At 63.4% G+C, this 57,671-nt stretch carries 47 protein-coding genes (2 of these 47 cut by a window edge); 17 read left to right on the top strand and 30 right to left on the bottom strand.

Annotated features, from left to right (window positions below):
* Positions 1–172: the 3' portion of a hypothetical protein gene (locus tag BAY15_RS19170; RefSeq protein ID WP_157771722.1), read on the top strand. 185 nt of this gene lie to the left of the window's left edge; 172 of the gene's 357 nt are visible here — the last part of the coding sequence; the start codon falls outside the window, past its left edge; it ends in the stop codon at positions 170–172.
* Positions 173–279: 107 nt separating this feature from the next.
* On the opposite strand, the gene BAY15_RS10145 is transcribed toward BAY15_RS19170, so the two are convergent.
* Positions 280–921: a 3'-5' exoribonuclease gene (locus tag BAY15_RS10145; RefSeq protein WP_237334241.1), complete on the bottom strand. Its 642-nt coding sequence runs from the start codon at positions 919–921 to the stop codon at positions 280–282.
* 412 nt (positions 922–1,333) lie between these two features.
* Entirely contained in the window at positions 1,334–1,909 is a 576-nt protein-coding gene (locus BAY15_RS10135) for a response regulator (protein WP_083214133.1), read from the bottom strand.
* A 664-nt stretch (positions 1,910–2,573) separates the two neighbouring features.
* Here BAY15_RS10135 and BAY15_RS10130 point away from each other — a divergent pair.
* Positions 2,574–6,704: an autotransporter outer membrane beta-barrel domain-containing protein gene (locus tag BAY15_RS10130; RefSeq protein WP_157771721.1), complete on the top strand. Its 4,131-nt coding sequence runs from the start codon at positions 2,574–2,576 to the stop codon at positions 6,702–6,704.
* Between the two features lie 147 nt (positions 6,705–6,851).
* Here BAY15_RS10130 and BAY15_RS10125 read toward each other — a convergent pair whose 3' ends face one another.
* A complete protein-coding gene (locus BAY15_RS10125) occupies positions 6,852–7,271 on the bottom strand; it encodes a zinc-binding dehydrogenase (protein WP_083214131.1) in 420 nt (139 codons plus the stop codon).
* Between the two features lie 59 nt (positions 7,272–7,330).
* On the bottom strand, positions 7,331–8,314 hold the full coding sequence (ftrA, locus tag BAY15_RS10120; protein ID WP_068851992.1) for a transcriptional regulator FtrA: 984 nt from the start codon (positions 8,312–8,314) through the stop codon (positions 7,331–7,333).
* Positions 8,315–8,537: 223 nt separating this feature from the next.
* Between ftrA and BAY15_RS10115 the strand changes: the two genes are divergently transcribed.
* Together BAY15_RS10115 and BAY15_RS18875 are read left to right on the top strand one after the other, a co-directional pair.
* Positions 8,538–8,990, top strand: a complete 453-nt coding sequence (locus tag BAY15_RS10115; protein ID WP_068851990.1) for a rhodanese-like domain-containing protein — start codon at positions 8,538–8,540, stop codon at positions 8,988–8,990.
* A gap of 123 nt (positions 8,991–9,113) precedes the next feature.
* The gene (locus BAY15_RS18875; protein WP_083214130.1) at positions 9,114–9,473 is read left to right on the top strand and encodes a cupin domain-containing protein; all 360 of its coding nucleotides are present in this window, start codon (positions 9,114–9,116) and stop codon (positions 9,471–9,473) included.
* Positions 9,474–9,641: 168 nt separating this feature from the next.
* Here BAY15_RS18875 and BAY15_RS10110 read toward each other — a convergent pair whose 3' ends face one another.
* The gene (locus tag BAY15_RS10110; protein ID WP_068851987.1) at positions 9,642–10,244 is read right to left on the bottom strand and encodes a tyrosine-type recombinase/integrase; all 603 of its coding nucleotides are present in this window, start codon (positions 10,242–10,244) and stop codon (positions 9,642–9,644) included.
* A 505-nt stretch (positions 10,245–10,749) separates the two neighbouring features.
* On the opposite strand from BAY15_RS10110, the gene BAY15_RS10105 reads away from it, so the two are divergent.
* Positions 10,750–15,465, top strand: a complete 4,716-nt coding sequence (locus BAY15_RS10105) for an autotransporter outer membrane beta-barrel domain-containing protein (RefSeq protein ID WP_157771720.1) — start codon at positions 10,750–10,752, stop codon at positions 15,463–15,465.
* Positions 15,466–16,301: 836 nt separating this feature from the next.
* Here BAY15_RS10105 and BAY15_RS10095 read toward each other — a convergent pair.
* Positions 16,302–17,183, bottom strand: a complete 882-nt coding sequence (locus BAY15_RS10095; protein WP_068851978.1) for a LysR family transcriptional regulator — start codon at positions 17,181–17,183, stop codon at positions 16,302–16,304.
* Positions 17,184–17,302: 119 nt separating this feature from the next.
* Here BAY15_RS10095 and BAY15_RS10090 point away from each other — a divergent pair, with 119 nt between their 5' ends.
* From BAY15_RS10090 to BAY15_RS10070, 5 genes are all read left to right on the top strand, one after another.
* The gene (locus tag BAY15_RS10090; protein ID WP_068854657.1) at positions 17,303–18,049 is read left to right on the top strand and encodes an SDR family oxidoreductase; all 747 of its coding nucleotides are present in this window, start codon (positions 17,303–17,305) and stop codon (positions 18,047–18,049) included.
* 36 nt (positions 18,050–18,085) lie between these two features.
* Positions 18,086–19,534 (top strand): MFS transporter, encoded by a 1,449-nt coding sequence (locus tag BAY15_RS10085; RefSeq protein WP_068851975.1) that lies wholly within the window; start codon positions 18,086–18,088, stop codon positions 19,532–19,534.
* A gap of 76 nt (positions 19,535–19,610) precedes the next feature.
* Positions 19,611–20,105, top strand: a complete 495-nt coding sequence (locus BAY15_RS18870) for a hypothetical protein (RefSeq protein WP_083214128.1) — start codon at positions 19,611–19,613, stop codon at positions 20,103–20,105.
* A 1,060-nt stretch (positions 20,106–21,165) separates the two neighbouring features.
* Positions 21,166–21,600, top strand: a complete 435-nt coding sequence (locus BAY15_RS19165) for a hypothetical protein (protein WP_157771719.1) — start codon at positions 21,166–21,168, stop codon at positions 21,598–21,600.
* A gap of 470 nt (positions 21,601–22,070) precedes the next feature.
* Positions 22,071–25,853, top strand: a complete 3,783-nt coding sequence (locus BAY15_RS10070; RefSeq protein ID WP_083214127.1) for a CHAT domain-containing protein — start codon at positions 22,071–22,073, stop codon at positions 25,851–25,853.
* A 54-nt stretch (positions 25,854–25,907) separates the two neighbouring features.
* Here BAY15_RS10070 and BAY15_RS10065 read toward each other — a convergent pair whose 3' ends face one another.
* Positions 25,908–26,558, bottom strand: coding sequence for a hypothetical protein (locus BAY15_RS10065; RefSeq protein ID WP_068851964.1), 651 nt, complete (start codon positions 26,556–26,558; stop codon positions 25,908–25,910).
* A gap of 4 nt (positions 26,559–26,562) precedes the next feature.
* Complete coding sequence (locus tag BAY15_RS10060) at positions 26,563–27,462, bottom strand: helix-turn-helix transcriptional regulator (protein ID WP_068851961.1); 900 nt, start codon at positions 27,460–27,462, stop codon at positions 26,563–26,565.
* A 119-nt stretch (positions 27,463–27,581) separates the two neighbouring features.
* On the opposite strand from BAY15_RS10060, the gene BAY15_RS10055 reads away from it, so the two are divergent.
* Both BAY15_RS10055 and BAY15_RS18865 read left to right on the top strand, forming a co-directional pair.
* Positions 27,582–28,760: a metallohydrolase gene (locus tag BAY15_RS10055; protein WP_068851958.1), complete on the top strand. Its 1,179-nt coding sequence runs from the start codon at positions 27,582–27,584 to the stop codon at positions 28,758–28,760.
* Positions 28,760–31,018, top strand: a complete 2,259-nt coding sequence (locus BAY15_RS18865; protein ID WP_083214126.1) for a Mov34/MPN/PAD-1 family protein — start codon at positions 28,760–28,762, stop codon at positions 31,016–31,018. The genes BAY15_RS10055 and BAY15_RS18865 overlap by 1 nt, the downstream gene beginning before the upstream one ends.
* A 110-nt stretch (positions 31,019–31,128) precedes the next feature.
* On the opposite strand, the gene BAY15_RS10045 is transcribed toward BAY15_RS18865, so the two are convergent.
* Positions 31,129–32,217, bottom strand: coding sequence for a site-specific integrase (locus BAY15_RS10045; protein ID WP_068851952.1), 1,089 nt, complete (start codon positions 32,215–32,217; stop codon positions 31,129–31,131).
* A 104-nt stretch (positions 32,218–32,321) separates the two neighbouring features.
* On the opposite strand from BAY15_RS10045, the gene BAY15_RS10040 reads away from it, so the two are divergent.
* Complete coding sequence (locus BAY15_RS10040) at positions 32,322–33,257, top strand: DNA-binding protein (protein ID WP_068851949.1); 936 nt, start codon at positions 32,322–32,324, stop codon at positions 33,255–33,257.
* Between the two features lie 94 nt (positions 33,258–33,351).
* Here the strand turns inward: BAY15_RS10040 and BAY15_RS19160 are convergent, their stop codons facing one another.
* Entirely contained in the window at positions 33,352–33,846 is a 495-nt protein-coding gene (locus BAY15_RS19160; RefSeq protein ID WP_157771718.1) for a hypothetical protein, read from the bottom strand.
* Positions 33,847–34,430: 584 nt separating this feature from the next.
* Here BAY15_RS19160 and BAY15_RS18860 point away from each other — a divergent pair.
* The gene (locus BAY15_RS18860; protein ID WP_083214125.1) at positions 34,431–34,811 is read left to right on the top strand and encodes a DUF3653 domain-containing protein; all 381 of its coding nucleotides are present in this window, start codon (positions 34,431–34,433) and stop codon (positions 34,809–34,811) included.
* 426 nt (positions 34,812–35,237) lie between these two features.
* On the opposite strand, the gene BAY15_RS10030 is transcribed toward BAY15_RS18860, so the two are convergent.
* The 9 genes from BAY15_RS10030 to BAY15_RS19150 form a co-directional block, all read right to left on the bottom strand.
* Positions 35,238–35,861, bottom strand: coding sequence for a TraX family protein (locus BAY15_RS10030; protein WP_068851943.1), 624 nt, complete (start codon positions 35,859–35,861; stop codon positions 35,238–35,240).
* On the bottom strand, positions 35,861–37,069 hold the full coding sequence (locus tag BAY15_RS10025) for a zonular occludens toxin domain-containing protein (RefSeq protein WP_068851941.1): 1,209 nt from the start codon (positions 37,067–37,069) through the stop codon (positions 35,861–35,863). Before BAY15_RS10025 ends, BAY15_RS10030 begins: the two co-directional genes overlap by 1 nt.
* A 1-nt stretch (position 37,070) precedes the next feature.
* Entirely contained in the window at positions 37,071–37,382 is a 312-nt protein-coding gene (locus BAY15_RS10020; protein ID WP_068851938.1) for a DUF2523 family protein, read from the bottom strand.
* Positions 37,382–38,848, bottom strand: coding sequence for a hypothetical protein (locus BAY15_RS19155; protein WP_068851935.1), 1,467 nt, complete (start codon positions 38,846–38,848; stop codon positions 37,382–37,384). Before BAY15_RS19155 ends, BAY15_RS10020 begins: the two co-directional genes overlap by 1 nt.
* Positions 38,849–38,989: 141 nt before the next feature.
* Positions 38,990–39,220 carry a major capsid protein gene (locus BAY15_RS10010; protein WP_068851932.1) on the bottom strand — a complete coding sequence of 77 codons (231 nt, stop codon included), beginning with the start codon at positions 39,218–39,220 and terminating at the stop codon, positions 38,990–38,992.
* Between the two features lie 12 nt (positions 39,221–39,232).
* Positions 39,233–39,436 (bottom strand): hypothetical protein, encoded by a 204-nt coding sequence (locus BAY15_RS10005; protein ID WP_068851929.1) that lies wholly within the window; start codon positions 39,434–39,436, stop codon positions 39,233–39,235.
* A 4-nt stretch (positions 39,437–39,440) separates the two neighbouring features.
* Positions 39,441–39,719: a single-stranded DNA-binding protein gene (locus tag BAY15_RS10000; protein ID WP_068851926.1), complete on the bottom strand. Its 279-nt coding sequence runs from the start codon at positions 39,717–39,719 to the stop codon at positions 39,441–39,443.
* Positions 39,716–40,648 carry a rolling circle replication-associated protein gene (locus BAY15_RS09995; protein WP_208856140.1) on the bottom strand — a complete coding sequence of 311 codons (933 nt, stop codon included), beginning with the start codon at positions 40,646–40,648 and terminating at the stop codon, positions 39,716–39,718. The genes BAY15_RS10000 and BAY15_RS09995 overlap by 4 nt, the downstream gene beginning before the upstream one ends.
* A gap of 100 nt (positions 40,649–40,748) precedes the next feature.
* On the bottom strand, positions 40,749–40,904 hold the full coding sequence (locus BAY15_RS19150; protein WP_157771717.1) for a hypothetical protein: 156 nt from the start codon (positions 40,902–40,904) through the stop codon (positions 40,749–40,751).
* A gap of 148 nt (positions 40,905–41,052) precedes the next feature.
* Here BAY15_RS19150 and BAY15_RS09990 point away from each other — a divergent pair, with 148 nt between their 5' ends.
* Positions 41,053–41,457: a DUF3693 domain-containing protein gene (locus BAY15_RS09990; RefSeq protein WP_068851920.1), complete on the top strand. Its 405-nt coding sequence runs from the start codon at positions 41,053–41,055 to the stop codon at positions 41,455–41,457.
* Positions 41,458–41,515: 58 nt separating this feature from the next.
* Here the strand turns inward: BAY15_RS09990 and BAY15_RS09985 are convergent, their stop codons facing one another.
* The 7 genes from BAY15_RS09985 to BAY15_RS09955 form a co-directional block, all read right to left on the bottom strand.
* Positions 41,516–41,902: a DUF1622 domain-containing protein gene (locus BAY15_RS09985; protein ID WP_068854656.1), complete on the bottom strand. Its 387-nt coding sequence runs from the start codon at positions 41,900–41,902 to the stop codon at positions 41,516–41,518.
* Between the two features lie 192 nt (positions 41,903–42,094).
* A complete protein-coding gene (locus tag BAY15_RS09980; RefSeq protein WP_068851918.1) occupies positions 42,095–44,434 on the bottom strand; it encodes a winged helix-turn-helix domain-containing protein in 2,340 nt (779 codons plus the stop codon).
* 64 nt (positions 44,435–44,498) lie between these two features.
* The gene (locus BAY15_RS09975; protein ID WP_157771716.1) at positions 44,499–44,897 is read right to left on the bottom strand and encodes a protease inhibitor I42 family protein; all 399 of its coding nucleotides are present in this window, start codon (positions 44,895–44,897) and stop codon (positions 44,499–44,501) included.
* Entirely contained in the window at positions 44,898–46,670 is a 1,773-nt protein-coding gene (locus BAY15_RS09970; protein ID WP_068851911.1) for a S8 family peptidase, read from the bottom strand.
* Between the two features lie 37 nt (positions 46,671–46,707).
* On the bottom strand, positions 46,708–49,818 hold the full coding sequence (locus BAY15_RS09965) for a YadA-like family protein (protein ID WP_068851907.1): 3,111 nt from the start codon (positions 49,816–49,818) through the stop codon (positions 46,708–46,710).
* Positions 49,819–50,006: 188 nt separating this feature from the next.
* Positions 50,007–50,795 carry a CHAD domain-containing protein gene (locus BAY15_RS09960; RefSeq protein WP_068851904.1) on the bottom strand — a complete coding sequence of 263 codons (789 nt, stop codon included), beginning with the start codon at positions 50,793–50,795 and terminating at the stop codon, positions 50,007–50,009.
* A gap of 45 nt (positions 50,796–50,840) precedes the next feature.
* Positions 50,841–51,305: a hypothetical protein gene (locus BAY15_RS09955; protein ID WP_157771715.1), complete on the bottom strand. Its 465-nt coding sequence runs from the start codon at positions 51,303–51,305 to the stop codon at positions 50,841–50,843.
* Between the two features lie 238 nt (positions 51,306–51,543).
* On the opposite strand from BAY15_RS09955, the gene BAY15_RS09950 reads away from it, so the two are divergent.
* Entirely contained in the window at positions 51,544–51,918 is a 375-nt protein-coding gene (locus tag BAY15_RS09950; protein WP_068851898.1) for a hypothetical protein, read from the top strand.
* A 5-nt stretch (positions 51,919–51,923) separates the two neighbouring features.
* Here the strand turns inward: BAY15_RS09950 and BAY15_RS09945 are convergent, their stop codons facing one another.
* Positions 51,924–53,315, bottom strand: coding sequence for a metal-dependent hydrolase family protein (locus BAY15_RS09945; protein WP_083214122.1), 1,392 nt, complete (start codon positions 53,313–53,315; stop codon positions 51,924–51,926).
* 146 nt (positions 53,316–53,461) lie between these two features.
* On the opposite strand from BAY15_RS09945, the gene BAY15_RS09940 reads away from it, so the two are divergent.
* Positions 53,462–54,058: a DUF308 domain-containing protein gene (locus BAY15_RS09940; protein WP_068851895.1), complete on the top strand. Its 597-nt coding sequence runs from the start codon at positions 53,462–53,464 to the stop codon at positions 54,056–54,058.
* Here the strand turns inward: BAY15_RS09940 and BAY15_RS09935 are convergent.
* The 3 genes in view from BAY15_RS09935 to BAY15_RS09925 are tightly spaced (at most 40 nt apart) and all read right to left on the bottom strand, a layout consistent with a single transcriptional unit that may run on beyond the window.
* Positions 54,055–55,437 carry a MipA/OmpV family protein gene (locus tag BAY15_RS09935; RefSeq protein WP_068851892.1) on the bottom strand — a complete coding sequence of 461 codons (1,383 nt, stop codon included), beginning with the start codon at positions 55,435–55,437 and terminating at the stop codon, positions 54,055–54,057. The two genes, BAY15_RS09940 and BAY15_RS09935, sit on opposite strands and share 4 nt — an antisense overlap.
* 8 nt (positions 55,438–55,445) lie before the next feature.
* Positions 55,446–56,912, bottom strand: coding sequence for a DcaP family trimeric outer membrane transporter (locus BAY15_RS09930; protein WP_068851889.1), 1,467 nt, complete (start codon positions 56,910–56,912; stop codon positions 55,446–55,448).
* A 40-nt stretch (positions 56,913–56,952) separates the two neighbouring features.
* Positions 56,953–57,671, bottom strand: partial view of an efflux transporter outer membrane subunit gene (locus tag BAY15_RS09925; protein ID WP_068851886.1) — the 3' portion only. It continues 700 nt past the right edge of the window; the window shows 719 of its 1,419 coding nt (coding positions 701–1,419); the start codon falls outside the window, past its right edge — the gene reads right to left on this strand; its stop codon occupies positions 56,953–56,955.

The raw sequence follows: 57,671 nt of genomic DNA, 5'->3' as shown, positions 1-57,671 counted from the left end.
TGAGCCAAGGCTACTGGTCACCGCAACGGTGAAAAACCTCCTGACGGAACTGACATCGCGTGGCGTTCTCACCTGGGTGCCGCTCCCACACCCGTCCTCGCTTGAGGCGCGTATTAGTCAGTTTGCGACTTTCGAACCTGCCAGCTGCGCACCTACGAATAGCCTTCCGTAGTCACGGAGTGATGTCCGCTTTTGGCCGGAAGCAGACTCCAATGGCCAGATGGCGGCTGGGCCGCAACCAGCCGGCGACTGTACCCGTACGCACCTGGCACGTAGTCCTTATGATTTATTGAGTCGATGATAGGACTCCGCCCACAACGGAGCCGGTAGGCGACCAGTGCTCACCAGCCACGCCATCCGAAGCGCTTGGGCATCGACTAAGGCGTGGTGGCGTTTCGCGCTTAGCTCTGGATGCGCCACGAACCAGTCTTCCACCAACCTCCCGGCAAGTCCCTCTTTCCACATGCGTGTTTGGATGAGGTTAGGCTTTGGGCCGCAATATGCAGCCTGGGCGGTCGGCAGTCCACAGCCGTCCAGAGCCCATTGCAGCAGTTGCAGATCGGTGGGGTAATCGGCCATTACCGCCGGGTTGGCGCTGGCTCGAAGGAACGCTCGCAACGCCGTGGTAAAGGCCGCGTCGGATAGGGAAAGAGCTCCTCGATCGAGCAGCGGGTAGACGCAGCGACGTACGAATTCGGTGGGGTTAGGCGACAACTGGGCGCGCTCGGCATAGAAGCGACGCTCACCACTCTCATCAATCAGTGCCAAGCTAACCAAGTCGCGACCATCGGCATCGGACCACTCGGTATCCAGGAAGTAGTAGGTTGGAGCCATGGAGTCGTCCCTTGAGCTGAAGGCGGTCACCTTGTTTTTATCATTGAAGTCCGGCGGAATCGAGGACAGCGACAGGCCATACGACACTCTGCCGTCACGGACTACACGCGATTGAGAAAGACCTAATGGAGCTTCTACTAACTGTCGAGGACCGCTTCATGCTCACGTCCGAGGTTTGGTTCTGGCGCCCGATTTGCCGCTCCCGCATGGCAAGCACAACTCAGCTTGTGCTGTCATCGTCGAGCGTCCGGGCGGCACTAGATTGCCCGCAGAGGCAGTACTTCGTTTCGACCACTTTCGACCTGGCGGCTACAAACTGATCTTCCATCTCCCTGGACTGGATAAGGCTGACGTACCCGTTGGCAGCAAAGTCTGGAAGGTGTAAGTCGAAACTCCGCTTTAGTCCGAGAGCAGACATCTCTACAGAACCATCGGCCGTAACCCGGGACTCGTCTGCTTCGGGCCAAGAATTACTCATGCACGGCCGCGCGGAGGGCGCCTACAACAGTTTTTCTTCTCGGGCCTTGATAAGGAGGGCCATCGTGCCACTCACCCCGAACTCCTGCATCATGGCGTACTTATGTGACTCAATCGTTCGTATGGACACTCCAAGTTCAATAGCAATCTGTGCCGGGCGCAAGCCCAGGTCAATGTATTGTAGGATTCGCTGCTGTTTCGGCGTCAGAGCGTACTCCGTCGGTTTGGGGTAAAGCGCCAGCTGAGCGACCATCGATTGGCTGATGTAAGACCGGCCGGTCGCGATAGTCCGAATTGCGGAGAGGAGCTCATCTCCCGCGGCATTTTTTACGACATATCCTGCTGCGCCATGTCGCAGCGCACACAGTGCCATTGCCGGCTCATCGTGCATCGTTAAAAAGATAAACGGAACGGAGCAACCCTGGGTATGGGCAGTCTTTATTGCGTCGATGCCACTGACCCCAGGCATGCTTATATCTGCAACGACTAGATCCGGGGTCTGCTTATGTAGTGATTGCAGCAATTCCTCGCCATTCGCTACGATCTCGGAAGAGTCACAGTGGTCTTCCAAGATCTTCGCGATGCCTTCCGCGACCATCGTGTGGTCCTCAGCAATGACTATTCGCCTGAATAGCGGGTAGGTAGTATTGGAATGTTGAAGCCCCACGTTTTACCCCAGTCCTTGAAGAGCCGTCGCGGTACCGGCGCATACGTGCGCCTCCAACAACAGTGCATCCGAAGCCGTGATGTTGTCATGATGGATTTTCCCAAGACTACCTGTGAATAACGCGCCCCTGTTTAGTGCATTTGGTAACAGTCTGGCTCTGCTGCCAAGCTGGCATAGCCGGAGGCATAGATATGACCTTCATTAAAGCTTGGGCTCGTTAACGGAGCCTGGGCAAACCAGTGAATAGTCCAGCCTGTGTAGACGGTCGGAAGTTTACATCAGACCAGCGGTACTGGCCGCTAGCGGACCTGAGACCCTCGCCTCTGCTGCCAGGGCTGAGTTTGGGCAACCATTAGTCTCCTCGAAGTGAATGGAACGGGACTTAGTTGGTCAGCCCTAGGGAACTGGCTCAATTTGCTGCGCGAGTGCGGTCAATTTGTGTCACTGAATTCACAAATCGCGAGAGCGACGTGACGCCATCGTACCCCGCGATCATGCTGTGGGGGTTGGCAAGCTGGCTTCAATCGTCCGTAATTTTACGGTTGTGGCCGCTCAGATGGCGTTGTCCACTATATTCGGACCTCGGGAGCTGGATATGGACCTCAGTGGATTCAACAGTCGTCAGCCTCGATGCCGTCTCCTTTCGACCTGCGTACTTTTGGCACTGGTCGGGCAGGCTCAAGGTCAGAACTGCCCCACGCCGATTGTCGTGAGTGACGGCCAATGCAATGTGCAACCGGGCACCACTGTGACTGTAGCCGCCAACGCGGTGGGCGTGTCGGCGTCGTCGCGCGCGATCATTCATGCCAACGGCATAACCGAGAACCTTGCCGGCGCCAATGCCACCGGTTTGCTTGCGCAAGGTGAGTCCATCATCAACTTCAACGGCAGTGCCCTGCGCACGACCTCGACCGCCGGCAATGCCAGCGGGCAGATCGGGCTGCGATCTGTTGGTGTCGGCAGCCAGATCGCGGCGGTCGGATCGAGCATCCAGCTCTCACCCGGGGGAACCAGCTCGCCGGCGAACCTGCGGGGTGTCAGTGCCGAAGGCGGCGCGCTCATCACATTGGATACGACAGATGTGCAGGTCCGTGGCGGGTCCAACGCTCTCAACAACTACGGTGTGCAGGCGCTGGGCGCTGGCAGCGAGGTTCGCGTCAGCGGCGGGAGCATCGATACGTTGTCGCGCGGTGCGTTCGGCGTGCTGTCCCAGGATGGTGGCCTGGCGACGCTGACGGGCACCCGGATCACTACCGGCGGGGCGCAGAATGCCACCACAAATGATGGCAGCCATGCCATCGTCGCGCGTGGCGCAGGAAGCCGGATCAATGGGCAGAACGTCGTGGCCAACACGTCCGGCACGCTGGCCAACGTGGTGCGCGCCGACAGCGGGGCTGCGGTTGCTCTCAGTGGCAGCCAGCTCAGTCACACCGGCAATGGCAATATCACCTTTCCCGCCGCTGCAATCCGTGTAGCTGGTGGCGGTCAGTTCACCCTCAGTGGCACCAGCACAATTTCAACTACCGGCGCGCTCTATTCCCCTGGTCTGCTCGTGGAGGGTACCGGTTCGACAGCAACCATCACCGACTCGCGCATCGACGTGGGCGGTGCACGCTCGTTCGGCGTGTCTGTGAAAGATGGCGCCGCGGCGTCGCTCGTTCGCAGCACCGTTGCAATGGCGCCCATCGCGGCAACTGGACCGTTTTCGCCTGCGATCCAGGCGGAAGGGGCGGGCACCCGAATAGGCCTGCAAGGCGGAGCGGTCACCACCGAGAGCGCCACCGCATACGGTGTGCGTGCATTGAGCGGTTCGGCCATCACGCTGGACGGCACGTCGATCACCACGGCCGGGGTGGATGCTGCGGCTATCAGCGCGGGCAGCGCTGCGGTGGAGGCGCGCAACGTCACGATCGTCACCCGGGGCAATGACAACGCGATGGGCGCGTTGGCTGATCTGGGCGGGACCGTGAGCTTGACCGGCGGGTCCATCACCACCTATGGCAGCCAGGTTCGCGCGGCCGCCTTCGCGCACGCACTGGGCGCACGCAACCCCGGCGGGGTCCTTGAGGCGCAGGGCATCACAGCGCGCACCTTCGGCACCTATGCAATGGGGGTCTGGGCTGATGACGGCGGTGTAGCCACGGTCAACGACGTCACGGTAAACACGGAAGGCTCCCATGCGATCGGCGTGCTGGCGATCGTCGAGCAACGGGGTGCGCAGTTCCCGGCAACTGTGGTCTTCAATCTCGGCAGCGTGGAAACCCGCGGCGATTTTGCGCACGGTGCGTCGGCACAGGCGCGCAACGACCTGGCCGGCGACCTGGCCAGCATCACCCTGGCCCGGACGCCAATCACCACCTACGGCGAAGCTGCGGTGGGCCTGCGCGCCAGCCTTGCCGACTACGGCAGCACGCCCGCGGGGCGTGGGTCGGCGCAGGTGGTCGCCAGCGATCTGGCGGTCATCACCTCCGGAGCGGGCGCACACGGTGCACTGTCGCGCGACAACCCCACGTCGGTACGAATGAGCCAGGTCCAATTGCGGCCCGGCGGCGCTGGCGCCCATGGCGCGGTGGCGCTGATCGGAGGGCAGCTTATCGGCGATGCGACGGCCGTAGCGCCTGTCGGCAGTGGTGCCATGGCCCTGTTTGTGGTCGGCGTGCCCGACGCGGTTTCCCAGGCCGACTTCAGCGGGAGCACATTGACCAACACCAGCGGTCCGACGGTGGGCGTAGCGGGAAACGGGCGGATTGGGCTCACCAGCACCACGATCACGGCGCCCACTCAGTGGCTGCGTGTGGGTAGTTTGAGCGATTTCCCGCTACTGGACACCAGCGCGCCGACGATTCAGGGCCCAGGCGACTTTCCAGACGATGACGGCAATCTGCCCACGGCGCCGGCCCCTTTGCCACCGGGTGCGCCCATCCCGAACCTACCTGGCCTGGCCGACGTCGTGGCCACGCGGAGCACGTTGACCGGTTCGGCCTCTACGGCGGCAGGCAGCGTCTCTCATCTGACTCTGATCGATTCGCTGTGGACGATGACGGGCAGCTCCAACCTGACCACGCTGGTGAATGATCCCAGCCGGATCGTGTTTTCCCCTCCCACGGGCGACCCGGCGCTGCCGTCCAGTTACAAGACCCTGACGGTCTCCAACTACGCGGGCGACGGCACCTTGGCCATGAACACGTGGCTTGACACGGATGGATCGCCTTCTGATCAGCTGGTTGTGGTCGGCGGCAGCAGCAGCGGCCCCGGCTTGCTGGAGATAATCAACAGCGGTGGCAGCGGCGCGGTGACCGCCGCCGACGGCATCCGCGTCGTGCAGGCGCTGGGCGCCACCAGCACGGTGGACAACTTCGCGCTCTCCCAGCCGGTCCTTGCTGGTCCCTACGAATACTTCCTCTATCGCGGCGGTGCATCCAGCGTGGCCGATGCCGACACGGAAAACAGCTGGTACCTGCGTTCGGTGATCGACTGCGCAGCGCCTGGTGCGCCCGTTCCGCCCTGTCCCGCACCACCCGCGCCGCCTCCCACTCCACCACCGTCCCCTCCGCCTCCTCCGCCACCACCAGAACCACCAGAACCACCAGAACCACCAGAACCCCCGGTGCCACCGCCGGTGCCGCCAGTACCGCCGACGCCCCCGACGCCGCCGGTGCCGCCCGCACCTCCGGCACCTCCGGCACCTGCCTATCGGCAGGAGGTCTCGCTCATCGCGGCGGCCCCAGCTATGGCTAGTGTCTACGGGCGCACGATCATCGATACCCTGCACGAGCGCGTGGGCGAAGAGGAACTCCTGCGTCAGCGGGGCGACTTGAACCCCGACCGCAACGGGGTCAACGGCGCGTGGATCCGCTACATGATCCACGACGGCGAACATGACGGCGGCCGCGAGGGCATCTATGGCCAACGCGGACCAGACTTCGACTACCAATTCGAGGCGTTGCAGGTTGGTCTCGACCTGTACCGACGCATCGATGAGGAGGATGAAAGTCGCGAGCATGCCGGCTTCTATCTCGCTTATGGGCGCGGCAAAGGCGAGGTGAAACACAACCTGCTCGAGTACCGCTTCCACGCCGGTACCGATCGTTTCGTTGCCCGCACCGCGGGCGGTTACTGGACCGGCTTCAACGAAAAAGGTGCCTATCTGGACGCGGTGGCTCAGTACACTGCATATGACCTGCGCATGCAGTCGCTGCGATTGCCCGACAGCTTCACAGACGCACATGGAATCGCGTTGTCACTGGAGGGCGGGCGGCCCTTTGTCCTCAACGATGGAGATGGACAGTCCGCGGAGGACGGGCGTTGGCGTCTGGAGCCGCAGGCGCAGATGATCTGGCAGCGGGTGAGGGTGGACGACTTGGACGACGGCATCGCGAAGGTGCGCTTCAGCAGCGGCGACTCGCTGGTGGGGCGCCTCGGCGCGCGCCTGCACCGCAACAACCAGCAAGACAACCGTAACGGCGAGCTGCGCAGCGGCAACGCGTGGCTGCGTGCCAATCTATGGCATGAGTTCCGGGGCCAACCGCGCGCCGAATTCGCCACCGGCAGCGGCTACGTACCATTCGATGTCGATCTTAGCGGAAGTTGGGCAGAGGTGGGTATCGGTGGCGCCTGGCAGATTTCTCAGACCGGCTACTTGTTTGCAGATGTCGACTACAGCTGGAGCTTTGACGGTGATGAGACGGCCTGGAACGGAAAAGTTGGTGCTCGATGGAACTGGTAGGCGGCGCACCGTGGAGGCCCCAGCTTTGTGCCGCTGAAGGGCGTCTTGCAGGGGGCACCTCTGTATCTGGGCGTGCCCGCTTCTTGCCGGTGGCGAACATGAGGGGGGGGGCGAATCCAGTAACGCCCCCTCGGCCCGTGTGCCTAATCAGGAGACCTTGACCACCAGCTTGCCGAGAGCGCCCCGCGAGAGGTGCTCGAACGCCTCACGTGGTTGCTCAAAGGGATACGCACGTTCGATTACCGGACGGATCTTGTGATCGTTGAGGAACAAATTCATCCGATCAAACGACGAGCGGAGTGCGACGGCGACGCCGCGGATGGTGGTTTGACGGAAGATGACTGGCATCAGACTCAGCGCGCTCTTCTGGCCAGCAAGCAAACCAATTTGGGCGATCCTGTCCCCAGCCTTCGTGGCAGGCACGGACTGATTGATGCCGTCACCGCCGGCAACGTCCAGCGTGATGTCGACACCTTGACCTTGGGTCAGCTTGAGGACTTCCTCTTCCCAGTTGGGATGGGCACCACGCCGTAGGTCCAGGCGTTCTCTGAGTGGCTGCAAGAGCATTTCATGGCCATTGAGCCGGCATGGTTGGAGTAACGAGACGCGAGTCCAAACCGCGCCGCTCAGCTTCCGAACTGTTCCCGATAGCGAGAGGGTGGCACGCCTACCACCTTGCGAAATGCGACCCGGAAGGTTTCCAGCGATGAGAAGCCAGATGAACGAGATATTCGTTCCAGTGGCCAGCCCGGCTGCGCTTCCAAAAATTCGCGTGCTAGAGACACCCGCTCATTCAAGAGCCACTGGCTTGGACTGGTACCGGTCGCCTCCTTGAAACGCCTGAAGAAATTCCGCTCACTCATAGCGGCGGCACGTGCGAGATCCACTGCCCCAATTGGCTGGGTTAGCCGTTGGCGGGCCCAATCGAAGACACCCTCAAAGCGGCCTCCCTCGCGCTCGGGCACGGGGCTGGGGATGAACTGTCGCTGCCCTCCGCCGCGCTGTGGGGGCACGACCAAGCGCTGCGCCACACGGTTGGCGATCTTGGCGCCAAAGTCCTCCCGGATGAGATGCATGCATGCGTCGATTCCTGCCGCGCTCCCGGCCGAGGTGATGACATTGCCGTCCTGGACAAAGAGAACATCCGGAATCAGCTCCACCTGTGGGAAACGCGCGGCAAAGGCGTCGGCATAGCGCCAATGTGTAGTCGCCCGTCGTTGTTCAAGCAGGCCGCAGTGCGCCAGCAGAAAGGCGCCCGAGCAGATGGTGACAAAGCGAGCGCCGCGTGCATGTGCCTTTATCAACGCTTGCCTCAGTCGAGTAGAGGGGGCGGCGTCTGCGCCCTTCCATCCCGGAATGACGATGGTTCGCGCCGACTCCAGTGCCTCCAACGACCGCGCCGCCTGCAGTACCAATCCGCCCACCGCGCTGCGGACCGTCCTGTCTGCGGAGACCACCGCGAACGAATACCACGGCACGCCGAGCTCAGAGCGAGGCAATCCGAACAACTCCGCTGCGATTCCGAACTCAAACAGGCACAGACCGTCGTACACCAGGACAGCGACGAGCCCGGGCTCCGGGCTGGCGGGATTCAACCGGACATCGTTCATGCCGCCATTATCTGCTCATATTGGGCGCCGTCAATCGCGCTGCGGCTGTCGCATGGTCCGGCTTTTCCCGGCCAGTCGCTCTGTTCAAGGGAATCCGCACGGGGCATGGGACAATTCGTTCATCGAGGATTTGGCGTGAATCTACCAGTGCATGGCTAACCCGCCACTTCCCGGAGCGAAGTAGTGGGAGCACAGTGGCCATACCCAGTTGAGAGAACCTCCGATGAAGAATGCCGTCAATCTGGTCCCTGCCGCGCCGTCTTTGGAGGCGTTGTTGCATTTTGATCGAAAGTTGCGTTTTGAAACGGATTGCTGGGACGTGCACGATGCCATTTGCATTGCCGCGCCGGGATTCGTGCTGATCGATGCCCGTTCTCATGACCTGTACGACCGCGGCCATCTGCCTACGGCGATCAGCATGCCCCATCGCAAGATCACCGAAACGGCTCTTCGGCCTTATCCGCCGCACACCCTGTTCGTCACGTACTGCGCGGGCCCGCACTGCAACGGCGCGGACAAGGCGGCCCGTCGCCTAGCCGAGCTGGCGCGCCCCGTAAAGCTCATGATCGGCGGCGTGACGGGGTGGCTGGACGAGGGATTCGACCTCATCACCGAGCTCGATCCAGGAAGGTTTGGACAATCAGATGTCTCGCCAATGGAGGGCTGTCGAAGATGATGCTGCTGACTTTGGCATTCCAAGGCAGGACAGCCGGCGTCGACGCGCCTGACCCTGGTCATGCCGCCGCGATGACCAGTGTATTCTCCGTTTCCGTACATCAGTCAATAGGCCATACACGCGATGATTTCCCAAGTTACTGATACTTCCACCGCAGAACACTACACCTGGGGTGGAGTGTGCGACGGCTGGCATCTACTAAAGGACCCCTCTCTCAGCGTCATTCAGGAACGAGTGCCGCCGAATGCGGGCGAGGTTCCTCATTTCCATGTAAAGGCCCGACAGTACTTCTACGTGATTTCCGGCGCCGCCACGCTGGAGTTTGAGAACACGAAAGTATCGTTTGGCCCCAATCAGGGGCTTCATGTTCCACCCAACGTTTCTCATCGTTTCGTCAATGATTCTGATGCCGATGTCGTATTTCTGGTAATTTCGTCTCCCACTACTGCAGGGGATCGCGTCAATCTGGAGTGGTCTGCCTGAGGGCGACGTGAGTTTGCCGAGAGTTTAGATCTGCTTCTACGGGTCAGTGCAGATACATCCCATGGTTCGCGACAGAGGCATCGCTCGGTGCGCCTGGGTCCGCTTCTGGCCGAAAGCGGCCTCCAGATGTGCCTTGTGGAGGCCGCGGGTCCTTTAAGCTTCTCCCTCTCAGGCCTCGGTCTGCTCCGCCATCTCTAAAGCGTCCTCCACCTCGATGCCCAAGTACCTCACCGTGCTCTCAAGTTTGGTGTGGCCAAGCAGGATCTGAACTGCGCGCAGGTTCTTGGTCCGGCGGTATATCAGTGATGCCTTGGTCCGACGCATGCTGTGAGTCCCGTAGCTGTGACGGTCGAGTCCAACGGCTGTGACCCATGACGCGACGATGCGAGCATACTGGCGGGTGGAAAGGTGGCCATCACCCTGTCCAAAGAACAAGTAGGATGCTGGTCGTAGCTGAGCTTGACGGGACCATTCGGCGAGTGCGGACCTTGTCAACTCCGTCAGCTCAAACTGAACTGGCCTACCTGTCTTGCGCTGCAGTACGGTAGCCCTCCTGGCAATGGCTGAGCCATGAGATACGTCTCGCAGTCGTAGGCTGACCAGATCGCACCCTCTTAGCTTTGAGTCGATCGCTAGGTTGAATAGCGCCAGGTCACGAGCACGCCCGGCAAGCTGTAGGCGCACCCTAATCGACCATATGTCGCTGAGTCTGAGCGGTGTCTTTTGACCGACCAACTTTCCCTTGTTCCACGGTGCGAATTGAGATGGCATAGGATTCTCCAAGTTGGGAGCGTCAACCGTGCCTGCGTAAAATGATCTGCGCTTCCGTCGATCCTTCGCCGGAAACGAATATCGGAAATCGAGTGGACAGGGAAGTGAATTGGAAAATCTCTTCGGGGTTGGGGAGCAATCCTTCCGACCACGGCGCGCCTCGGGACGCTCGCTGGCGAGATTAGCGACGGTTCACGAACCTATCTGTGCCCGGCAATTCCTTGTCTTGGTGGCCGGGACTCATCGCGCATCAGCTGCATTGAGTGTGAGTGTGAAGTGAACGATAGCAGAGCCCTGATGCCAAGCCAGATTCACCCTGATGCCACCGTAGTTTTACTGGAAAAACCTGCGTAGAACCGCAGAGGCGCTGATCGGGCGAATCACGCAGACTCCGTCCGTCGACCTGCCGCAATCACGTGCAACACCCCCTTCGGGGTCCCCGGTATTCACGAACCGGACGCGTTCATTGCGGATCAGGCCATCGAGAGGCTCAAGGATGCAGTCGATGGAATATCGCCGTGGCGGTGCGGTCCACAGCGCGCCTGTGCTCCGAATGGTGGGCGGTTGCCCACGCGCCGTGCTCATTCCCTGCGTGCTGTTGCTTGGCGTGGTCGCGATGGCGCCCACGACCGTGCTGGCGCAGGATGTCAACGCCGCCACCTGCAGCACCGTATCCGGCACGGTTCCTGCCGGACAGGTGCGTGCCAATGGCACCACCGTCGCGGTGCCCAGTGGCACCTATGCCCCCACGACAGCCGGTGCGCCGGCCTTCTTCGCCGTCAACAGCGGTGTGATCAACGCCACCGGCGCGGTCGCCCTAATCACCAGTATTGCCAATACAGCGACGGCCTGCGCCAGCAGCGGCGGCGCAATCAACTTCCTTGCCACTGGCGCCACCGTCAGCCGGCTGGGCGCGGGTGGCCCGGCCGCCCGCGCCGAAGCCGGTAGCGTGCTCACGTCCACTGGAACGCGCTTCTACACATCCCAGGCCAACAGCGAAGGCGTGCAGGTCGTCGGCGGCAGCTTCACCGGCCGCGACGATCTGATCGCAACGGGCATCGTGCTCGGCACCCAGGCCGGCAATCCGGCCACCTATGGTTTGCCGGTCGATGCCAGTGGCAACCTCGTGACCAGTCCGGACGCCTATGTGGCCAAAGCGGCTACCGCCGCACACGGAATCAGCGCCTCCGGTGGGACGGTCCAGTTGAACGACGCCGCCATTTACGTGATGGGGACCGGGGCAGGGACCAGCAACGGCAGCCACGGTCTCAACGCATCAGGCGGTGCCCGGTTCGACATCAACAACGTCAACATTGTCAGCCGTGGCAACAACAACGTCGGCGCCCGCTTCGCATCGGGCGCGTTCCTGCAGGCGTCGCAACTGTCCATCGATTCCACCGGAACCGGCGCGTGGGGCCTGGGCTTCATCGACGCGAACGGGGTCCTGGACGACGTCAACGTCACTACCTCCGGAATCACCGCACACGGTCTTTCGGCCAGCGGAACCGCCCAGGTCCAGGTACAGAACGCGGACATCCGCGTGGCCGGCCAGAACGCGTATGCGGTGTTCGCCAGTGGCGGGGGTGACATCACCCTCAGTGGCACCGGCGGCGACATCGTGATCGCAGGCGGGCAATCCGGCAACGGCCTGCGTGCCGATGGCGCCGGCAGCAGCGTGGTGGCGGACGGCCTGCGCATCTCCACCCTGCAGCGCAACGCGCCCATTGGCGCCTATGCCCTGGCGGGCGGCAGCGTCACGCTTTCCAGCAGTACCGTCTATACGTCCGGCATCAGTGGCGGCAATGCCGCCGTGGGGTTGCAGGTCGCCACCGGCGGCACCCTGCTCAGCCAGGGCAACCGCATCGTGACCGGCGTGGTGCTCGGCAGCGACCCTGCCAGTGCCGACTACGGATTGCCGCTGGATGCCGGCGGCAACCCGACCACGGACCCGGCCGCCTACGTGGCGGTGGGTACCACCGGCGCCAACGGCGCGCAGGTCTCGGCCACCGGTGGCAGCCTGCAGGTGGATGTCGCCGCCGACGGCACGCCACTTGGCACCACCACGTGGATCGACACGTTCGGCAACAACAGTTCCGGCATTGTCGTGGCGCAGTCGGCGACGGCCACGTCGCGCCTGCAGGCGGCCAACGCGGTCATCACCACCCGTGGATTCAGTTCGAACGGGGTGCTGGTGCAGGGCACGACCGGCAGCCCCGGCCCGCAGGCCACGCTGTCCCGGCTGACCGTGCGCACGCTGGACATCAATTCCAATGCGATCTATGCGCAGGCTGGCGCGCAGGTGTCGGTGGAAGATTCCACACTGCTTACCGCAGGAAGCGGCGGCGGGATCCGTTCCGACGGCGCGGCCACGCGGGTGACCGCGCGCGATCTGTACATCGGCGCCGGCGGTCCCGGCAGCAGCGGCCTCAATGCGACCGGCGGCACCATCGACAGCGCGGGCGTCACCATCATCAATTCCGGCCGCCCCGGCATGACCCTCAACGCGGGCGGCGGTACACCCGGCACGCTGATCTCCGGCGGCGACACGATTTACACCGGCGTGCTGCTCGGCACCGATCCCGCCCTGGCCACCTTCGGCCGGCCGGTGGATGCGGCCGGCAACCCGGTCACTGACCCGGCCAGCTTCGTCGCTTCGGGGATCAGCGGCCACGGCGTTTACGCGGGCGCTGCCGGGGGGCGGGTCTGGATGAATGTCGATCCGCTCAGCGGCGCGCCCACCGGCGCCCGCAACACGATCACCACGCTGGGCAACTTCAGCGAGGGCTTCAACATCCAGGGCGTGGACGGGCGCGCCACGATCGCCAACGTCACGGTCTCCACGCGCGGCACCGATTCGATCGGCGCACGCGCGGCCGGGGCAGGGCGCATCGACGCGACGGGCGTCACCATCAACACCAGCGGATGGCATGGATACGGCCTGGCCGCGTATGCCGACAGCCTGCTCAACGCCACCGCAAGCACGGTCGGTACCACCGGCATCCAGGCCCACGGGCTGATCTCGTGGGCGGGCAACAGCCGGTTGACCCTCGCCGGCGGCAGCCGCGTGGATACCACCGGTGAGCTCGCACACGGGGCCATTGCCTGGAATGGCGGGCGGGTGGAGGTCGATGGCTCGACCATCGCCACCCACGGTCCGGGTGCCGCCGCGCTGTTCGTGCGCGGCGATCCGGCCGCGGCGTCGGCGGCAGTGACCGGCACCGGGCTGAGCAGTGACGCAGGGCCGGCCGTGGCGGCCATTGGCGCGGCCGACATCGCGCTGGATACGGTCACGGCCACCGGCACCGGGCTGTGGCTGCATGTGGGCAATATCGAAAACTTCGAGCTGCTCGACGCCGTGGTGCCCGACCTGCCACCGGACCTGCCGCCGGATGATCCGTCCACGCCGCTGCCGACGGCCACGGCCTCGGCCGTGTTCGCGCTGCCGGCCGCGCAGACGCCGACCGTTGCCGACATCACGGCCACCCGGAGCACGCTCAATGGCGCGGCGCTGACCGATCCGGGCGCCGCGGCCAATCTCCTCCTGCAGGACTCGCTGTGGAACATGAGCGGCAGCTCCAACCTCACCACGCTGCAGAACACGCGCAGCCGGATCCTGTTCGCGCCGCCGGCGGGTGATCCGAGCGTGGCCGCCGGTTACAGAACGCTCACCGTGTCCGGGTATGGCGGCGATGGGACGCTGGTGCTCAACACCTGGCTGGCTGCCGACGATTCGCCTTCCGATCAGTTGGTGGTGTCCGGCGGCGCCAGCAGTGGGCCGGGGCAGCTGGAGATACACGCCAGCGGTGGCCTGGGCGATCTGACCCGGGCGGACGGCATCCGCGTGGTGCAGGCGCTTGCTGCGACAAGCACGCCGGACAATTTCCGCCTGGCAGCGCCGGTGGTTGCCGGACCCTACGAATACTTCCTGTACCGCGGTGGCGCTGCGGCCGACGGCGGCGCGGACGTGGAGAACAGCTGGTTCCTGCGCACGGTCATCGACTGCGCCGCACCGGGCGCGCCCATCCCGCCATGCCCCCCCAATCTGCCGCCCGAGCCGCCGGCGCCGCCTACGCCACCGGTGCCACCCGTGCCTCCCGTGCCGCCGCCACCGGATCCGCCGACACCGCCAGCACCGCCGCCGCCCACACCGCCCGCGCCGGACCCGGATCCGCGGCTGCCTCCCGCCTACCGGCAGGAAGTGTCCCTGATCGCCGCTGCGCCGGCCATGGCGCAGGTGTATGGGCGCACGCTGATCGATACCCTGCACGAGCGGGTCGGCGACGAGCAGCTGCTGCGCCAGCGCGACGATCTGGATACCCAACGCAGGGGATTCAACGGCGCCTGGCTGCGGTACGTTGGCCACGATGGTGAGCACGACGGTGGCCGGCGCGGCATCTACGGCGACCGCGGCCCGGATTTCGACTACCGCTTCGACGCCCTGCAGATCGGTACCGACCTCTACCGCCACATCGATGCCGGCGACCTCAGCCGCCGCCATGCGGGGTTCTATCTGGCGTACGGGAAAGGCGAGGGCAACGTCCGCCACAACTACCTGGACTACCGCATCCACGCCGGCAATGACCGGTTCAAGGCGGGCTCGGTCGGGTTGTACTGGACCGCGTTCAGTGCCGAAGGCGCGTACCTGGATGCCGTGGGCCAGTACACCTGGTACGACATGCGGCTGCAGTCGCCGCGCAGCACCGAGAGCTTCCTGGACGCGACCGGCATGGCGCTGTCGCTCGAGGGCGGCTGGCCCTTCGTGCTCAATGACGGCGACGGCCTGACCATTGAAGACGGGCGCTGGCGGCTGGAGCCACAGGCCCAGGTGATCTGGCAGCAGATCGACGTCGACGACCTGCGCGAGGACACCCTGCAGGTGAGCTTCGAGGACGGCGATTCACTGGTAGGCCGGTTCGGCGCGCGCTTGAACCGCAATGGCCAACGCGAGAACCGCGCCGGCATGGTGCGCACCAGCAACGCCTGGCTGCGCGCGAACCTCTGGCACGAATTCCGCGGCGAACCCAGCGCCCGCTTCGCCACCAACAGCGGTTACGTGCCGTTCGCGGTGGATCTGGGGGGCAGCTGGGGCGAGGTTGGCCTGGGCGGCACATGGCAGGTCAGCGACACGGGCTATCTGTACGCCGACATCGACTACAACTGGAGCCTGGACGGTGACGAGACGGCGTGGAACGGAAAGCTCGGGATGCGCTGGAACTGGTAGGGCTTTATATATATCACCACGCGTAAGTCATATGCCGCTCATGCCCTTTTTTCCATCAATTCCCCGCGCGTAAATTCTCCTGACGATCCGTCACGGAGTGGTCCACGCAGACCGGCACGCTCCGCCGCACTGGAGTGCACGGCTTGAGGTCCACCTTGTAGCACGGCAAAGCCGCGCGAGGCTCGTCGAATCAGGGCTCATGCCCGTAGCCGACGATCTGATGGCGGACGTCTTTCACTCAGACCTAGTTGGTGAGATTCGTTCATTCGAGCCGGCACGTCTGGATCTCATCAACCCGACGTCGGAACCGGCATAGTGCAAGTCTTGGAAGCGTCCGCTACTGGCCGATAGCTGACATGAGGACCCCCTGAGAAACTCGACCAGTGCTATCGACCCAGAGGATGCCGAGTATTCATGGGATAATCTGTCCCGCGCGTTCAAATATTGAGTGGCTAGATGCCAATGTCCGTCTTCGAGTTCAGGGCAAGGTGGAAGGAAGAATTGGTCTGCACGGGGCCGGGCGGCACGTTCGTGCTTGAGTTGCCAATGGGAATTCTTACTGCCTACCTCCCAACTGAAGATGCGTTCAAGAGAGCGGCGCCCTCATGGGCCGAGCACCTTTGGCCGGAGCTTAGAAGTGAGCTTGCACAGTGGTGCGTAACCAACAAGGCGCAACTGATCATAGACCCGACAGCAGGAGTCTACTAATTGATCGCAGCAGTCAAAACAAAGGTGGTTGTTGATAGTCGGACGACGTCTTGGATGTCTGCTTCTGGCCGATACCGGACATCGCTTTGACTGCGTGAAGCCATCGCCTTGGTATCTTCCGGGGTGCGCTAGATCCTCTGAACATTGGGAGGACTTGCGGGATTCGGCAACATTCGTTCGGTGATCTCCAGTAGTGCACGTAGCCTGTCCATGTGGCGAAGGTCCTGGTGATAACCCACCCAAACGTCCCTGCCAGGAGGTTGCCCGAGTAGATCGATGCGGTGAAGCCCGCCCATCCCTTCTGCCAGCGCTCTAGGGAGTACCGCAACGCCGTGACCCCTAAGGCAAATCTGAGCTTGAACGCTACGGCTGGTACTGGTTAGCGCGCGCTTGGAATGGGGGAATCGGTCCAGAAGCCAAGTGACATCAGGAAAATGGGACTGGGCCGAATTCATCAAAATCAAGCGCACCGATTGCGGGTCATCGCTCACCATCTGCACCGTTGCTGCCGATCCATAAAGGCCGTACGGCATCGTCATCAGTCGGCGTTGGACAATGTCCGGCTCACTGAACGGCACGATGCGGAAGGCAACGTCCGCCTCGCGGCGGGAGAGATCAAGGAGGCGGTAGCTAGCGATAACCTCGGGCACTACGGCAGGATGAAGGCGCCCCAACTCGGTCAATATGGGCGCCAGGACGTAGGCGGCGAACCAGTCCGCCGAGGCTATCCGCAGGATGCCTTCGAGGCGCTCATGGTTGCCGGCCAAGCGCCGTTCCATCGAGAGAGCCGAGTCCTCCATGGCTTGTGCCAGTGAAAGCACGGCGTCTCCCGCATCGGTAAGCACAAGACCGTCTCGCGTTCTACGGAAGAGGGGCTGCTCGGCCTCGTCCTCGAGCGCCTTTATCCGACGGCCGACTGTCGGATGGCTCACGCCAAGGCTGCGAGCCGCCTCGCCCAGCGATCTCCCGCGGACGACCGCAAGAAATATGCGGATATCACTCCAGTCCACGCCAAAGCTGCCCGTTCAAGAATGTACGCCGAATATGCAGGAATGGCAGTCCACAAACAACCCTGTTAGGGAGAGCATGCTGCCCTGCAGTGACGTTGCTGCCGTTGGAGTTAGACAACATGAGTAAGCTGAACGGGAAGGTTGCGCTGGTAACAGGCGCATCGAAAGGAATTGGCGCAGGCATAGCCCGCCGCTTGGCGAGCGAAGGCGCCAAAGTGGTTGTGAACTTTGCGTCCAGCGAGAGCGAGGCAAATGAGGTAGTCGCCAAAATTGAAGGGGACGGTGGACGCGCAATTGCGGTGCGGGCAGACATCCGCAATAAGTCGGCGGTAGATGTGCTCGTCCAGTCAACCATCGACCATTTCGGTCGGCTGGACATCGTGGTCAACAATGCGGGCATCTACCAGTTCGCAAAGATAGAGGCCACTACCGAGGCACTGTATCGCCTGCAGTTCGACCTGAACGTGCTTGGCCCGCTCCTGGTCACTGGGGCCGCCGCGCCATTTCTCGCGGAAGGCAGCAGCGTCATCAACATCAGTTCCTTCGTGACACGGATACTGCCGGCCGAGAGCGCGATCTACAGCGGAACCAAGGGAGCCATTGATGCCATCACAGGCGTGCTTTCTCGCGAGCTCGGGCCACGGGGAATCCGCGTCAACTCTGTAAATCCAGGGCTGATCGAGACGGACGGTACGCACGCCAACGGTGTGATGGGCTCTGAATTCCAGGCATGGAATGAGCAGCAGACACCCCTCGGTCGGATTGGCCAGGTAACAGACATCGCCTCGATCGTCTCGTTCCTCGCCTCTGGTGATGCTGGCTGGGTGACTGGCGAACGCATCGTTGGCTCGGGCGGCATGCGCTGACCCTAAGGCCGAACGCGACTTATCAGGATCAGCTCCATGCAGACTGAACTCAATCCGGGTGCGAAGGACGCGCGCCGCTGGCCTGCCTTGGCCGTGCTGCTGGGCGGCACGCTACTGCCGCCATTGGACTTTTTCATTGTCAACGTAACACTTCCCTCGATCAGGACTGATCTTCATGCGTCAGCGGATGTCGCTCAGCTTGTGGTCTCTGTGTACGCGATGGCCTACGCCGTTACCCTTATCCTAGGCGGCCGCCTAGGTGACATATATGGGCGCCGGCGCTCATTTGTTGCGGGTATGCTCGGATTTGGTCTGGCATCGACAATCTGTGGGCTCGCTGGCTCGGCAGGTGTGTTGGTCTTCGGGAGGCTGCTGCAAGGCATCGCGGCGGCTGTGATGGCACCGCAGGCGCTGTCGTCCATCCATGCGATGTTTCCAGCGAGCGAGAAGACTCGTGCGCTCAGTCTATACGGTGCGACATTCGGTGCCGCGGCCGTCGGCGGCCAGCTTCTTGGAGGCGTGCTGGTTTCGGCGAATCTCTGGGATATGGGGTGGCGCAGCGTCTTCATCATCAACATTCCGGTCATCGCTCTTGCCGTGCCTGCCGCCTTCGTATTCGTGCGCGAGACTAAGGAAGAGCATGGAGACAGAATGGATTTTCCTGGGGCTGCGTTGCTCGCGCTTGGCGTTCTCGCGGTCGTGTTCCCACTCATTGAAGGACGCGAGCGAGGGTGGCCCTGGTGGAGCTTGGGATTGCTGGGGCTGAGTCCATTACTTCTCTTGATCTTCTGGCGCTACGAGAAGCATCGGGAACGCGCAGGTCGGATGCCCTTGATTCCGCCCTCGGTCATATCCGCAGCCCCTGGACTGCGTCCAGGCCTGCTGGCGGCGGTCCTCTTCTATGCGCTGGCGGCATTCTTCCTGACGTTCGCGGTATACCAGCAAGCGGGTCTACATCGCGATGCACTGGCTGCAGGGCTCGCGATCCTTCCGCTGGGGGTGGGGCAGCTGCTGGGGCCGAGGCTGGGCTTGCAGCTCTCGCGTTGGTTGGGTTCGAACGCAGCTACGTTTGGCATGGGCCTGGAGGTCACGGGGCTGGTACTGACGGCTGGCGCTGCCGTGATGGGCAAGCCGTCGCTGATTCATCTGCCTTTGCTGCTAATCGGAATTGGACAGGGGATAGCCGTGCCAGCGCTGGTGCGGTTGAACATCGACCTGGTGGATCCCCGCTGGGCGGGCTTGGCCGCCGGTATGGTGAGCGCGGCAATGCAACTTGGCGCCGCACTGTCAGTCGCGTTGGTCGGCGGGGCCTTCTTCTCACTCGTGCCAGATGGAGCAGCTCCGGATCAAGTGGAATCCGGCTTTGCCTTCGGATGCTTCCTGATCAGCATCGCCATGACGGCGGCGGCGATTCTCAGCAGGAGACTGGCTGTTTGCAAGCCAGATCGGAAGCACACCGACGCCAGCGAGAAGGCGGCTACCTAACCTGTCCCGCCAACACCTCCCTCGCCGTACCTCTCCGTCACCAGTCAGACAACCCCTATTCGAAATGGAATGATTTATGAGCATCTCTCCAATCGGTTGGCTCCATACGCTCGGAAGCCTCCCCGCGATCCCGCTTGCGACCTACATGCTGGTCAGGCATGGTCGAATCGTCCCTGAGACCACACCCGGGCGTGCATATTTCTGGTTCATGCTTCTCGGTGTGCTTACGGTCTATCCAATCGCGCGCCAGCCGGTCAGCTCAATCATCGCCAGTGTTACGCTTTTTTTTCTAGTGGTCGGATACGGGGTCGCGCTGTGGCGACGTGCAAAGCAAGCTTGGACATACGTACAGTGCGTCGCGCTCAGCATCACTGTGTTTTTGCTGATGGTGCCAACAGTAAGCGAGACGCTGCGCAGGCTTCCTGTAGATGATCCGCTGGCTACTGGCTTGAATGATCCATTTCTACTAGCCATCCAAGGCGCGCTCCTCCTGGCGCTGATCGTCGGCATTCCGTTCCAGCTACGATCCCTGTATAGGCATCCGGTCCATCGTGAAGGCCATGCACGTTGATGTCGCCTGGAGAAATTAGGCTCCGCTACCTGTAGAGGCCTTAGGAATACATCGGTGGACAGACCAAGGGTTGACCTCGCGCTGGGCGACCGGGTTCGGCTGTGTCGACGCGGCAGATTTGGTGGAGTACTGACTGTTCAGCATGGACAGTCACGTTCCGTGACCTATAGCATCAAGCGCTCTTCAGAAAATGGACTCCGTCCGCTTCTGGCCGGAAGCGGACACCCCGCAGGAAAGGAGCCGTTGGGTCCGTGCCAAATTCGGCTTTCGATCCAGAGCAGACATCTGCACTTCTACTGGAGCGAACTTGCGGTGGTCACTGAGCCCACCTGGGCCCGGTTATACGCTCGCTTGATAGCTGGACTCAGCAATCCTAAGATCGAGCTGAATCAGGGGGGCCGTCATACGGCGCATTGTGGCTAGGTCGTATGACTGGACGCACGGGTCCGTCTATCAGGTAATTGGGCGCACATGACACATCTCTACGCTCGGAGAACATACGAAGAGGCCATGGAGCTGGCACGATTGCCTTTCCGTACGTCGGCCGCCGATCACCTGACCCCTGCCGAACTCGATGAGCTTGTGGCACATGGACTGCTTACTGGAGGCACCCCCGGCCCGGGCTGGGAAAGGCTCATCGGCGTCGTCCCGACAGAGCGCCATTTTTATGAGCTGCAGATCTACAAGCCGTCGGATAACAAGCCGCACATTGAGAGTTCCTACGTTCGCATACTCGTCCCTCGGGACAGATCAATTGAGGCCATACAATTTATGTGGCGCCCTCCCATTGAGCGCGTTTAGCACTTCATCCAAACCGAAACCTCTGCGCGCGTCGGCTTGATTCCGTAGTTCCGAGTGATGACGCACAGGTGTTGCGCCACCCGGTATGGGAGGTTCCGGAGACCTTGGCCGCTCAATCCAGGTGGAACTCCATTGGTGCTGTACTAGCGGCAGTGCCAATCCTTGGCAAAAGCTGTGGCCGAAGCGATTGCTCACTCCTAACACCTCAACCAAGATGAACTGGCTTCGCCAATGCTCCTATCTCGGACACTAGGCCCGGATGAGACTAATCTACTCACTTCAAGAAGAGCTGAATGCAGATCCGCAGCAGGTGGCTGATACGCAGGTGCTCACTTTGGACAAGCGCCGTCCATTTGGCCTCAAAGGCACCTACGGACTCTTTGGCTCACCGGAGTGGTGGGCCAACATTGAGCGAGGAGTCTCGCCGGTTCAAACCCTCGCGGGGAGAATTACTCGAATCTGTCGCGAGGGGATGCACAATGACGGTCAGGGTTTTGAGATGACCGTTGATGACGGAACCCTCTACAAGTACAGCTGCGTAGCAAATCGGAGAAAGGACCTCTCTGCGCATCAAATTGGGAAGCGCATCGAGTTCGCAATGATGTTCGATCCCCTCAAAAATCCCACGCCAGGTGCAACCGGCGAGCCTGACACGCACTCTAGGGTTGTGCTCAAGGTTCTGGTGTCATATTAGGTAGGCCTCCAGCGTGGGCCTAGCACTTAATTCAAGCCGATGCCGCCTAGCGGCGCGGCTTAACTAAGGCGTTACCCAAGGTCTGCTTTTGGCCGGGAGCGGACCTTGGCCTAACGAATAGGGGAGGGGAGCCGCCATCCGATTTTAGGATTAGGGAGATTTATCGGGGGTAGGAAACGCCCGGTGGTGTGAGTTGTTGGCCCTTTACCAAGGTGGACGTGTTTCGCCTAGGATTCCGGATAAGCATGTCGGGTGAAATTCCGCGCCTATCCTTCGCCAGGTAAGGGAGGTGGAGAATACGGTGGCATGCCGCGCGCCTTCTTCCGTCGGGCGGCAATACCCTTGCGATCTCCAATCGCCCAGCCGTCATGCCGTATCAGCCTGGCCGCATACAACGGTGTCTCTACTCGAGATTGGCCTGATATCCTCATGCCTCACCAGTTCGTCGTCAACAGACAAGGAGAAGTCAGATGACAACCAGTACAACGACCCCATCACGCGTGATGGGCTTCGATCCTGCTGCGATTTACAGGGGAAGTGCTGAGCGCGCCACGTTACTGATCGGCGTCGATACCGACCCGGCGGTAGGCAGGACGACAGCGCATATTCTGATGTGCGAATCCCCCGAGGGTAAGCCGGCCTTCCCGCGCGTCGTGGTGATAGCGCCGCCCGCGGCAGCGTGGGCAAAGAACGATGATGAGATCATCGCACTTATCTCGCAAGGCGGCAGCGAGCTTCGAGGGTCTCCACTGCCGCGCGAGGAAGTGAGCATCATCAGAAAGCGAGTTACGATCGTGCGCTGCGAAGACGTAAACGCCGCCTCGTTGGTAGCCCAGGTGGTGCGATCCGACGGCGACTTCATCTTGGTGCCAATGGCGGAGATCTATCGGGATGCCAGGGTGGTGGCCGGTGCGCCGCACGGGCGCGCCACGGCGCTGTTGGCAGAGGATATCTGGGTGCCTAACGTCAGCGCATGGCTTCCAGACTGCATTGACCATGTGCACACCAATGAAAGCGCGATCATGTTCAGTATCCCCGGGCTTCTCGTGATGCGGGAGGCCAACAAGGCGGCGATCGAGGCGATCTACGATCTGACTGTCGCCAGCTTTGGTTCTAAAGAAGAGGTGCAGCAGAATACCTTTGTCGTAGAGAACATGCAGCAGTGGGCGGCCCTAGCAGAGATGGGGCGTGCGCGGGAGGCGTTAGCGCAGATTGAGGCATCTGATCTGAGTGCAGGCCTAAAGCGGCAACTGAGGATCCAAGTGCTCTTTCGGGGCAAGGAGCGGGAGCGGGCGGCCGAAGAAATCCGCGCGCTACTTGTCAGTGGCGTCAAAGTTCCGTCCGAAAACGCGCTCCGGTTTGGATGGATGGCGCAGGAGGGAGGCGATCCCGAGTCGGCGAAGACGCTGATCAAGCAAAGCGTAGTGGAAGTGAATGAGGAGTCTCACCTCGCGCGCGCACTCGGATCGTGCACTGGGCTGGACGATAGCGAGCTGGAAGTGCTGGTGTACGAGCGCCTACGCGGGCTGTATCCGGAGAGTGAGGCCCTAACGGACTACCGCGCGCGCTTGCTGCTGCGGTGGAGTCGGGAGGTGTCCGGTGATCGGATCAGCCGCGTGATTCGCCACATAACCCTCGCCGGCTACGATGCTCTCATTGCCGACTCATTGCGCGATCTCTCCACCAAAGGGGTAAAGGCGTTGGCCGAGGTAAGTGAACCCTGGTCGGCCGAGCAACGCGATTTTGCGAGGCTGTGCGGGGCGCACCGACTGCTAGTTCTCAATGAGGCGGGTAAGGCTATCGCACTGGCGATACAGACGTCCTTAGACGGGGAAAGTGCTCGGCGCATCAATTGGATATTGATTGCCGCGCTCAGGCGAGTACTGCTGGAAAGAAAGGAAGTACAGGAGGCAGGCTTCTACAAAGAGGTATTCCAGCGGCTGCGCGACTACGTCGCCACGCACCCAGATGATCCGGAATTGCGGGAATACTTCCGTGGATTGTTCACTGTCGAGACCAGTGGTAACTGGGGCCTTGCGTTGCTCGTCACGCAAACGATGGAGCTGGCCACACGTGCCGTGGCCGCGATCATCGATCCCCCGATGGTGAAGGTTGCCTCGCCTCAGGAATTTAGTGCGTTCATGCAGCGTGCTGATCATTGGATGGGCCAGGCACGTGCCATTGATGTGAGCAGTACAGCACTGCCTGACGCTGTCATCGGAGCGGACGACCCGGCCGAACTGCTCGAGGCGATGTCAAGGGCAGTCGACTACCTGGTCGAGACGTGGGAGCCTGACAAGGCGGCCAATGTAGAAAACATGGCCTTTGTGGGTGTGATGCTCGCCAGGAAAGTCCCCGACACGCTCTCCGACATGAACATGCTCCGACTGATCGCCAGCCGACGGGCGATGGACGGTAAGGTGCAGAGAAGTCGCGACTTGGCCGAGCAGATTCTTGAGCTTGCCGGCTCCTCCAAGATTAGGGGCCGGCTGGCGTGGGGCGCGTATGCAGACCTGTATCAGCGCTCCCGGCATCCGGTGGATGCGCTGATTGGTCTCTCGTCTGCGTTCGCAATCGATGTGCCGGTCGATGCCCCGACGCTGTGGTGGGAGACCTACACCCTGTTCCGCAGCGTACGTGATATAGGCCTGTTCCCGTTCGCGGGGGATCTGCTGGTGCCTCTCAAGCGCCTGCAGCGAATGGTCGCCGACAATCCGGCCGGACGCGCCCGCATGCAATCGCTAGAGCTGGGACTGCGGTTGATGGATAGCCAGCGCTATACCCCGGCCATGCTTGAGCAGATGGTGCAAGACACGGCCAATCACTACGTCTCGGTCGCAGGCATGAACGAGGAGTTGATCCCGGCGCTTGCGCTGCTGGTGCAATCGATGGGGTTGTTCGAAGGCGTTGGTGGCGTGATACCGAAGCATGTCCAAGAGATCAAAGTGGCGGCTATGGAACATGTGACGGCCGCGGATCGAGCGTACCTGGACGCAATTTCGGCAGCTCATCCGACCATTGAAGATGCGGTACGTCTGCATAATCGCGTGGAAGTGGCGCGACATGCGGACGATGCGCCGGGAGACCTTCTGGCCGCTGAGCTTGCCGCCCGACGAATCCTGTCCGAGTCGGCGCTGTCTGCCGAGGACGCGGCAACCGCGATTGAGCTGTTGGCGGACCGCGAGTTGGACCCAGTGGCGATCGAGCGCGTCTTGGACGTGAGTTGGCCCTCGCGATACTTGCATGAAATCCGCCCAGAGGCAGGGGCGGCCATGATGATGGGCTTGGACATTGATGGCGAACTGACGGTACTGACCTCGACCGAGCAAGGCGATACGGTAGCGCGACCGGCCCGGGAGGCGGGATCTTTTGTTGATGCGCTGGCCACCTGGAGCGAAAATTACCCGCTTCGATACGGAAAGATTGAGCGCGAAGAGGGTAACAACGAGATTTTCGTGAGCATGACGCCCTTGGCGATACCGCTGCCCGAGACGGCCAAGCTGGTCGTCGTGGGGGAGCCGGCGCTGCTCCAGATTCCGCTCAACCTGATGGTAAAGGGGGACGGTTTCTGGGGCCAGCACCACGCCATTGGCTACGTGCCCTCGCTGACATGGCTCCACTCCACCCGTACGCGGCCAAGGATCACCCATGCCCGACGTGTGGCATGGATATCCGACCCGGGCGAGGTGGTCGATAACAGCGCCTTGGTTGCAGTGATCCAGCGCACCGACACGGCGTTTCAGCAGTACGGCTTTAGGGTCGATACCAATGGCTCGCTGCCTGAGGACCTAGTCGATGCACAGATCGCCGTTATCGCGGCACATGGGAGTGTCGGCACCGATGGTCGCTTTTTGCACCGGGTGACCGATGAGAAGGAGTTGGTGATCTCGCCGCGGGCATTGACTCAAGCTCTGGCCGGGACTGAATTGGTGATCTTGTTCATCTGCAGCGGTGGCCGCGTGGATCGGCACCCGCACTCCAACACCACGATCGGTCTTCCCAAGCTCCTACTGATGGCCGGCTCGCGGGTCGTCATCGCCTCGCCGTGGCCGATTACGCCGATCATTTCGGGATATTGGTTGGAAACGTTCATGGCCGAATGGGAGCGGGATGAGACCGCACTGGATTCGACCTTCGTGGCCAACGCTGCCGTTGATATGAAGTTCGGGTACGTACCACAGTACGCCATGGCGATGACCGCATATGGCGACGTGATGCTGAAGAGATCTGCAGCAGCGCCACCGGAGCTCTAGAAATGTGTCGAGTTAGCGCCGCCGGACAGCGGCACTGGCATGTTGGCATACGCCTCAACTCCCAGCATGCTTCACGGCGAGTTTAGCCAAGGCTTGCGCGACAACCGTGGTGACTAACCGTTCTGCGTAGTTCTTAGCCGCCTGCCGGGCGACTAAGAACTGAAACACCAACAAGCCCACGAGAGATGCGTAGACATTGAGACTTGGGAGCTGCCAGAGACCTGCGACGATTAGGATCGGTGCCAGGAGCGCGATGACGCAGCAGTAGTCTCGGGCAAAGAGCCAATTTCGGTCCAAGTGACTAACGGCCGCAGTGTCTTGCTGTTCTTGATACAGGCGATACCAGAGGGAGTTCTGTTGGCGAGGTTCAACCGGCAACGGGGCCAAATGGGCGTTCAAGGAATCTAGATCAATACGGGGATCATCTGGGGCAAGCTCCGTGAACACCCGCGTGCCGGGAAGGGGATGCGTCCACCGCCAGAAGACGATCCTTGCCTTATGCAGCGAGTTCAGTTGTGCATTGACTATGCTCGTAAAGGCGATGGCCAGCCCACCTGGCAGAAGCAGGTTGAGGTGTCCCATCATCGCACCAGTGCTGATCTTTCCCAGATCCAAGCCACGGGCAAGGGCGTAGTATAGAAGCAGGTTGCTCGCCAAAGCCGACAACAGCGCTAGGCGATTGGAGTCTTTGTGCGAGCGTGCCATAAGATTAGCCGGTTGAATTGCGTGGGTTGAGTTGGGGAAGGACAGGCTCAAGCTCGGCCCGGTTGAGCAACGTGATGTGCTGTTCGTGGGGGGCGAGTGCGCCTATGGGGCGGTCCAGTCCGAGGCGTTTAAGCAAGTAAAAGGCCAGCGACAGGCGCGTAGAGATGTCCAGCCGCCCATCAGTCATCCCGTAGTCCAGCGCGATCACGCGGCGCCGACCTTCCTCAAGCGCTGGATTGGGCCCGATCGCAATCGTGACAGGCGTCTCCCATTCCTCGTCCCGAACCTTGACCGGTAGCCAGGTCTTGGGCCCTTCACACTCCAAAATCCGGGCAAAGAGAAAGTCCCGAAAGCTTCGGCGATTGTGGCAATACGCGCGAATGTGCCACCGATACCCATCGTAAGCGAGCGCATGCGGGCTGATTACCCTCCGGTCGGGCTCTGGCCGCGCGATCGTCTGATAGGTGATCTCAAGAGCATTTTGGGTATTGATCGCCCGCAACACCTGGCGCAGCAAGGGGGCCGACACCAGTCGAGTAGGGTGCCGCACGACATCCGACGCAGGCAGAGCTCCCAGGAAGCTGAGATCAGCGGGGATTGCCCCTGTCGTCAGCGCATAGAGCTCGGCCAGGTATCGGGTGCTGCTGCCGTCTGTGAGGATCGGTGCGAACCCGTCGGCTGCCAGATAGGCCTTCTCCCCCCGGTCATAGGCCATGTTGCCAGGGGCCCGGGCTTGGTATTCAGCGAAGTCCAGAGAGGCCTGGGGGACCGAGATGCTGAAAAAATCCGTTAGATCTGCGCGATTGAGTCGACCTTCCCAGTAGAGGCGGGAGTCAATGAACTCCAATCGACGGTCTTGGCCCCACCTGCCTCGGCGGGAGGGAGCTACTTGGGCTTCTTTCATGCGGGGGAACCTTCTATTCGGCCCAATCAGTATACGACATTGACAGAACGCGAATACTCAGTATAGTTCGATCTCAAGAGGGCCACTACATCTGGTGGTCAGAGGATAGGCGAACCCCAATGAGTGCTTCGATTACCTTCTTCCCAGTAGCCAATGGAGACATGGCACTGGTGCGCTTGGTCGATTTCGCCAATAGCACCATCTTGGTGGACATCAACATTCGGCAATGTGCCGATGACCCGAACAATGATGAGGCCCGAGACGTCGCCGCTGACCTCAGAGCTCGCCTTCCCATTGACGCGAATGGGCGACCCTATGTGGACGTCTTTTTGCTGAGCCACCCGGATAAGGACCATTGCACAGGGCTGCAAAAGCACTTTCATCTGGGGCCTCTGAGCGGCTACGCCGACGACGAGAAGCCGCAGTCTGAGAAAAGGATCGTCATCCGTGAGATGTGGTCCTCACCGATTGTTTTCCGTCGTGCCTCGAAGATCATGACCTTCTGCGACGACGCAAAGGCCTTCCGAAGCGAGGCAAAGCGTCGCGTTCAGAGTTTCCGAGATGGTGCTGTCCTGGAGGGCGACCGCATCCTGCTGATGGGCGAAGATAAAGGCGGAAAAACCGAAGGTCTTGAAGCGATCTTGGTCCGTTCCGGCGACCACTTTAGCCGCATCAATGGCATGGAGAACGCCCACTTCCGTGCTCAGCTTCTGGCCCCGTCGCTCGTTTGCGACGATGATGAGGAGGTGGACCTGCGCGCCAAGAACCATTCCAGTGTGATCCTCAACATGGAGCTGGCGTCTTCCGTAGGCGGGCTGAACCAGAGCAGTTGTCGCTTTCTCACCGCTGGTGATGCAGAAGTCGCGATCTGGGAGCGGCTGTGGGAGCGCTATAAGGACACGCCCGAGGTGCTCGAATACGACGTCCTTGAAACACCTCACCACTGCTCGTGGCATGTCTTTTCGCGTGACAGCTGGTCAGGATGTGGAGAGGAGGCTGTGGTCAGCGCTTCCGCGCGAAATGCGCTGTCCCAGGCGCGCTTTGGCGCTAAGATTATTTCAAGCTCCAAGCCCATCAAGGACGATGAGAGCGATCCGCCGTGCACCCGCGCAAAGCGAGAATACAAGGCGATTTTGGCAAGTAAGGCTGGCACCTTTCTTTGCACCGGCGAGACTCCGCAAACGTGGGCTCCGGAGCCGATTGAAATTGAGATCACGGCCGGAGGGGCGAAGGTCAGAGCAGCCCAGCGTTCGGGCGCGGCAGGCCTTGCAGCGGCTGCTGCCCCGCGTGCGGGCTGATGATGGCGAACTACATCAACTGGGGTGAGCCAATCAATGCCATCCCGGAAGAGTTGGCGAGTTCGGCACTGGCCGCACTCTTGCGCGCCTGTGAGGCGCACCCTCACTTTGATGTCGTGGGGTTGCGCCTGATCCAGGCCGCAGTGCCGCATATTGGCGTGGTCGCAGACGTTGGCGACGGCACGGTTGCTCCTCAGAACTCGCCTGGAATTTGGCCTCGGGAGCGACTCTGTCTAAGCTTCTGTCCCGGCTCGATGGTGCCTGCCGAAGTGAGGGCGTTGCGCACGGATTTTCCGGACGTCATCCATCTCAACGGCGTCCCAGACGGAGAGCCCGCGTCACTTTGTCTCTATGAGAGCTGGGGCTTCGAGGAGCGGCAGTGGACCGCAGAGCGGCACCTCCGAAAAGTGCTGTGGTGGCTTGCTTCTACGGCCGACGGAACGATCCATGCTCAGGACCAGGCATTAGAACAGCTTTTCTATAGCTCCGGCGACGTAGTGGTTCTCCCCTCTGATTGGGACGGCGAAAAGAAAGAGCGGCTTTATCTCAATCTTGCCGATGAAAGCGCGGAGAGACGCTATTGGCTAGCGGGAACCAAGGCAACTGACGGCGCGCCTCGCTGGCAAGTTGCTGTCTTAGATCTGCCGCCCATTGGCCATCAGCCTATTCAGCGAAGCCCCTCCACGCTGGGTGCCCTGGACGACCAGCTCACGGCTTTGGGGTCTGATTTGTCGCCAGCCCTTTCCGAGGCCTTGAAAAGCCTTACTCGTGTAGCAAATCAAAAAACAGCATGCAAGTTGCAGCTGCTTCTTCTATTGCGAATTCCACGTTTGCGAGATGGGAAAATAGATCGGTGGGACGCTCGGGCTTACGCTGTTGCCGCGCCTTGGGAAGATGTTGGAATCGAGCTCGGTGTATTGGGTCGCTCGGCCCCTAACGCGAAGGCCTATGCCATCAACCTTTTGGGCGGTGATGTGGCCGCTTTAAGTGAGGAGGGCCGTGCCTTCAAGCTGGCACCTTTGGAGGTCCTTCAAACGCCTCCTATGATGCAAGCCCGGGCGATGTCAGGCATAGAAGCCAGCAGGGCAGACTTTCGGGGCACATTGGCGGGTGTCGGATCACTCGGTAGCGCGCTCGCAAATCTTTGGGCTCGCTCGCAATGGGGGCGGTGGAACCTTATCGATCCAGATCAGGTGGCTCCCCACAATGTCGTTCGCCACGAAGCTAACGCCATCGACATCGGCTTAAAGAAGGTGGATGTCATTCGCGGGAAGATTGATGCGGTGTTTGCGAGGCCGATTCTCGCTAAAGCTGTTTACGCTTCTGCAAGTGACTTTGATGCCTCTGAGGTGGAAAGCTGTCTGCGCGAAAGCGCATTGCTCGTCGACGCGTCCACAACGCTCTCCGTGCCGCGCGATTGGTCTGAGCATGATCTCGCTCGCTCGGCATCCGTGTTCTTTACGCATTCGGGGCTTGCATCTGTCTTGATGTTGGAGGATGAGCATCGCTGCATGCGTCTCTCGGCGTTAGAAGCGCAATATTATCGAGCTCTGTTGCACGAGCCTTGGGGGCAGAAGCATTTGCACACCGCAGCACAGATCCGTGTCGGGGCCGGTTGTCGTGATCACAGCTTCGTCTTGTCACATGAGCTAGTTCAGCTCCACGCCGCCCAACTCTCCCGAGCCCTAAGGCAGGGTGTCTTGGAGCCAAATGCTCGTATTGAAATTCGAACCCATGATGAAAACTCGGGTGCGGTGAGTGTCGCATCGATTGCAGTCAGGCCGGTTCGAAGCTTGGAAGGATATTCTTGGAAGGTGAGGTGGGACGAAGGGCTTGAGGACCAGATGCTCGCGATGAGGTCGGCATGCTTGCCGCTGGAAACGGGTGGTGTGTTGCTTGGCATCTTTGACCACAAGGTGCGAACGGTAACGATCGTCGATGCGCGAGAGGCGCCCTTAGATAGCGTGGCTCACCCCGACAGCTTCATTCGGGGTAGGGCAGGGGTGCCAGAACTGGTTGAACACGCTTCATCGCTGACCAGGGGCATGGTGGGCTACATCGGCGAATGGCATTCCCATCCCCCAGGTGTCCGAGCGATTCCAAGTGCCTTGGACAAGGAGCTGCTTGCCAAACTTGAGTCTCGACTTCGGGAAGATGGGCTGCCTGCGATCATGGCGATCGTTGCTGAAAACGAAGTCAATGTGTTCGTCGGTGGCGGCGAGGTAGCTGAAACCGGCGATACGGCTGCGCGGGCCTAGTCATGCCGACAGATTCGCATCTGGGTGCGTCAGAAACGCTTGTCTGCAGTTTTTTCAGAAGATCAATCAGTTGGAATGGCGGACGTACAAGCCTAGTCTTTGCGCAATTTCTATTGATCTTCTAATAAACGTGCAGCGGGATTCGATGTCGCTCCTCCGGCCTGGAAATACCCCACCACACTCGACACTGACCGGTGCTCGGTCAACTGCATGATCGCCGGCAGTGCCACCCCTTGGCGGCTTGCCTCAGTCACGAAGCCTGACCTGAGACTATGCCCACCAAAATCCCCCTCCAACCCGGCCAGGCGCGCCCGTCGCTGCACAATTTCGCCTACGGCGGCCGGGGAGAGAGCGGGGCCGATGCGTTGCTTCCACAGCCGCCGGAAGATCGCCCCCTCGGTGAGGCCTGAGGCCTCCAACCAGTCCTGGAGGGCGAGGGCGGCCCGATCGAGCACCGGCTTATCTGGGGTCGAGGTGACCGTAACCCCGGCCTGCTGGGTCTTGCTGTGCTCCAACCGGTAGATATAGCCCGCCTCGCCAATCCGGCGCAGGTCGCGCAGGTCGGCCGCGGCGATCTCGCTACGCCGGCGGCCGCCACTAGCGAACCCGAAGCAGAGTAGGGCGCGATCCCGAATTCCTTCCAGGCTATCGTCGCAGGTGGCCAATATGGCCTCCAGCTCGGTCAGGGTGATCGCAGTCTTCTTGCGTGGGCGCTCGCCGCGCTTGACCGCGGCCCGCGCCGCGCGACTGAGCACGGTGCGGATTGCCGGCTGCTCGCAGGGATTGGTCACTTGCTTGAGTCGGTGCGCCGTGGACAGCACGGCAACGCGATGGCGCACTGTGGCCAAGGTCCAAGGGCCAAGTTTGGCCTTAAGGCCGGCGGTCACCAAGGCTTGGTCGACGGCTGGTGGCAGTTCCCATGCCAATTCGCCGTCGGTTGAGCGGCGCTGTACGTGATCGACCACGAACTGCAGCACGGTGGCTTCGGGTACCGGTAAAGCCAGCTCGATGCCGTAGCGCGCCGCATGCCAGCCCGCCCAGTACCGCAGGGCGCTGGTGTAGCTGCGGGTGGTGTTCTCGGCCGCAGCTTCGGCCAGCAGCTCGCGGACCGCATCGGCAGCCTGTTGGGCCAGCTGTTCGGGCAGTGCCAGAGAGGTGGCCGTCGCGGCGGACACGGGAATTGTAAAAATATCTTTCATAATATGTAATGTTCGCTATGCAAAGAACACCTTACCCGCGATAATCATCACTTATCAGCAGTACGGAATCAACGGGGCAGGGCGCCCGCCCAGGAGATAGTTCAATGGCTCGCGGCATCACGGAATTAGACGTCCACGGCGCCGCTGATGCGCTTGTCGCAAAGGGCGAGCGCCCAACGGTGGAGCGCATTCGGGCGCATCTAGGCACGGGGTCCCCGAACACCGTTACCCGCTGCTTGGAAACTTGGTGGCAAAGCCTTGGAAGTCGGCTGCAGTCAGAGAGCCCCAAGGTCACAGATGCTCCGGCTGCCTTGGGAAAGCTTGCGGGGCAATGGTGGGCGCTAGCGCTAGAGCATGCCCGTGACGCGGTCTTTGCTGAGTTTTCTGAGGCCAGCGAAGACCTTGCGTCCAAACAAGAGAAGTTTCTTGCCCGGTCCCAAGCACTTGCAGATGAGACGAGCGCCGCCCATGCGAGGTCGGAGGCGGCGATGGCCGCAGAACGCCTCGCCCGGGCCCAGGCCACCGAACTGCAGCGCTTGGTCGATCAGCTTCAACTGCAAGCTGCGGAACTGGCCGGGCAACGCATCGCCGCTATTGAGCGACTTGAGCAAGTGGAGGCCTCACGCCAGGCGCTCTACGACAGGCTCCAAAAGACTGAGGAATCGGCGAGATCTGAGCGCGAGAGCCTGGCCGAGCACGTCAGATCTGTCGAAAACCGCGTATTGGGGGATATTGATCGCGCTAGAGAAGAGAGCAAGGTGATGCAGGCGCAGCTGGCCAGCGCAGTCAAAAGGCATACATCGATTGAAGCAGAGATGCGGCGTAGCCTTGAAAAGGCACACTCAGCCACCGCGGCGGCAGTGCAGATGGCGGACAATCAGCGTGGCCGATGCGCAGCTTTAGAAGAGCAGCTGGCCAAGCTCCAGAACTTGCCGGCGGATCTAGAGGCTGCGCTTAGGCGAAGCCAGGTGACAGCTGGTCCACGGAAGATAAGCTCCAAGCGGCGGGCTAAGAAGGGCTCATCCGAGGACACGAATTAGGAAAACTGGCTTAGTGGTGCCAATCTGGAGACAGCAGTTAGAGCCTATTCTGGTGGTGTGCGACGTACGGCCTGGCAGACAAGTGTCCTAGGACCTACCATCGCGCATCATCGCTCCAAGACGAAAAGTCCTGCCTAGCAGCATCCAGCACGAGGTCGGGCTTAATCGCCAAAAGCGACGATGGCGAGCAGCCTTCCAATAGCGCATGTGGAGCGACGAGCCACTCAATTTCTTCCCAGCCAGACGTTGGACGGCCTTCGGCTACGCCATATGAGCTGCGCAACATCAACAGCAATTCTGCAAATACTGGCAAGGGCCTTCCCGAGGAGGTCAGCTGCCATGCGGGGTACAAATAGTTATCCTTTTCGGGCATCCAGACGCCGAGAATGCAGCCTGATTCCCGGAGTTGTGTAAGTGACTCGCCCTTGCGTGAGTTCAAGGTCAGGCGGAAATTGAAAGCCGCAGGATCGAGCCAGTCGCTCGAGACCTCCGCTCTTGCTTGAACTGAGGCCGGGCTTTCCTTGGGCAAAGTTCTGACCATTGCGTGCCTGCCGGATGAATTGTTGATCACAAGGATGCCACGATCCACCCTCCATGGAACCTGTGGGGAGATGTCAAGTCTGACGGGTGCGGGGCGGCGCGATGTGGGGGATGCTTTCCACAGTCTCCGGGGCAAATGGGGCGAGTTTCCGCGCTTCCTGGAGCCGGCTTTCCGCCGCGATCACGAGGCGGGCGGCTTGATGGTCAGCTCGTCGCCAGATCTGGCGACAAAGACCACACACAAGCCGATAGATCTGCAGGTTTCGGGGGCAATTGATGCGTAATCCACTAAATTCGGGGCGAGGTTAGTGCGGGATACCATCTATGTTGAATGCGCTCAGCATTGGCATAGCGTTGATCGTGTACCGCAAATGTCTGCGTACGTTCACGGCTGTCCAGCAACATCTGCGTTGATTGCCTAGAGTCTCTGCCGGGATCGCCCAGAATTCTCTGCGGTGAACACCATAGGCCCAGCCATTGCCAGCCGGAGCCAACGAGTTCGGCGACGCGTCGACGCACAATGAGCCAGATACGCCATTTCGCATAATGTATATTATGTAATGCAATGGCTGCGCAGGTTGGCACGGATGTTGCCTCTTCCCCTGTCTCACCCAACGAGACGGAACCTCGCCAATGCGTGATCGCACTCTTACCGGCCCTTGGGCCGGTTTTTCGTTCAAAGGTGGCCGCTTGGTCACGCCCGAAGGTCGAGAGCTGCTGCCAGAGGATCTGGCTTGGCTGTCGCTGACCGCCGCGATCGCACAGGAATGGCGGACGATGATGGCCGACACCCGCCGCGGCTATGAACCGAAGGACCGTCATGGAAAGCCTTGTGGCAGTGGCGTCTCACAGGGCCGATCCCCAGCTGGACGTCGAGCGGCCGTGGTCAATCTGAAGGACTACGTGCGCAGGACTTACGAGAAGCGGTCTACGGTGGCAGATCCCGGACCCAGCGCCGCGCCCACACCAGCAGTCCAGGCGGAACGTGGGCAGATGCCATCCTTGCGCGGGTAAGGCGTTGACCGTAGGGGCGCTGCCCCTACACCCCGGCTAGAATGACCGCAGGACGCAGCCTAGGGGGCTTCATGGAACGAGAGCGACCGGAGTACTTGCCCGCCATTCGCAACAGCCGCTGGGAGTTCCCGTGGCTGCTCGTGATAGGAATCGTGCTGCTGGGAATGATGGCAGGCGGGGTCCACATGCTCATCCGCACCAACGCGGCTTGGGCCGAGCGATTCCAGACAGCAAAAGAACCGCCGCGAACAGTGGATCCAAACGCCGCGCGCAACGCCTATCTAGCCGAAATACGTCTGCGGCGAGCAGCGGCTGAAACGGAGGCAAAGAGCGCACGCGCCGCCGAACAGGGTGTGAAGTCTGCCGAGATGAGGTGCATTGGAGGCACCCTCTTCCGCCGGATTCCAGGCGGCTGGGAGAACGTGCCTAACCGGCAGTGCTAACGACCGTGGCCAGCAGCGCTAGGTGACCAACGTAGTACCCGTAGAACGCCCAACGCGTGCGCGGGACTCGTGTGGCGCAAGGGATGACAACAGCGGCAACAGGAACAGCTGCGAGCGCCCACAGATTGCCATTAAACAGGCAGATCGCCGCGAAAGCAGGGACCAGCAACCATGGATGCCGGTGGCGAAACGCCGCCCAGCTCAGCACCACGAATGCTACGCCGGCCCACTGGTAGTCCACGAACACCGGCATCGCACCCGCCGCAAACGCGGCCGTCAACCAATACCGGCTGCTGAGTGCGTAAATCACCGTTGCCGAGAGCGCGAACGTAAGGAGGATGTTCAACGGCAACCAGTACCCGAATGCGAAGGCGTGCACCGGCTGGGCGATCACTCCCCATACCACTAGCCGCCTAATGGACTTGGCCACGTCTGCTCCCGGCTGCGCGAGGTTGTAGGCCATAACCCCTGCGAACAACGGGAACGCCAGACGCCCTACTTCGCTGAGTCCAGGCACTTCGCCGCTATAGATGATCTTGCCTGCGTGATCGAGCGTCATAAACACGACCGCCAGCCACTTGAGGGCCTCGCGCGCGCCGCTGGTCATCACATTTCCCTCGTAGTGGATGCTGCCTTGGTTTCCGTGACATAGGGCTTGGACTCAGGGAACGAGCCGAGCGAGCGCGTTTGCTTCGTAAGCACACTACCCGTCAGTCCCATCGGCTCACCCTGCCCTACGATTTGCTGCGGCTGAGCAGGCTGCTGGGGCTGCATCTGTGGCCGGTTGTCGCGTCGCTCACGATACGGGTTGTAGACCGGCCCGTAGCGCGCCAGCGTCCGGCACTCGGGTTGACTAATGTCGTAAGAGGTGCCCTGTTCCGTGATGCACGTGCAACTGCCAGCTTGCTTCTTGCCATCCCCGTCCAATCCCTCCATGGACGACATGCAGACCAGCAGCGGATCCGCCGTCGCGTTGCGATCATCGAACACAGGTGCCGTCCAGGGCATGGTGGCGATCCGGGGCAGGTGGTCCTTGGCGTACTCCGAGGCTGACTGCCAGCGAGGTTGATGCGGCTTTGCATCGGACTGACCGGCGGACACAGGGGGCGCATCGGCTGACGCCGATTGCGCCCCCTCTGAGGACGACGTGGCGGCCATCGCGGACGGCTTGAGCATTTCGTATGCGAGATAGGCGAGAAGGACGGCAGCGACAGCCAGCGCCGGGAGCGCCATCACCTTCCATGGAATGCGCGGCTTGATCGTGTGGATCTCCGCCGACTTGTACTGCCCGAAGATCTGTGACGGCAGAAGGCGGGTGGTCCGCTGGGCAAGATCCCGCTTCGCCGACGACTTGATTTCCTCGTTCAGTTCGCCCCAGCGAAACACATCGATCATCTTGGTGCCGAAGCGACGCACCACGTGCGAGTGGGTGCCGATCAAACCCCGGACGAATGGATACAGCTGGTTAGGCTGCTGCGTAGTCCACACAAAGTCCAGGCCGCGATGCCGGTGTTCGGCAAGGTCAAGAACGTGCTTGGGCGTCTGCTGGCGGGTGGCGTCGTGCAGGTGCCCGAACCATTTCCACGCTTCGTCAACGAAGATGATCGCGCCGTTCGGAACGATGTACTCCCCTGCCCCATCCTTCTCGTTCCAGCGACGCGGATCGTCCAGCGTGGTTGCCAAGCCGTCCTGCAGGCCGTCGATGCCGCACGCATAGATCGCGCGCTCGCCGCGCTGCGTCTCTTCCACAAGGCGCTCCATCATGAGCGCAGTTTTGCCATTGCCGGGCTGGCCGGTGTAGAGCTCGATTGGCACGTCAGTTCCTCCGAACCAGCACGGCGCGTGCAGCGTTCACAGCGAACTTCGTGGCGACAGCAGAAACGATCATCGTGCAGGCCTGATCGAAGCGCATCAGCCCGGCATAGGCGATCAGCACCGCGCCCCACTCTCCGCCCGGCGTGCCGCCGCCGATGTGCTGCTGCATGTTCTCAATCCACGGTTCCACGGCGAACTCATGAGTCGCCCAGGCGATGCCGAGCCACGCCATGGCGGCCACAAGCCACGTCCCGAGTTGGGAGCGGAACAGCCATGCGATACCGGACAACAACGAGCTGATCAAGATGGGCATCAGGCGTCCTTAGTGGCAACGATGCGCAGAGATGCGAGGGCCGCAAGGCCCATCACGAAATACGACCCGAGGCTAAGCCAGTTGCACAGCGGCGCTGGGTCGAACTGGATGGTGGCGCCCATGACGTCAATGGCCGGAATCGCGGGGCAAGAACCGCCGCCCCAGCCGTATCCGGACGTGTCGGGTTGGGTGGGCTGGCCGGTCTGGCCGCCCTGCCATGCACCACTGCCCGGCAAGGTAGTGCCAGGGTCAACGGTGCCACCCGTTCCGGTCAGTGCGTTTCGGATGGCAACGAGGTCCGGGTTGCTCCCAGTGCCGGTACCGGTGGAGGCAGCGAGCTTTTCGGTGGCACACGCCGTCCGCCACTGCATCAAAAGGCTGTTGTATTCCATGGCGTCGCACTTCTCGCCCGTGCAGATCGGTGGGGTGCTGCACATGCCGCCCGCGATGGTGCGGTTCTTGCGCGTGTTGCAGTCAATGCGCCATTGGATTCGCGCTTGGCCGCACATAACAGGTGATCCGCTACACGTAGGCGGCTGCGTGCAGTTGTCGCCACCCGTAAATTCTTCGGCAGGCGTCTCGCCGGGTTCGCCGGGCTCACCGGGCTCGCCCTCCTCCTCATCGGGGGTGCCGTTTTCATCAGCGTCCTTCTTGCACGTTCCGTCCTTGCCACGGGCCTCACCCTTCGCGCACTGGCCGTCGCCCGGAAGGCACTTACCATCGGGGGATTTAATCTGCCCGGCCGGGCATTCGTTTTCCTTGTTCTTGCACGTGCCGTCCGCTTGCTGGACCTTGCCTGCCGGGCATGGCTCTGGCTTGCACTCGCCGAGCGAATTCGTGGGACTTCCGTCAGGGCATTTGCCATCGTCGGGTTCACAGGACGACATACCCTGATTCCACGAATAGCCGCTGCCGAACTGTGCTTTGCACTTCTGGTCGTCGTAGTCGTTACAGGTGCCAGGTATCGATGAGTACTTGCCGGTGAAATACCCGTCACCTGTGCTGAACCACGCCTGCCTGCAACCGGCGTTGCACGTGACAGATCCGTTTCGTGGCTTTCCGCCAGTAAGGTTGGTGTACGGGCCGTTCCAGTCAGGGCGTTTCTCGCACGTGAGGTCCTTGGGATAAGAGCGCGAGCGCGTTTCCCACTGAGGACCGGGGCTTGAACAGGGGGTCACATAGGCCGTGTAAACGCCAGCGCCAAGGTTTGGAGCAACGCCCGCGCACCAGGTGCCGGGGCTTGATGAATTCGAATAAGCAGCCTGTGCATTTGCAGTAGCCCATGCAGCCTGATTGGCCGCGCCCTGATCTGGGCAAGAGCTGCTGTAGATCGTTCTGGAATGAGAACACGTGGCATCCTGTGCGTGCGCGCGGCCAATTCCGAACGATGCAAGCAGTAACGCCACGATGATATATGCAGCGCGTCGGGCGACTGCGGATGCGAACACGCGCGCCAGCCAACGCATTAGTCGAACTCCACGAAGATGATCGCGCAGGCAACACACCACGCCCCAAGCCAGATCCACCCTTCCATCGCACGCCCCACAGTGTCCAGGTACTACAGAAAAGACCGGGGGGAGGGAGTCGGCCCTGCCCCCCGGTGGCCGTTACATGGCGCGACGCACCCACTTGTAGACCTTGATACCGACGAGGATCGTCAGCACGGCACCGCCGATGGCGGCGATGGGCGCGGCCGCGCCGTTGATGGCCGAAACCACGTCACCCACGTCCACACCACCACCGCCCGAGGCGAAGGCCGGTGCCGATGCCAGGGCGGCAGCGGAAACGGTGGCGACTGCGGCGGTCTTCCCCTTCAGGGCGGTCAGGAACTTCTTCATTGCTGTGTCCTCCTAGGACTGTTGGATTTTTTTGCGAATGAGCCGGAAGGTGTACGCCACAGCCCACAGGAGCGCGATCTTTGCCCCTATCAACTGCGCATCCTCAATGGGCAGGTCCGGCAGCAAACCCGGTTGAGGAATCCACATCACGGCCGTGCAGGTCCCCGTGGCCGTGTCCAGGTCAGATTCAAGGCACGCGGGGATCAGCACGGCCATGGTTTTACGCCCGGCCCGGCGCCGGAGACGGCGTCAGCAGGCGAACGCGACGACCGAATTCAAGGCCGCCGAATTTGTTGTTCTGCAACGAGGTCGGACACAGCTCGTAAGTACCGACCTTGTAGGGCTGCTGGTCGTCGTCCAGACCGATGGTGAACGGCAGCGGGAAGTCGTTTTCACGAATGACAGCTGCCTTCTGTTCGCGGAAATTGACAGCGGCTTTGCCGTCGCGTGCGGGGAAGCTGCGGGTGGTGAACGTTTCGGCGAGGATCTGAACTTTCATAGTGGGATTACCTTCCAAGCGATGGTCCGGCCGAATGCAAAGGTGACTCTCCATGGGGACGGCCAGAACTCCCCGGTGAGCTTGTCGAAATACCCGCCCTGGCACTTACGGATGTCGGCCTCAGTGCCGAGCGCATCACGTGCCGAGATGGGCGACTTCCACCACCGCAGTTCGCGGCGGGATTCTTCGTTGAGTCCACCGCAGCCATGTGTGCGGAAACCCTTGGGAAATTCACCAGCGGTGATATTGGTGAACTTGGAGGCGTACTTGGCCATGTATCCAACGGCGTTACGCGCCAGTTCGAACTTGCTCGAGCCGTGCGGCCACCAGCCTCGCGTATCGACCCGACCAAACCACATGCCCTGCGGAACCCACACTAGGAGGTGGTAGTGGGGCCATCCGCGTTGGGTGAGCTCGCCCACCCAGAGGTAACGGAACACCTGACCCGCGAGCCGTCTGAGCCGAGCGACAGTTCGATTGAAGTGGCCGCGCATGCGCTTAAGTAGCTCGCTAACGTCACGAGGGCCGCTACGGCTTCCGTCTCGGTAGGTGAGCGTGACCATGTACCACGCGCCACGGCGCGATCCTTTCTTCGCTTCTTGATCATGAAGGCGTGCACTCGTAATGACGGACTTCCGCATCCGCTGCGCCCGCTGTAAAAGCGGATCAATTTCGATGGAGAGACGACCGGTCTTCAACGCGGTGTCACTTGTTTTGTAATGGACAAGCCCAAGGGCCAGCGCTTCGCGCTGGCCCTCAGGGGTCAGCGCGAGCGGCGCTGCTTTCATGTATTCCGACAGGGACGCGCCAGAGGCGCGCTTGTGGCGCGAGACGCTTTCAGAGGCCATCTCGGTGCGGCGTGCGGCAGCCTGCATCTGACCCACTGACACATCAAACGCGACCAGCTGGGCGCTCGGCGGCGGCGGCATCGCGTCCAGGCGGATGCGTGCGTTCTTGCTGGTGCAAGCAACGCACAGCCGACCGGGGAACAGGTAGACCGTGGATTCGCCGCAGAAGGAGCAGCAGGCGTCAGTCACGGCGGATATCCGCCGACGCGCGGGCAACGAAAGCAGCGTCACGAATCACGCGGGTTTTGTCTTCCTCGCGGCGGTCCAGTACCCACGCCCCAAGTCGCGCCAGACCGATCAGCACGCAGGCCGCTGCTACGACGGCTACGGTGAACATCAGACCTTCCATGCCCTGCCCCTTGCCCCTAGCCCCTAGAAGACCCGCCAGCGGTCTAGGGGAGCTGCTGGCGGGTGTGTCTAGCGCTGCTAAGACACGGGCGCATGTATAGTTCCGCTGAGACACCACTGTCAAGGGGTACTAAGACGTGACCGCCACCAACGAACTGCTCGACGCCGTGCGGACTGCCGCAAACATCCCGTCCGACAACGTTTTGAGCCAAAAACTGGGGATCACTCGCGCCGTCGTGAGCGCGTGGAGAAAGGAGCTATACCCGGTACCGGATGAGCGAATTGCGCAGCTCTGCACCATGGCAAAGCTCGATGGGCCGACCTGGGCGGCACGAATCCATGCCGAACGGGCTCAGTCCCCGGTCGAGCGCGCCATGTGGAAATCGATGCTGGACAGGTTGAGCGCGGTCGCTGCGGTGATCGCGCTGGTGTGCGTCAGCGTGCCGGGGATCGCAAAGGCAAAACCCGTTGATATTCAAGGGTTTGCACGTTCCGACATCGCATATTCTGTATATTATGTAAGCCCCAAGCTGTGTTCGTAGGGAACGCGCATTGCACTCAAACGCTTCCAGCGATCCCCATGCTCGCCCCACGCCCTGGCTACTTCTCCTCTCCCGCAGGCGTGCGATCCAAGGGGCGTTTCCATGGCCAGAACCCCTCGACTTCCAGCACCACCGACCAGCTGAGGAAGGTGCGGATGATGACAAGCAGGCCCAGGGAAAGAATTGCGCGCATGGTGCTGTCCAGCGCAACCGTACGGATGATGTCCGCCGCCACCAGTATTTCCAGACCAAGCAACAGCGCCCGTCCGAGCCTGCGACGGAACCGTTCGTAGCTTTCCACGCGGTCCTTGTGGTGCACGGCCAAGGCGATCACGTAAACCGCTGTCGACACCACGATGGTCACGACGATCAGCGCGATCGCCAGCAACTCGATCGCCAGAGCCGACCATTCAACCCAATGGATCGCAGCCTCTTCGCTCAGCATGACAACGCTCCGGAAGGTCAGTGTTCCCATGGCAACTGGACGCCCTCAGCGAGCGCCAAATCGGCAAGCGTTGCAATCCAGCCGCAACTTGCGAGTGTCTAGCCTGAGGAGGTTCGGACAGGGCAACCAGCGTTTAAATACCTAGCCCGACCCAGTAAAATTACGTGGCCTGGCGGATGCTCGCGTCTGACGCTACAAAAGCGGAACAACGCCAGGAGCACGTTCACCCGCAAGCGCCTTCGCTTCCTGCCGGGCCTGCCGCGCGGAACCGGCGTCACCGCGCTTCCCATACAGCGCAGCCGCCAGCCAGGCGACGCGGTAATCGACAGCGGCGTAGGCATCCAATTCGCCGAGTACCGAAGTGGCCTGGTCCATCTGACCGGCATCCATCAGGATCCGGGCCCGCAACAGGTTGGCCCTGACCCGGTCATTGGGGCTGCCATCGCGATTGGCGATGGCCAGCGCAGCCTGCGCATCACGCAATGCCGCCGCGCGGTCGCCGAAGCGATGCTGCACGAACGCTCGGGCAAAGGCGTCCGCCGGGTCCGGTCGTGCGGCGGCACCGCCTGCACCTTCCGGCCGCAACCAGCGCGCTGCGTCTGTCGAGCTGGCCGCTGCCTGCACGGCAATGGCAGCAACGCTTGCATCCTGGCCCTCCGGTCGAGTGCCTGCATCGCCTGCCCAGCGCCCTGCCCCCACCACGTCGCCACGGGCCACAGCCAAGGCCATGCGCAGGCGCGTTACCGACGGGTCCTGCGCCGTGGTGGCCGCAAGCGCATCAACAGCGGCCGCGGCGTCGCCCAGTTTGCCAGTGGCCAGCGCGACGGTGGCGCGCGCGTTCTGGATCACGGCAATCAACTGCGGGTCTTCCAGCGCGCCGCGCAGCGCGTCGGTCCGCGCGAGGGTCGCCCGCGCCTGTGCGGGCTGCACCAGCTCCAGCTGCGCCATTGCTTTTGCCGCCAGGGTGGCCGCGAGGTAGTCATTGACCTGGAACCGCTCGAACACGTCGATGGCGCTGTCGAACTCCTGCAGCGCCTGCGGCCAATGGTTGCGCATGCCCTCCATGCGGCCCAGGTTGGCGCCGACCATCGCCGCGGAAACCACGTCGCCGGTGCGTCGCATGGCGATCCGTGCCTGGCCCAGATCGGCCACGGCGGCTTCCAGGTTGCCCTGCTGCACCTGGGCCACGCCGCGACCGTTGTAGGCGTTGCCGAGCAGACTGGTATCGCGGTTGCTGGCGTCGTCGGCCAGAACGGCCAGCGCCTGGCTGTAATGCGCTTGGGCCTGGTCCGGGTGACCCATGCGCAGCGCGACTCCGCCGAGCCCCATCAGCCCCTTGGCGCGCACGCCGGCGGGGGCGGCCGGCTGCGCCAGGGCGCGCTCGAACAGCCGCGCCGCGTCGGCCATGCGGCCAGCACGATATTCCAGCTGGCCTTCGCGCACCTGCAGCGCGGCGCTGTCCCGCAGCGATGCCGGCGTGGCCTGGATCTGTGCGCGCGCCGCGTCCAGCTGGCCGGCATCAAGCTCGGCGTCGATGCGACGCAGGCGCTCCTGCAGTGCGGTGGGCGCGGCGCGGTCGGGGGACGCACGCTGGATGCGGTGCAGCCAGGCATCGGTGGCCACGGCCATGGCCTGCAGGGGCGTATCCCCTACCGCCTCGATCGATACGTCGCTGCCGCTGTCGAGCACGCGCAACTGCACCCGCCACTGCGTGCCACTGCGCTGCGCGCTTGGCACGATCAACCAGCGTGCGTCGCTGCGTGCGAGCAGTTGTTTCAAGGTGTCGGTGTCCAGCGCCCCGCTCTCTGCCAGCCCTGCCCCCAGGTGCAGGGTCTGCTCGGTCGGGGTCACCTGCAGCGACGCGCCGCGCAGGCGGTCGGCGGCATACTCCATGGCCCCCAAGCGGACCCAGCTTGCATCGGCCTCATCTTCGGCCACCCGCACCGGCAGCACCGTTGCGCGCATCTGCGTTGCAGCCGTGGAAGCGGTGGATGATGGGGCCGGATGCATGATCCGCGCGGCGACGAAGCCCAGCAACACAACAGCGGCTGCAACGGCCAGCACGATCACCCAGCGTGAGATGCGGCGGCGCCGGGAGACGGAGCCCGCTTCAGGCTCAAGGGCAACCGCCACGGGCGCGGGCGCATCGGCGCTTTCGACATCGGCGATCGCCTCGGGCGCAGATGTCGATGTCACGGCCAGCGCGGCCGGATCAAGTTCTTCCACCTCGGCTACCCAGCGGTAGCCGAATCCGGGCACGGTGCGGATCATCGTCTGGCGGTCACCGGCGTCGTCCAGCGCCTTGCGCGCGCGGCGCATGGTCTGGGTGATCACGGTATCGCTCACGTCGGCACGTCCCCATACCGCCGACACCAGCTCATCACGGCCGACCGCGCGTTCGCGGTTGGCCACCAGATAGACCAGGCACTCCAGCGATTTGAGTGGCAACGGCAGCCGATGCCCGGCGCGGCTCAGTTCGCGTACGGCTGGGTCCAGCACGAACTCGCCAAATCGGTACCGGATAAGGCGCATCTACCTGGCCTGCCTCGTCTACGTGGGGGGATCCCCATCCTACGACAGCACACGCCGCCGATGCTCAGTCGATCCGCACATGGAACGCGTAGATGCGGCGGTTTCGGGTGGCCAGTTCCTGGCCGCATTCGAACATCAGCTCGCCCTGCCCTGCGGCAAGGCCGCGAAAGCGCCAGGTGTGGGGGCCGGCCACGCGGGCCGGCTCCCATTCGAGGTCGAGAACCGCTGCCGGCGTCGTCCTCAGCCAGCATCGGTAGCCGCTGGCTGAATGCGCTGGAAGGCGTACCTCCAGCGGTTGGCCGGGTGCCACTGTCACCACCTGGCCGTCATCGCCGTGGTCCAGCGCGATCACCGGCAACGCCATTGTTGCCGGTGCCACGCCACCCGTGGCGGGTGGCTGCACGCCTCCACTGCATCCCAGCAGCGCGCCAACCAGCAGCGCGGGAAGCGCACGCCGCTTCAATCAGTTCACCTTGACCAGCAGCCGCGCGCCGCTGGTTGCCTGGGTCGCACTCACCGCCAGGTAATAGCGGCCCTGCGCCGGGTTGAGCACGGTAATCGCCTGGTTCACCCCCGGGCGTGCGGACGCGCCCGCATTCTGGTTGGGCAGCGGGTCCATTTCATACCCCGCCAGCAGCTGCAGTTCGCCGCGACCGCCGTAGGTGGTGATCTCCAGCCGTGCCTTGCCGGGGGCGACGTCGATCACGTACAGATCGCGCTGGCCGGCGTCCATGGCCGGCAGCAGCATCGTGGTGCCGGGGCTGGTCGGGATGCCGTCGATCGGCAGGCCGAAGCTGCGCGCCCGCGCGACCGCCGCGGCCGCATCCAGCAGGCCGGCGCCGTTGGGCTGGGTCTGCTTGACCGGGAACGCGCGCGAGGTCGCCTTCAGCAGCCCCTCCACCTGCGAGGGCGTCAATGGCTGTGCGGCCACGCTCTGCATCAACGCCACCACGCCCACCACATGCGGCGTGGCCATCGACGTGCCGGTGTAACCGGCGTAGATGTCGCTGCCCGGTACCGTGGTGCCGTTGTTGAGGGTGGACCAGATGTAGCCGTTCGGGCTTCCCTCAGTGCCGGCGCCACCAGGCGCGGCCAGGTCGACGCCCGCACCATAGTTGGAATAGCTGGCGCGCTGGCCGGAATAGCCGGTGGCACCGACGGTGATCACGTTGGCGCAGCTGGCCGGCGCGTGGTCGGTGACGGGCGCGTTGTCGTTGCCCGCAGCCACCACGACGACGGTGCCAAGGCTCACTGCTGCGTTGATTGCCGCCTGGGTATCGGCTTCGCACGCGTGCGCACCGCCCAGGCTCATGTTGATCACTTCGGCCGGCGTGGTGTTGTCCGGCATGCCGTCGATGTGGCCACCGGCGGCCCAGACGATGGCGTCGTTGATGTCGGAGGTATAGCCGCCGCAGCGCCCCAGCACGCGTACCGGCAGGACCTTGGCGTTGTAGGCGATGCCCGCCCCGCCCACGTTGTTGTTGGTGACTTCGGCGATCGTGCCCGCCACATGGGTGCCGTGCCAGCTGCTGTTGCTGGCGGGCGAGCCGTCGCCGCATTCGTTGATCGCGCTGTAATCGCCGATATCCCAGCCGCCCGGCACGCGGCTGTCGTCGGCGCGGTGCGAGACGAACGCATCGGAAATGAAGTCGTAGCCCGGCAGCAGGTTCGCTTCCAGATCGGCATGGTGGGTGGCGCCGGTGTCGATCACCGCCACCACTACCCCGGCACCGGTGGCACCGGATTCCCATGCGGTGGTGACCCGTGCGCCGCCGGCGCCGGTGCCGTAATGCCACATCTGGTGGCTGCTCAGCACCGGGTCGTTGGGCACGGCTGCGGCGTGCATCAGGCGGTCCACCCGCACCGACGCCACGTTGGGGTCGGCGGCAATGGCGCGCATCAGGGTTTCGGCCTGGCTGCGGTCGAGCCGCTGCGAGGCGCGCACCACGTGCTGGCCACTGAAGGTGGCGCGCAGGCTCTTCACCTGCAGTGCGGCGCTGCCCTGCTGGCTCGTAAGGCGGGCGCCCAGCTGCGGGCGGGCACGGCTGGCAGCGGCGTCCAGCGAACGCTGGCGGGCCGCAGGCTGGGTGCGCTCGGCGGTGCCGGGCTTGTAGGTCACGATGAAACGAGGCGACAGCGTTGCATCTTCAATGGAGGCCAGGTCGACGGTGCCGGCGAAGGCGGGCGAGCAGGCAGCGGCCACCAGCAGGCTGAGAACGGAGCGACGGAAATGCATGGGTGGATTCCTGGTATGCGGAGTCTGGAAAGGGGAATTACAGGTCGACGCCGAAGCCGAGGCCGGCCGAGCGGTCGTCGCTGCTGAAGGCGCCACCGATGCTCATCGAAACGCGCTCGCTCAGGGCCTTGGAATAGCCCACCGACAGCGCGCTCTCGCCGTTCTGCCAGCCCACGCCGGCGGCCACGCGTCCACGTGGGCTGCGCGAATTGGCGGCGTTGATGGCCATGTTCATCATCGCGCTGCCCATCGCGCCCTGGCGGTCCAGGCGCTTGTCCTGGGCGTTCAGGCGCGCATTGACGTCATTGCGGAGCAGGTCGAAGCTGTCGTTGAGGCCCTGCAGTCGCGAATCGGCATAGGCATTGGCACGGGTGAGGGTCTGGGTGGCCGTGGTGTCGGTGTAGCTGTTGGCCGAGGCCAGCGTGGCCGCATCGGCGTCCTGCATCTGGGCGACGTTGGCCGCATCGTTGCCTGCGGTGCCGGCGGCCACCTGGGTGATGCGGCGCTGCTGGCTGGCATTGCCGACCGACACGGTGTTCTCCTGATCGGCCACGGCGCCCTGCCCCAATGCGACCGCACCGCTGGCGCTGGCATGGCTGTCGGCGCCCACGGCAACGGCGTTGTCGGCGCTGGCGTCGACCGTGGCATTGCTGCCGACCGCCACACTGTTGGCCGCACCGACGCGGGCACCGCTGCCCACCGCAGTGTCGTTCGGGTCTGCGGCGCTGGAGCCGGCGCCTACGGCCAGTCCATCGCCCGTGCCCATCGGCACCTCCGACGCCGTCGGAGCCGGTGCTGCCGCTGCGGTTTCCAGCACGGCCACGCGGCCCTGCAATCCGCTGAACGCGGCATCGATGGCATTGAACGTGGCGCCGGCGTTGGTATACGCCCCGCCCTGGAAGGCGAAGCTTGGCGCGCTGATGCCGCTGGCATTCACCGCCGCGCCGCCGCCGAGTGCGGTGGCCACGGTATCGAGTTGCGAGCCGATCGTGCCGCCCACATCGGCCACCACGGCATCGAGCTGACGCTTGTTCACGGCGTCGGTCGCGTCAACGGCATTGTCGACGTTGACCACGCGGCGTTCGGCACCGGCACTGCCGACCGACACCACGTTGTCCTGCTCGGCGGACGCATTCATGCCGATGGCCACGCTGTTGAGGCCGTACACGGTGGCGCCGCTGCCGATGGCCACGCTGCCGGCGGTTTCCACCACCGCGTAGCTGCCGATCGCCACGGCATCGTCGCCGCCAGCGTAGCTGTTGTAACCAGCCGCCACCGCGTAGTTGCCCGTGGCGAACGCATTGGTACCGGCGGCCACCGCCGATTCGCCCGCAGCGTAGGCATAGGTACCCAGCGCGGTAGCGGAATCTCCGCTGGCCTGGCTGCCCTCGCCCACCGCCGCGCTGGACACGCCCGATGCCTGTGCGTTGGAGCCCAGCGCCGTGCTGCCCATGCCGACCGCCTGCGCCGCGGTGCCCATGGCCAGTGCGGAGGTGTCCGACGCCAGCGCGCCGGTGCCGAAGGCGATGGCGTTGCTGGACTCGCCGCTCGAACCCGGTGCGGTCTTGGCATCCTGGCCGAACGCAATGTTGCCGGTGCCGGTGTAACCGTCGGCATACGCGTTTTCGCCGATGGCGATGTTGCGATGCCAGGTGGCGGTGGCCTGGTCGCCGAGCGCGATGCTGGCCACGCCGTAGGCCATGGTCTGCGTGCCGATGGCAATGGCGTCGGCATCGGCGGCCGTCGCTTCGCGACCTACTGCAACGCTGGACCGCCCGGCGGCCTGGGCAAAGAAGCCGCCGGCGAACGAACCGGACACCACCTTGGCATCGGTGCTGTCGTAGTTGCGGATCACGCTGGTCGGGCCGGGGTTCTCGGTGTCGCGGTCGCCGGTGCTGGCCGCCGGGCCCAGCGCGGTGGCGTAGTTGCCGAAGGCATAGGTGCCGCTGCCGAACGCGGCAGTGCCCAGGCTGGTGGCGAACGCCTTGCCGTAAGCATTGGAGATGTTGCCCGGACCACGCGGCGCACTGCCGAAGGCCTGCCCCCAGTCCAGCCAACCGCCTACCGCCACCGAGCCGGTGCCCAGCGCGTAGGACATGTAACCCAACGCACTGGAATACGGGCTGTAGGCGATGGAGGTGTAGCCGATGGCGGTGCCATTGGTGCGAACCGACTGCGCGCCGGCACCGATGACGGTGGAATTCTGGTCGGGCAGCCAGTTGGGGCTGAAGGGGGTATAGAGCGTGTCGCCCCCGGTGGCCGCACCGGCGCCGATCACCACGTTGTTGTTGCCCTTGGAGGTGGCGCCATTGCCGATGGCGATGGAGTTGACCGCCGACTCGACCGCGGTGAGCTGCGCGAAGCTCCCGCCCCAGTCGCTGACGAAACTGGTCTGGTTGCCCTTGTCGCCGGTGACCGTAGCACCGTTGCCGAGGGCGATGGAGCCGTTGCCGTTGACGGTGGCATTGTTGCCCATCGCAATCGAATTCTGTGCCGGCGTTTCGTTGCGGGTCTCGATCTTGGTGATGACGCCGCTGGCGTCCTGGCTGACCGTTACGCTGCCGTTGATGGCGCGCACCCGGCTGCCGGTACCCAGCGCGATGTTGTTGCTGCCGTTCGCCAGGGCGCCACTGCCCATTGCCACGGAGTTGACGCTGCTCCCGGACGGGGTGGTGGCGACCGTGGTGCTGGACTGCTGCTGCGGGCTGCCCTGGGTGTAGAGCGAGGTGGTCGTGGTTGCCGCACCCGAATGCACCGCGCCGGCCTGGTTGCCGATCGCCACGCTGCCATCGCTGACGGTGACCGCGCGCACCCCTATGGCAGTGCTGTTGGCGCCAAGCGCCTGGGCAGCAGCGCCCACGGCGGTAGCGTTCACGCCCTTGCCCCAGGTGACTTCGTTGGCGTCGACCAGGCCATCGCCGTCCAGGTCGACCCAGCTGCCCAGCGCGGTGCTGCCCGTGCCGCTGGCGTTGGCGCCGGTGCCACAGGCCAGTGCCTGGTCGCCGGTTGCGGTGCTGTCGAGCGGCAGGGGAGCGCCACTGGCATCCACCAGCTGGCAGTTCACGCCGGCGTAGGCCGGCAGGGTGAGGACGGACAGGAGCGCAGCGGTCAGCGCTTTGCGATGCAGGGTGCGTGAGGTCGGAAGCATGGGCGGGCTCTGGGTGAGAAGCCACTAGAACGCCCCATCCGCTGTCGCCGTGCATGACGCCGTCGTGACATTGACGCCAAAATTGATGTCATTGAGGTGACATGGGTGACATTGTGGTGAAATCTGCAGCTACCGGCGGTCGATCCCGGCTCGCGTGATGCGTCACACAAATAGGCGGGAACCGCAGGTCAGGGGCTGATCTCGTCACGTTGCCGGTCGATCTGGAGCAGCACATCGGCCTTGCCCTCTTCCGCCGGCATCCGCCGGACCAGGTTCCGCAGCATCTGCAGGTCCTGAAGCCAGCCCAGCCCATCACTGGTCCTGTGCAGTGCCTTCGCCCTCCCGTTGCTGGCAACGCGGCCCTTGGCATGCCCGCCGAACGCGCCGAGCGCCTGCCCGGCATCGAGTTGCATGCGCAGTCGTCGCACACGTCTTCGCCAACGGTGGATGGCTTCGGCGTCACCGTCCGAAGCCGCGCGGGAGGCGGCCCGCTTCACCCGTCGCTCGCTGCGTGCGAGCGCGGCCCGAACGTGCCGCCGTCGCAGGCGCTCCCATGGCTGGGCCTCAAGCCGCTGCAGAACGCGCTCGATCGTCCTGCGCCTGCGCGCAAATTGGGGGTCGACGGCCGCGGCGCGCTGCAGAATGCCCGAGCGCCTCTGCTCAAGCGTGCCCACCACCCCCGCCCACGCGGGACCGGGGTGCAAGGCCTGAAGCCGTTTGGCCGCCTCGACCACCACATGCGCATCCCGAAGCGCTGAAAGGCTTTTGCCGAGCCGTCGGAGCGAGCGATCCTCCCGCTCGAGCTCGAACTCATCCTCATCCAGCAGCGCCAGCACCGCCCGCATGCGCCGGATGGCCTTGCGTGCCGCATGGATGCCTTCGTTCTGGTCGCCGGGGGCAGCCAACGCCGCCATCACACGGGCGCCATCCTGCGCCAGGAGCTCCCGCGCTACCGCACCAGGTGCATCTGCCAGCATGGGTGACTCCGCGCCATGACGTCGCCCTGAGTGTATCGAATCCGCTCAGCCCGGCCCCGGCGTGTCGGGCTTCTCAGGATCCAGCTGGGCATCCAGGACACGTTCGACAAACGCCACCGCATTGCGCAGCACCTCGTCGAAGTCGACCGCTTCGGCCACATCCGGCTGGATCCAGCGCTGGTCCCTCAACGCGACCACAAACACGAAGGCGGGCTTCCCCTGGGGCTGCCACGCGGTTACATGGAAATCCTGTCCACGATACGACGCATCCAGCGTGGCACTGGCGACAGTGGCCTGCCCGGCCTGCCGCGACGCGTCGCCCCATACGTCGCCTGCCTGGGCTGCCTGCTCCGGATCCCGCACCTCCGCGCCGAAGCGCACCAGCCGGGCGGCTGGCAGGCGGCTGTACCTGCCGGAAGACACATCGGAGATGCCGCACAGCGCGGTCGGGCGCGGGCCGCGCACCTGCACCAGGCCAGCGGAGGAACGATTGGAAGTCAGTCTGGACATCGGGCCTGCCCCACTAGCGATCACCTGACCAAAGTCTGGCGGTGGGCCCGTTCCGGCGCATCAGTAAAGCCGCGGGGACATCGTGCGTACTCTTACTTAACAGCAACGATGACGCGTGCGCGAACATCCATTGCCGCCCGGCACGCTCAGTAAATCTACTGGCCCGTTCTTCCACGCGCTTTTCATGCGCCCGGTACAACCCTGTGCGGAGCCCGGTTCACGCCGCGAGGAATGCCCCATGCTGCCCGCCCTGCTCCGACGTATCGCCGTCCAGCTGTTCGACAATGGCGTGCTGCGGCTGATTTTCGAGAACACGCGCAACATGGCGGTGTCCTCGCTGATCACTGCCGCCGGGCTGGAGGTCGTTCGCGCGGGGCCGGGCGACCTCGACCTGGTCAACCCCACCGTGGCCGGCTACGTGGTGGTCACGATCGGGGTCAGCCTGCTGCTTCTGAACCTTTGCGACGGGCTGTGGCGGTTAAGCCGCATGAAGTCGCACCTGGTCCTGCAGATCCTGCTGTGCGGCGCCTACGCCTTCATTTTCTGGCGCGTGGTGTATCTGGTGCTGTACTTCAAAGCAGGCGGTGGGATGAGCATGAACACCGGTGGCTGATCCGCTCAGCGCTCGTCCTTGAAGATCTTGCCGTCCTTCATGATCACGTTGAAGTTGGCATCCGGGTTGGTGATGACGTTGATGTCGGCCAGCGGATCGCCTTCGACCAGCAGCAGGTCCGCCAGCGCCCCCTCCTCCACCACCCCCACGCGCCCGGCATAAGGGCTGCGTTTGCCCGACAACGCCAGCAGCTCGGCGTTGGTGCCGGTGGCCATCACCAGCGCTTCGGCCGGCGTGTACCAGCGTGTCAGGCTGGCCAGAATGCGGTTCTGCTGCGAGGCCAACGCACTGGAAAACAGTACGTCGGTGCCGAAGGCGGTTTTGAGCTTGTACTTGATGGCGAAGCGGTAGGTCTGGTCGGTGCCGGCGAACACTTCCTGCGCCTTTTCCCATTGCTCCGATCCTTTCGGGAAGGCGTTGGCCAGCTCCGGCGGGAACGGCTGCGTGCTGAGCCAGGTGCCGGTATCGCGGATGCGGCGGGCGGTGGCGTCGTCCATCAGGCTGCCGTGCTCGATGCACTTCACCCCGGCACGGATGGCGCGCTGGATCGCTTCCGGGGTGTAGGCGTGCACCGTCACGTAGGTGCCCCAGTCGGTGGCTGCTTCCACCGCCGCGCGGACTTCCGGTTCGGTGAAGGTCACCACGTCCAGCGGGCTGTGCGGGGAAGAGACGCCGCCGCCGGCGGTGAGCTTGATCTGGCTGGCGCCGCGCATCAGCTGCTCACGCACCCGCACCCGCAGCTCGTCCGGCGTATCGGCAATGGCGCTGTCACCGAGTACGTCATGCCGCGAGCCGGGCTGGCCCACGGTGCGCGGCAGGTCGGAGGCCTCACGGAAATCGCCGTGGCCGCTGGTCACGGTGATCATCGCGCCAGAGGGCCAGATGCGCGGCCCGTCGGCGTGGCCGGCATCGATCGCTGCTTTCAGGCCCCACACCGCGCCGCCAACGTCACGCACGGTCGTGAAGCCGCGCAGCAGCGTCTTGCGGGACTCTGCCCCGGCCACGATGTTGATGTAACCCGTATCGGCCGTCATCAACGTCTGGATCGGAATGCCGGCGAACATACTGTGCCAGTGCATGTCGATAAGCCCGGGCATGAGCGTGCGGCCGCGCCCGTCGATGCGCCGCGCGCCGGGCGCGTCGATCGCACCGGCCGAGATGCGCGCGATGGTGTTGCCCTGCACCAGCACGTTGTTGGGTGCGGAAAGTCGGCCGTGTGTGCCGTCGAAGATGCGCACGTTGGTGAACAGCGTGGCGGCAGGTGCCACGCCGGTCGCCGGCGGCGCGGAAGCATCGCCCTCCGGTGCCGGCTGCAATGCCGAATGCGCCCCTGCCGACGCGGCCAGGCCGATCGAAACCAAGGCACCCAGAATCCGGACAGTCAGTCGTTGCGACATGGCACTGCGCCCCCGTGGCGGTTGTTGCGCTGGTATAGGAGCGGACACGTTAGGGCCATGTGTTTGCGGAAAATACTGGTGCGGGTTTCACTGCTGCATAACCATGCCGGGCGGGTAATTGGACGGTCTCCCAGGAGTGGCCTGTCATGACCGTGTTCTCCCGACTTGGCAAGGACCCCGGCTCCATCGGCGTGGCAATGAAGTCCAGCTGGCAGCGCCTGTTGATCGTGGGCGTGCTGTTGCTGGTGCTGGGCGCGTTCGGCATTTACGCCTCCTCCTTCATGGTCCGCACCATGACGGTACTGGTGGCCGGCCTGCTGGTGATTGCCGGTGCGTTGCAGCTGACCGAGGCCTTCCTGCTGCACGGCCTGCCCAGTTTTGCGATGACCATCCTGCTGGGTGCGGCGCAGATCATCGGTGGCGTGGCCATCTACACGCACCCCGAGTGGGCCGCGTACGCCGTGGCGACCACGGTGGCCGCAGTACTGGTGGTGCAGGCCATCGCGAAGATCAGCCTGGCATTACGGTTTGCACCGGGCGGCAAGCGCTGGATCTCCCTGGTGTCGGGGCTGGTAGCGCTGGTGGCCGCGGTGGTGTGCGTGAGCGGCGTGGCCTGGGCCGGGCGCGCCTCCGCGTCCTGGGGCGTGGGGTTGGCACTGCTGGCCATGGGCGTGGCGTACATCGCCATCGCCCTCCTGTTCCGCCAGGACCGGGATCCTGCGGCCTCCCCTGCGCGGCGCTAGAACGCGCCTTCCAGATAGGTGTAGATGTAGTTGGAGCCGCCATCGACGGTGCCCAGCATCTGCGCCGAACCGAAGATGCCGGAACGGTGCGATACCCCGAAGCCAAAGTACAGCTCGTGCCAGCGCTCGCTGCCGAAGATGTCGCCCAGGCTCACATCGATGCTGGGATCCAGGTAGTTCAGCACCTTGGACGTGTTGCGCTCGCGGCGTGCCTGCGACTGCACTTCCGCATACGGCACGCGTTCGGCGTAGGACACGCCGAAACCAAAGCCAAGCCGCGTCTTGACCCGGTGCGACCACGGGAAGCCGTAATAGAAGCCCTTCATGTAGGCATCGATCTGCCAAGAATCCGGCTGGTGCCCCTTCTCGTCGTGGCGCAGCACGCCCACGTAGCCGACCAGGTCGAGCGGCCAGCCGTTGAGGCCTGACACGAAGGGGCGGCCCACGTGTACGCCCCAGATGTCGGTGGGATCGTCATCGTTGAGGCTGACGCAGCTGAAGGTCATGATCTTGACCAGGTGGCAGCCGTCGTCCGAATCGCGCCCGTAGAACACCTTTACGTAGGTGGGGGTGCCCTCCTTGTCCCAGCGCACCTGGCCATTGCCGAAGTCGTAGGCGGCGCCGACCATCGCGCCCCACTGCATGTCACTGTCCACCAGCGGGCTGTTGCGGATGGTGCTGGAATAGCGCTTGGCGAACACGCCGCCGACCAGGCTCCAGTTCTGCAGGATGCGGTAGCGCCCGTACAGGCCGGCGGTGATGTCCAACCCGCTGCCGGCCGAATACTCGGTGCGCTCCGGAGTCACTTCATAGGGCTCCACGCCGAAGTAATAGTCGTTGAGCTTGGCACTGCGCCAGCCCAGCGTAAGCACCGGCTGCAGCGCCCAGCGGTCGCCGCGCAGCGTATACCCGTACCCGGCGCGCACTTCGGTGCCGTTTGAATTATTGGAGATGTCCTGGCGGACCGTGAAATCCAGCGCGTGGTTGTCGTGCTTGAAGTAATAACGCGCGCCGATGTCGGCCTCGCTGTTGCGGGTTTCCATGCCCTCGAGGATGTCGGGGGTTTCGTCTTCCGGGTAGCCTTCCAGCCGCCGTTCGACGAACAGTTCCAGGCCCTGGTCCTCGCGCGGGGTGAAGCGCACGCCGGCCGCGTTGGAGCGCAGGAAGAAGCGCTCGCCCTCGTACAGGTACAGCGGCATGATATCGACCCGGTCGTCGGCGCCCTTGTACGGTGACGATTCGATCCTGCCGAGGAAGCCCAGCCCGGCGCTGCCGGGCTCTTCCAGGATGGTGCCGAGCATGGCGTCCTGCGCGACCACCGGGCCGGCGGCGGCCAGTGCACTGACCAGCAGCACTCTTCGTAGTCTGCGCGTAGCCATGACGTCTCCTATTTCACGAAGTCGTACTTGAGCGCGGTCTGCAGGCGGAACACATCGCCGCTGGCGCCACTCTGCTCCTGCAGCTTGCCGTACAGCAACTCCGCGCCCCAGCTCCAGCTCGGCGCCGGCTGCCAGATGATGTTGGCGGCGGCGTAGTCGCTGCGGCGGAACACGGTCGGGTCGAGCAGCTGGTCACGTTCCAGATACAACCGGCTGTAGGTCAAGGTGGTGCGCCAGCGCTGCGACCAGTGGTGCGTGTAGCCCAGCCATCCGCCGTACTGCTGCAGCACCTGCAGGTCGCCCTGGGGATCGACCACGCCGTCAAGGTTCAACCCGCCAAGATCGCCAATGAAGGCTGAGATGCCCTGCCCGCCCAGCGCACCGAACACCATGTAGTCGCCATTGTCGCCCCAGCCCCAGGTGCCGCTGAGGGCCAGCCCGCCGGCGGTGGCGCTGTCGCTGCCCTCATTGCTGTCCTGCGCCGAATCGTAGGCCAGGTACCGCAGCAGGCCGGACGCCTGCAGGCTGCCCCAGTCCGCTTCATGCCGGGCGGCCAGCACCAGGTTGGGTGCGGCCGTGCGCGAGCGTTGGGTGGCGCCGTAGAACTGCAGTTCGGGGGCGCGATGCTCGGCCGCGAGGATGAACTGGTTGCCGTTGCCCAGAGGGAAGTACTGGCGGATGCTGGCCACGCGCGCCGACGGCGACGCGCCAGGGCCGGCGAAATCCAGCGTATCCGGGCCCGAATCCAGGTCCATGAAGGCCGACCAGCCAAAGCCCACGTAGGTATTGCCCAGCTGCCCCCACGCATGCCGCAGGCGGTAGCCGTAGCTGCCGCCGGAGCCGAAGAAGTCGTTCTGGATCAGGAAACGCAACTGGCCGGCGCCGGTATCGCGGCGGCCCTCGAGGGTGAGCCGGGTCTGGCGGGCGTGCATGTTGAAGCGGGTGCTGTCGCGGCCGCCATCCACCGGAATGTCGGAAGTGATGAACTGGTCGCTGTCGCCGGCATCGCCGCTGTCGAACATCGCATCGAGCTTGGCGTAGCCACCCAGCCGCAGCCACGTGCCGGTGCCGGGAATGAGGAAGAAACCCTCCAGTTCATCGCCCGGGGGCATTTCGTTGTCCACGCGGGCCGACGCCTGTTCGTCCTCGTCGAAGGTGTCGCGCGCCGGCAGCGGCGACGGCGGTACGTTCAACGCCGCGGGCGACGCCGCGACCAGCGGTGCGGCGGGCACCGATACCGCGCCCGGCGCAGCCGCCGCGGCAGCGGCTGGCGCGGTGGGCGTGGCCGTGGCGGGCGCCGCCTGCGGCGCAGTGGCCTGCCCGGATTCGAGTGCCTGGATCCGCGCGGTGAGCATGTCCACGGTCTGGCGCAGCCGCTGGATCTCCGCGTCCTGGGAAGCGTCGCGGGTCTGGGCGACGATGGCGCCTGGCAGCAGCACGGCGGCCAGGCAGAGGGTTCGGGTGGGAATGCGCATGGAAAACGGCCTCGCTGGGATATCGGGAACATGAAAAGAATCAGTCGACGGGGATCTCCCGCTGGCCCTGGCCGCCGCCCAGTGCGGCGTACAGGTTCACCGCGTCCTGCAGCGCGGCTGCGCGCAGCTGCAGCAGGTTCTGTTCGGCGGCGAAATGGTTGCGCTCGGCATCCAACACTTCCAGGTACGGGGTCAGGCCGACGTCGTAGCGGTCGTGCGCGGTGACCACCAGCGCCTGCTGCACCTCCACCGCGCGGATCTGCGCCTGGATCTGCCGGTCGTTCTGTTCGGCGGCCACCAGCCCGCTGGCCACTTCGCGGAAGGCGTTCTGCACGGTGGACTGGTAGGCCGTCTCCCGCTCGTCGCGGGCGGCGTTGGCCCCGTCGACGCGCGCACGGCGGGCACCCCAGTCGAGCAGCGGCAACACCGCGCCGGCCCCGAACGACCACACCCGGTTGCTGTCCGACACCAGCCCGGACAGCTCGTTGGAGGCGTAGCCGCCCGCGCCGGTCAAGGCGATGATCGGGAAGTACAGCGCCCGCGCCACGCCGATGTTGGCGTTCGCGGCACGCAGCTGGTGCTCGGCCAGGCGCACGTCGGGGCGCGCTACCAGCAGCGCCGACGGCAGCCCGGGGTCGAGCCGGGTGAGCTGCGCGTCGGGATCCAGCGGCAGCCCGGGCGGCAGTGCCGGCGGCAGCGGCGCCCCCACCAGGAACTGCAGCAGCTGCAGCGCCTGGCCCTGGGTGCGCCGCAGCTGCG

The sequence above is a fragment of the Stenotrophomonas rhizophila genome (assembly GCF_001704155.1).
Classification (GTDB): Bacteria; Pseudomonadota; Gammaproteobacteria; order Xanthomonadales; family Xanthomonadaceae; genus Stenotrophomonas; species Stenotrophomonas rhizophila_A.
The sequence above is the reverse complement of the archived record's forward strand: the minus strand, read 5'-3'. Positions and strand labels throughout refer to the sequence as shown.

Coding starts and splice junctions, on each gene's coding strand:
- BAY15_RS10045 (WP_068851952.1), bottom strand. CDS start 32,217: ATGAAAGATATTTTTACAATTCCCGTGTCCGCCGCGACGGCCACCTCT.
- BAY15_RS09980 (WP_068851918.1), bottom strand. CDS start 44,434: ATGCGCCTTATCCGGTACCGATTTGGCGAGTTCGTGCTGGACCCAGCC.
- BAY15_RS10070 (WP_083214127.1), top strand. CDS start 22,071: ATGACAACCAGTACAACGACCCCATCACGCGTGATGGGCTTCGATCCT.
- BAY15_RS09970 (WP_068851911.1), bottom strand. CDS start 46,670: ATGCATTTCCGTCGCTCCGTTCTCAGCCTGCTGGTGGCCGCTGCCTGC.
- BAY15_RS10010 (WP_068851932.1), bottom strand. CDS start 39,220: ATGAAGAAGTTCCTGACCGCCCTGAAGGGGAAGACCGCCGCAGTCGCC.
- BAY15_RS10055 (WP_068851958.1), top strand. CDS start 27,582: ATGAGTGCTTCGATTACCTTCTTCCCAGTAGCCAATGGAGACATGGCA.
- BAY15_RS10090 (WP_068854657.1), top strand. CDS start 17,303: ATGAGTAAGCTGAACGGGAAGGTTGCGCTGGTAACAGGCGCATCGAAA.
- BAY15_RS10030 (WP_068851943.1), bottom strand. CDS start 35,861: ATGACCAGCGGCGCGCGCGAGGCCCTCAAGTGGCTGGCGGTCGTGTTT.
- BAY15_RS09965 (WP_068851907.1), bottom strand. CDS start 49,818: ATGCTTCCGACCTCACGCACCCTGCATCGCAAAGCGCTGACCGCTGCG.
- BAY15_RS09945 (WP_083214122.1), bottom strand. CDS start 53,315: ATGTCGCAACGACTGACTGTCCGGATTCTGGGTGCCTTGGTTTCGATC.
- BAY15_RS18870 (WP_083214128.1), top strand. CDS start 19,611: ATGAGCATCTCTCCAATCGGTTGGCTCCATACGCTCGGAAGCCTCCCC.
- BAY15_RS18875 (WP_083214130.1), top strand. CDS start 9,114: ATGATTTCCCAAGTTACTGATACTTCCACCGCAGAACACTACACCTGG.
- BAY15_RS10060 (WP_068851961.1), bottom strand. CDS start 27,462: ATGAAAGAAGCCCAAGTAGCTCCCTCCCGCCGAGGCAGGTGGGGCCAA.
- BAY15_RS09940 (WP_068851895.1), top strand. CDS start 53,462: ATGACCGTGTTCTCCCGACTTGGCAAGGACCCCGGCTCCATCGGCGTG.
- BAY15_RS10000 (WP_068851926.1), bottom strand. CDS start 39,719: ATGAAAGTTCAGATCCTCGCCGAAACGTTCACCACCCGCAGCTTCCCC.
- BAY15_RS10125 (WP_083214131.1), bottom strand. CDS start 7,271: ATGCTCTTGCAGCCACTCAGAGAACGCCTGGACCTACGGCGTGGTGCC.
- BAY15_RS19150 (WP_157771717.1), bottom strand. CDS start 40,904: ATGTTCACCGTAGCCGTCGTAGCAGCGGCCTGCGTGCTGATCGGTCTG.
- BAY15_RS10040 (WP_068851949.1), top strand. CDS start 32,322: ATGGCTCGCGGCATCACGGAATTAGACGTCCACGGCGCCGCTGATGCG.
- BAY15_RS10110 (WP_068851987.1), bottom strand. CDS start 10,244: ATGCCATCTCAATTCGCACCGTGGAACAAGGGAAAGTTGGTCGGTCAA.
- BAY15_RS10115 (WP_068851990.1), top strand. CDS start 8,538: ATGAAGAATGCCGTCAATCTGGTCCCTGCCGCGCCGTCTTTGGAGGCG.
- BAY15_RS09960 (WP_068851904.1), bottom strand. CDS start 50,795: ATGCTGGCAGATGCACCTGGTGCGGTAGCGCGGGAGCTCCTGGCGCAG.
- BAY15_RS09935 (WP_068851892.1), bottom strand. CDS start 55,437: ATGGCTACGCGCAGACTACGAAGAGTGCTGCTGGTCAGTGCACTGGCC.
- BAY15_RS10005 (WP_068851929.1), bottom strand. CDS start 39,436: ATGGCCGTGCTGATCCCCGCGTGCCTTGAATCTGACCTGGACACGGCC.
- BAY15_RS18865 (WP_083214126.1), top strand. CDS start 28,760: ATGATGGCGAACTACATCAACTGGGGTGAGCCAATCAATGCCATCCCG.
- BAY15_RS19165 (WP_157771719.1), top strand. CDS start 21,166: ATGAGACTAATCTACTCACTTCAAGAAGAGCTGAATGCAGATCCGCAG.
- BAY15_RS10020 (WP_068851938.1), bottom strand. CDS start 37,382: ATGCCCATCTTGATCAGCTCGTTGTTGTCCGGTATCGCATGGCTGTTC.
- BAY15_RS10065 (WP_068851964.1), bottom strand. CDS start 26,558: ATGGCACGCTCGCACAAAGACTCCAATCGCCTAGCGCTGTTGTCGGCT.
- BAY15_RS09985 (WP_068854656.1), bottom strand. CDS start 41,902: ATGCTGAGCGAAGAGGCTGCGATCCATTGGGTTGAATGGTCGGCTCTG.
- BAY15_RS10105 (WP_157771720.1), top strand. CDS start 10,750: ATGGAATATCGCCGTGGCGGTGCGGTCCACAGCGCGCCTGTGCTCCGA.
- BAY15_RS09930 (WP_068851889.1), bottom strand. CDS start 56,912: ATGCGCATTCCCACCCGAACCCTCTGCCTGGCCGCCGTGCTGCTGCCA.
- BAY15_RS18860 (WP_083214125.1), top strand. CDS start 34,431: ATGCGTGATCGCACTCTTACCGGCCCTTGGGCCGGTTTTTCGTTCAAA.
- BAY15_RS10130 (WP_157771721.1), top strand. CDS start 2,574: ATGGACCTCAGTGGATTCAACAGTCGTCAGCCTCGATGCCGTCTCCTT.
- BAY15_RS10135 (WP_083214133.1), bottom strand. CDS start 1,909: ATGGTCGCGGAAGGCATCGCGAAGATCTTGGAAGACCACTGTGACTCT.
- BAY15_RS10085 (WP_068851975.1), top strand. CDS start 18,086: ATGCAGACTGAACTCAATCCGGGTGCGAAGGACGCGCGCCGCTGGCCT.
- BAY15_RS09995 (WP_208856140.1), bottom strand. CDS start 40,648: ATGCCGCCGCCGCCGAGCGCCCAGCTGGTCGCGTTTGATGTGTCAGTG.
- BAY15_RS09955 (WP_157771715.1), bottom strand. CDS start 51,305: ATGTCCAGACTGACTTCCAATCGTTCCTCCGCTGGCCTGGTGCAGGTG.
- BAY15_RS19155 (WP_068851935.1), bottom strand. CDS start 38,848: ATGCGTTGGCTGGCGCGCGTGTTCGCATCCGCAGTCGCCCGACGCGCT.
- ftrA (WP_068851992.1), bottom strand. CDS start 8,314: ATGAACGATGTCCGGTTGAATCCCGCCAGCCCGGAGCCCGGGCTCGTC.
- BAY15_RS09950 (WP_068851898.1), top strand. CDS start 51,544: ATGCTGCCCGCCCTGCTCCGACGTATCGCCGTCCAGCTGTTCGACAAT.